Here is a 57,671-nt window from a genome sequence, read left to right as displayed (position 1 = left end):
CAGCAAATCGAGCATCCCACGCACCGGAATAGAAAATTCAGTATGCCCCGATCTCACCGCAGGATCGATATACTTCTCTTTCGCGACGCGACGAATTTGTTCGCTAAGACCAGTTTTCATCTAACTCCTCCAGATGAAATTCATCTTAACATATAAGCTGTCTATCTAGCCTATTTAGTCTGTCTGTATAGCAACCGACCATCCTGCATGTGCCTAGCCTTCCCCTCGCGTAAAGAGCCACGCTCACTACGAACAACATAGCGGCGATCACCACCACTAACTCACCAACAAAGTTGCCCGGCAGACCCTCTGCGCCCAGCAGCCTCACCACTTCATACCCCCAGCCGACACTACATAGCGTCTTCAACCAGCCTCTTCATCATCAGGCTCCCCGGCGTACTCTCCTTGCTCAGTCCTTCCAGCACTCCCTCGCGATCCCGCACCGTACGGTTCTGACTAACCTTCCACTTCCCCTCCAGGCGGCCGATCGGCAGCTCCAGCCCCACAATCCCCTTCATCATCGTCTCGATAAACTCCTCCGGCGCATCGCTCACCTTCCACGGCATCGCTGTCTCGGCCTCGTTTTCATTCGTCAGTCTCTCAAGGTGTGCTCTCATCCAGCTCTTGTCGTCCATCACCTTCAGCGATCCGTACGCATGAACCACAACGTAGTTCCACGTCGGAACCTCTCTCCCATGCTCCACCTTCCCGGGATACCACGTTGGCGAGATGTAGTGCTGCGGGCCAGAAAAGATCGCCAGAGCCTCGACCGACGCCTCCAGATCGCGCCACTGTGAATTCGCCCGCGAAACGTGACCCCTCAGAACGCCCAGCGGCGAACCGCCCTCCTCGAGCACCATCGGAATATGAGAAGCCACGAGCCCCGACGAACTCAACGTCACCAACGCCGCCAGCGGCTCCGCCCTCATCAGCGAGTGCAGCACTGGCACCCGCTGCTCTTCATTCGCCCGTGGAATATACATCCCTCACCTCACACCTGCAGCCTAAACCCCAAACCACTCTCAACCAGAATAAGATAGACACCGGGCAAACTCACAAGCGATTCATCCGAGATTCGAGGCGAAAAGAAAAATGATCATCGTCAACGACGAGTACGTCACGCTCGACACTCTCAACGGCCCCATGCGCACTCACATCGTCCGCCCCGCCGGCACCGGCCGTTACCCCGGCATCGTCTTCTACTCCGAGATCTTCCAGATCACCGCGCCCATCCGCCGCACCGCCGCCATGCTCGCCGGCCACGGCTACATCGTCGCCTGCCCCGAGATCTACCACGAGTTCGAACCCGCTGGCACCATCCTTGCCTACGACCAGGCTGGCTCCGACCGCGGCAACGTCCTCAAGACCACCAAAGAGCTCTCCAGCTACGACGCCGACGCCCGCGCCGCGCTCGACCACCTCAAATCCCGCGCCGACTGCACCGGCCATCTCGGAGCCATGGGCATCTGCATCGGCGGCCACCTCGCCTTCCGCACCGCCATGAACCCCGACGTTCTCGCCACCACCTGCTTTTACGCCACCGACATCCACAAAGGCTCCCTCAGCAAAGGCGGAGACGACTCTCTCGAACGCGCCAAAGACATCCAGGGTGAGCTCCTGATGATCTGGGGACGCCAGGACCCGCACATCCCCCTCGAAGGCCGCGTGGCCATCCTCGCCCGGCTTAACGAACTCCAGAAGAAGTTCAGCTGGCACGAGGTCAACGGAGCCCACGCCTTCATGCGCGACGAGGGCATACGCTACGACCCCGAACTCGCCTACAGCCTCTACGGCCTCGTCTTTGACTTCTTCCACCGCAAACTAGGCGAAGGGAATGTTGATAGATCCAGAAACTAGTTGGTAAGCTTTGACACTATCCCAATTTCTCTTAAAAACTCTAGACATCCACCACTTCGAAAATGGTCGAAATGCAATGTTAGTTTTTTGATGACGCCTTCTTGACGCTTGCAGTAGATCGCACATGTCACAGAGCTACTTGTCAAGACGGCGTGCAGATGGATTCCGAAGCAGATAGGTATCCATCACCCACCCATTTTTCTCCCGAGCCGCGCTTCGAGCCGCCTCGATACTCTCAAGCGTTTCGGCAAGTGTTCCAGACAAGAGGATCTCTTTATCACTGCCCACGTAAGCCCCCCAGTAGATCTCCACCTCTTTGTCTAGCACATTTTTGAATGAGCACGTTCCATCGAGCATGACGACAACATTCTCTGTGCTGGAAACTAGATCAGTCGATAGCTGACGACCCGTTGTGATGCAAATCGACTCCCCGATACCATTCAAGGTTATTTTGTGGCGTGCCGCGAGAGCTTGAATGCTGGTAATTCCAGGGATGACTTCGTAATCGAAATGAATTTGGCCACGGCCAATAATCTGATCAATCACTCGCAGAGTGCTGTCATAAAGTGACGGATCTCCCCAGATGAGAAACGCGCCACACTCATCCTCCTGCAACTCGTTCTTAATCAGATCTTCGTAGATTAGGGCCCGCTGCTGGTGCCATGCCTCAACTTGAGAGGTATAAGAATCTATGGTCGGGTCGCGCCATGGATCGATGATCTCGATAGTTCTGTAGGATGGCTCGTCGATGTATCGTTCACATATCTCCTTTCTAAACTGCGTTAGATCGCTTTTTGTTTCTCCTTTGTTAGTAATAAAGAACACGTCAACCTGGTTTATAGCCTTAATCGCTTGAATTGTTACTTGCTCTGGATTACCCGGACCGATTCCAATGATGTATAGCTTCCTCATATTGACATCCCTTTTAAATGATAGATGAAGCCATCAACACCTGCGCCCAGGTTGACAAGCGTTATCGTGTTGTTCGATTGAACTGGATCAAGCGATCAACTTCCATGAGTACTTCTTCGAGTGTTTCGACTGTTGAAGCCGTGTGTTTGACAGGCCGCTTCACCATGACTACCGGTATCTTGAGTAGCTGTGCGGCTTGAATTTTGGTATATGTTGCCGGCCCACCACTATTTTTGGAGACAACGTAATTGATTGAGTGATTCTCTAGTAACCGCAACTCTTCGCTAAGATCGAATGGGCCGCGTTGCAATAGAATTTGATGAAAACGCGGTAGCGGTCCGTTTGGTTCTTCTATGGCGCGGATCAGAAACCAGGCATTGTGACAAGCAGCGAACGAATTTAGCTCTTGTCTACCAATCGACAGGAGTACACGTCTTTTCTGAAAATCAACAAGACTGGCTGCTTCTTTAAAATCTTTGACTTCATGCCAAATATCCGCTTTTGTCTTAGTCCAGGGTGGCCTTATGAAAGCAATAAGTGACAATCCCAATCTGGCGCACGCAAGCTCTGCGTTATGACTGATTCGGACGGCAAAGGGATGGGTGACATCAACGACCATCCCGATGCGCTCTTTCACGAGGAAAGAGACTAGCCCGTCAACACCACCAAATCCTCCGACCCTGACGATGCCTTCGGGACGCTTAGGCTCGCTTACGCGACCAGCCAACGAAGAGATGGTGTATAGGTCCGGTCTATGTGCAAGACGTAAAGCAAGCTCAGTCCCCTCTCCGGTCCCACCAAGAATCAGTATTCGTTGTGAGTTTTGAGGACCGCGTGCGCTTCTTATCTCACCCGATGTTGGATCGAGGTCGGCCAAGTTAACATCCTAGTTTTGAATTCCATACAATCAATCTGCGTCCGGGAATACTGGTTTAAAATCACCCTGTGCCTCCGGCTCGCGCTCTCTAGAAACAGAGTAGAGATAGCTCTCACCAAAATTGGAACGGCTAAGGGTTCGTCCAACCAAAATCAGAGCGTTCCTGTCTATCCCTGACTGAGCCACGATCTCTTGGATTGTCGATAGCGTCCCGCGCAAAATAATTTCGTCCGGCCAACTCGCATGGAACACGACGACTACAGGACAGTCTGCACCATAAAGTGGCAACAGCTGTGAAGCTACCATCTCAAGATTCATGATGGAGAGATGAATCGCCATTGTCGCGCCCGATTGACCTAGCGTTACGAGATCTTCACCTTCTGGCATTGCGGTTGACCGAGTGGAAGTTCTTGTCAGAATCAAGGTCTGGGCTACCTCAGGAAGAGTTAGTTCTTGACTAAGTGCAGCTGCGGCGGCGGCGAATGATGGGACACCGGGGGTTACGTCGTAAGGAATTCCGAGAGCGGTGAGCCGGCGGATCTGCTCTGCCATCGTGCTCCAGATTGAAAGATCCCCAGAATGGATTCGAGCTACGTCGAGTCCGTTCTCATGAGCTGACGAGATCTCTGCAATGATCTCATCAAGATTCATCTCGGCTGAATCAACGATACGAGCTCCCGACGGAGCATGTGCGATCACTTCTTTCGGTACTAATGAGCCTGCATACAGACACACGGGGGAGCGGCTAATCAGATCTCTTCCCCGCAGTGTGAGCAAGTCGGGAGCGCCAGGACCTGCGCCAATGAAATGAACAGTCATGGCAGCACCGCCACAGCACATGTGCAGAAACGTCCCGTCTGGCGCGGTAAAATAAGACGGGCCGCGGGTCCGAGGGAAGCCAAAGCCGATGCTTCGGCGACGCTGGGAGTTCCAAGCTTCGATGCAGCCAACAATGACTGAATTTTGATTCCGCTAACCTGCGCAAGAACACTGGCAGGAAACAGTACCAACTGCAGTCTGAGGGCGGTCGCGACTGCTTCCCCGATATTTGAGCACCGATCCAGCGTTGCGAGGAAGCCGCCGGGAGTGATTTCACTCATACACTTTTGAATAAGCTGAATAACATCCGAAGCTGTCGCACGAGAGGAGCAGCCAATGCCGATCGAACAAGGGGTACTCATGACTTCACCACCGACCATTGGGTTATTGGCATCAGATGCCGCCATCCAAGGACGCCGCCGACGGGCTCTGCACGAGCAACGAGGATTCGCACAAGTTCGCCACCGTACAATCTCTGCCAGGTTGCGACAGCTATCTCGCTTTCAATGGTAACTGCGTTCGCAACGATTCGACCACCTTTGGTAAGTTTGTTCCAGCAAGCTTGGAATAAGCCGTCCCCGCTAATTCCCCCTCCGATGAAAATTGCATCTGGCGGCTGCAACCCGTCGAGAGTCGACGGTACACTTCCCTTGATTACCTTTAGGGTTGGGACGCCAAGTCTCTTTGCGTTGACTAAAATTCTTGCGGCCCTATCTTCGCGTTCTTCAAAGGCAATGCACGAGCATGAAGGATGAGAACGCATCCATTCGATACCTACCGTTCCTGTACCCGCCCCAATATCCCATAACTGTTCGCCCGGCAACGGTGCTAAACGCGATAGAGTTGCGGCGCGAACTTCACGTTTTGTCAGTTGCCCGTCTGTTACATAGAAATCGTCCGGAAGTCCCGGAACAACCGACAAACGTTTCGCTTCAGGATCAGCAACGCATACAACCGCAATCAGATTCAAGTCTCCACATTGGTTTACCGACCAGATATTTGCCCGGTCGTCCCGGCGTCTCTCCGCAGAGCCACCTAGATATTCAAAAACGGTGAATTGACTCGATCCATACCCGCTGTCGGTTAGAAATTTCGCGACTGTCGCAGGAGTTGTGCCGTCTTCAGAGAAAAGTATCAGCTGCTGGCCTGGATGTAGATATCTCTGTATTTGCTCAATTGGGCGATTGACCAGTGATAACAGGATTGTCTCAGAGATTGCCCAACCGAGACGCGCACACGCGAGCGAGAATGCTGAGACCTGCGGTATAACAAGAAATTCGGCGGGAGCCAACTCGCGAGTAAGCGTCACACCAACGCCAAAAAGCATCGGATCACCGCTGGCTAAAGCTGTAACTCTGCTTCGCCCTCGATAGTGCGTCAGAATTTCGTGCACCGCTGTGGCCATGGGAGAGGGCCACGCTATCTGGGCAGCACGCACCTTAGGGATATAGGCAAGATGCCGAACACCGCCGTAAAGAAACTCCGCAGACTCTACAGCTTGTTTCGCTGCCGAACTAAGTCCCTCCCAGCCATCTTCGCCGATGCCTATGATCGACAACCAGCGTTCCTTAACATCCGATCTCGCTGCTCCAATTTCAGGAAACGGCATTGTTAAACTCCATAGGTTCGCGGAGTGTAAATCATCTCCCGATGATCCGACAGCAGAAGGCTGCGAGTGGTTGAAGATCCAACAAGAATGAGCGTCTGCATATCGGCCAATGAGGGATCGAATCGCGCAAGATCTGTAACCACAATTTTTTCGTCTGATCTGCCCACAGCGCGAGCTAGTACTACCGGGGTATCGGGGGTTCGGTAACCTGCAAGAATCGCCTGTGCCTCAATCAGCTGCCACTTCCGCTCAGAAGAGATGGGGTTATAAATCGCGAGGGCGAAGTCAGCAGAAGCAACAGCATGCAACCGCTTCACGATGACCTCCCAGGGTTTTAGACGATCCGATAGCGAGAGAACACAAAAATCGTGCCCCAGAGGCGCACCTATTCTAGCTGCTACGGCCTGCATAGCCGATACCCCAGGAACAATCCGGATATCGAGAGAACGCCATGCTTCTGGCCCCTGATCAATCGACTCCAACACTGCGGAGGCCATTGCAAAAATACCGGGATCTCCAGATGAAACGACACATACGCGCCTTCCGGACTCCGCGAGAGAGAGAGCATGACGTGCGCGTTCTGCCTCTACCTTGTTATCAGAACCGAAACGACGCTGACCGGATCGAAGTGGGACTCGATCCAGATATCGCTGATATCCAACCAGATCGGTCGCCTCAGCCAAGGCTTGCTGGGCCTCTGGCGTAATCCACTCGGCAGACCCCGGTCCTAGTCCGACAACTGTTATTTGTCCTAGACTGTTGACGATATCGCCTTGCTGACTCTGCCTGGAATCGGGGACAAGTATGAGCGAGAAATAAGGAACGCTTGACGAATCCACTTCGCTTAGTGGAACTATCCGTTCCTGGCTCATAGTCGCACGCTCGATGTAGAGAGCCTTGTTCAAAACTCCGGCTCGCGACAATGCGTTTTTCACCTTCGTGAAGTTGCGACCAAGTTTTATAACCGCGAATGCATCACGAGGATTTAGCCGGGCCGTCAAGGCATCTTCCGACAGAGTTGCAGGAAGTATGGTTAGCTCTGAGTCCCTTCTGACGAGCGGGGTGCCGAGCCTTGCTGCCGCGGCCATCACAGATGGAATTCCAGGAACCACCGACGTGAAAAAGCGGTGAGCCAGCCTGTCGTGAAGGTACATAAACGACCCGTAAAAAAAAGGGTCGCCCTCGCAAAGAACCGCAACGTCGAGACCTTCCAGGAGATATGCTGCGACTTGCTCCGCCATCTGATCATAAAACTGAGCAATGATCGCCTCGTACCCGCCGGGGTGATCTGTCGACTCTGTCGTGAGTGGGTAGATCATCGGCATCTCGATTTGTTCGCGTGTCAACTCTGAGCGCACAATGCAGCGCGCGTTACTCTGGCCGTGCTTGGCTGTCGGATAAGCAACAACGTGAGCCTGCTTGATGATACGCAAAGCCTTAAGAGTTATAAGCTCGGGATCGCCAGGTCCTAGCCCAACGCCGAAAAGTTTTCCTGGCATTTTGCCTTCGATCATTCTTCCTCACTTGCGAGAGCGTTGACGGCAGCCGCGGCGATGGCACTTCCACCACGGCGCCCTCGAACCGTCAAAAAAGGAAGATTAAGGTGGTTAGTCTCAAGAGCTACTTTCGACTCCGCGGCCCCGACGAAACCAACAGGAATGCCGATGATGAGAGCCGGAGCTGCTGCGCCTGTTTCGAGCATCTCGAGCAGGTGAAACAAAGCCGTCGGTGCGTTCCCGATCACAACAATAGAATCGCCAAGTCTATCGCGCCAAAGCTCCAGTGCCGCCGCACTGCGGGTCGTCTCGAACCTTCTCGCTAGTTCCGCGGTACGTGGATCACTCAGCGTGCAGATCACTTCGTTGTTCTTCGGAAGTCTGGATCGGGTGATCCCATTTGCCACCATATTTGCATCACAAAGTATGGGCATCCCAGCTAGAAGCGCCTGCTCGCCGACTTCAGTAGCGGTCGGTGATGCAGAAACATATTGCGGCAGATCCGTCATCCCACAGGCATGAATCATCCGCACCACTACGCGCGCCAGGACAGGCGAGAACGAAGATAGATCCGATTCCGCCCTAATGATTTCAAAAGATTCGCGGTAAATATCCTGAGCGTCTTTGTTATAAATCATCTTCACAAATGAACCTCAAAGGGCTCCTCTGCCTGACATGCAGCCACCTTATCTATGACAGAATCGAGCGAACAGTTTGACGCAATCAATTGTCCATTGATCCGCAAACCGTAACCCGAAGAACTTGCTATCAACTCTGCAGTCGCACCATTCCGCATCGCACATTGTTTTTCACATCCTGAAATGTTGACCGTCCAACCAGGCTTTGCATTGCGGCCGGCCAGGCGACGTGCCAACGAAGACGCATCGCGTCTCACATCAGTCAAAGAAGCATCGCAGCCGGAGCTTCCCGCACACGCGGCGATCCCGCGATACCCATCTTTGGCATCGAACGACAAACCCGCGGCCTCAAGGTGCTCAGTAATTTGACTAATCGAATGTTTAGGTACAGCTCCGAGCACGACACCCCGCCATGGGGCCAACCGAATATCTCCCTCGCACTCTTTCGCGATTATGGCTACACACTGCACCTGTTCCGCGGTTAGTCGTCCAAGAGGAACCAAAGGGACTAAGCTTGCGAAATCAGATTGGTGAGTTGCATAGACTCCTACCGGCATATGGGCAACGAGGGTTGAACTGTCGGGAGAAGGACAAGCCACAAGGAAACTCGACAACCCATCTAATAATCGATCCAGCGCCTGAGGTACTGACGCAATTTTCTTTCCTCTTGCCGGTATTTGGAATTCCTTTGAAATCTTGAGACATATCTTTGCGGCCTCGAGTACGCAGTCCAAAGCCTCATCTATCCTCACGCAAAAGCCCGATAAGGTTTCTCCTATGACGAAATGAAACGAATGCGTTTTATCTACACTCACTACTCGCAAAGTTAGATCATCGCTATCGCGAGCAAACCAGTCTCCACCTCCATCTATGGAAAAACTAAACTTGGGTGGTAGGGCCGCAAGTACTTGATCCGCGATGAGGCGGCGATCTAATTCCTGAACGAATGGCCGTGTATCTACAATCTCGCCAAAGCCTAAACCAGCGAACGGGCTTGTCACGATATTGCGTACGCGGTCGTGCTCCGGAGAAGGAAGAAAGCCGGCGGAGTCCAACCCTTGGATCACGGAATTCAGATCTTGCTGTTGAATGGCTCGCAGTTGCAAGTTGGAACGTGAAGTAATTTCGACTTGCCCGTCAGCGAACGAGGCTGAGAGTTCGGCTACAGCAGCGAGTTGGCTGGGAGTGATCATCCCACCCGGCACTCTTACCCGCGTGAGTAGACCGTCTTTCGCCTGGACCGCGTGAAGGATGCCAGGGCAGAAACTCTCTCCAACTCTCATCATGCGACTTTCTCTCTTGACCTGTCACCGCAAGATGGTCGGGAACGCAGCGACGGAATAGGCTGCGGCCACCCGGCCTTCCCCTCGGAGGCGTGTGTCATTGTGTCCGATGTGGACACTGTTTACGGCAGGTCTTCGGACTTACAAGCTACCTAATCGCTCCAGCTTCCCAGTCCACTAACAGACCAGTGCTCTTGTTGGAGCTTTCGTTCCTGATTACCGCTGCGGGGCAGTTCCGGACTCTCACCGGATTCCCTTTTGGTTGGCTTCTCTGAAGCAACCACCGGAAACAGTTTCGAGTATAGATCAGATAAATATTCCGGACAAACGAGATGAATTTCCGTGAAGAAGCAGATGTCAACGCTTTGTCGGAGTTATGTTTGGATTTGGTTTGGAAGTAACGGCCTGGGGCAGGAGTCCTGACGCGAAGCGCGATTCGGACATTTGTGGCGTGGTGGCCCGGGGCAGAGTCCAACTGCCGACCTTCGCGTTAGGAGTGCGCTGCTCTATGCAACTGAGCTACCGGGCCACGTCTCGGTAGTGTATCGCGTAGGTTGTTGGTGGTGCGGTGGTAAACTTGGGGGTGGAGAGTTTATGCCTGAGATACAGCGTCGACGTGCGGTAACGGTGAATATTGGTGGGGTTCGGGTTGGGTCGGATTCGCCGGTCGTGGTGCAGTCGATGACCAATACAGATACGGCTGATGTCGAGAGTTCGGTGCAGCAGATTGCGGCGCTGGCTCGCGCCGGCTCGGAGATGGTGCGGGTGACGGTCAACAACGACGAGTCGGCGAAGGCTGTGCCGGCGATTGTCGAGGAACTGGCGAAGAAGGGCTGGTCGACTCCGATCATCGGCGACTTTCACTACAACGGTCACCTGTTGCTGAAGAAGTATCCCGAGACGGCCAAAGCGCTGGCGAAGTACAGGATCAATCCGGGTAATGTGTCGATCGGTCGGAAGGATGATGACAACTTCCGGACGATGGTTGAGGTTGCGGTGGAGCATCAGAAGCCAGTTCGAATCGGCGTGAACTGGGGTTCGCTCGACCAGGCGCTGCTGACGAAGATGATGGACGAAAATTCGAAGTCAGCCAATCCCCTGCCCGCTCGCGACGTGATGATGGAGGCGATGGTTGTGTCGGCTCTGGATAACGCGACAGCTGCCGAGCGGTATGGGCTGCGGCGAGATCAGATTATTTTGAGTGCGAAGGTCTCGGGGGTGCGGGATCTGATTGATGTTTATACCGAGTTGGCGAAGCGTTGCGACTATGCGCTGCATCTTGGGCTGACCGAGGCCGGCATGGGGATGAAGGGCGTTGTGGCTTCGGCTGCCGGTCTGGCTCCTTTGCTGCTCTCTGGGATTGGGGATACGATCCGGGTTAGTTTGACTCCTACTCCCGGTGGGGACCGGTCGGAGGAGGTGCGTTGCGGACAGCAGATTCTGCAGTCGCTTGGGATTCGCAGCTTTATGCCGCAGGTGACCAGCTGCCCAGGTTGCGGTCGGACGACTTCGACCTACTTCCAGGAGCTGGCGGAGCGGATTCAGGGCTACCTTGTGGCGTCGATGCCGGAGTGGAAGAAGCGGTATCCGGGGGTCGAGGAGTTGAAGCTGGCGGTGATGGGCTGCATCGTCAACGGGCCCGGGGAATCGAAGCATGCCAACATCGGGATCTCGCTGCCGGGTACGTTTGAGGAGCCTAAGGCTCCGGTTTATGTTGATGGCAAGCTGTTCACCACGTTGAAGGGTGATCGGATCGTCGAGGAGTTTCAGGTGATTCTCGATGAATATGTCGAGAAGCGGTATGGCCGGGTGCTGGTGGAGGCTTAGACCCTCCCGACTCATGGCCTTGACCGATTCTTTTTGTGGCTTCTTTTCGCCAAGGTACCCCCCTCCCCCCTCCGGGGTATTTTGGACATAAGATGCTTATTTTCAATAACCTGCAGGTGGGTATTGTCCGCAAGCTATTCATTTCAATTGGGTTATTGCTAAAATACTTATTATCAATGAATTAGCCCCGGAGTGTCTCCGGGGCTGATGTTTTTCTAATCTTGTTACAAGTATAGCTGTTGGAGTGGAACTAATACGCCAGACGGAAGTGATTGCCGGGCAATAACTTGCGTCTATTCGACACTTGACACAGTTTTAGCCACCGTTGAATGGAATAGAAAAGCTGCGCATACAGAGCAGCTTTCCATAAAGTCAATCGGGATTCGACGATCAGTGTCAGGCGATGATTCTACGGCGGAGTCCACCGATCATTCCCAGAAGACCGGTGCCCAAAAGTGCGAACGTGGCTGGCTCCGGAACTGCAGAGACCAGCGGAGTGATGCTCACGTTCGCGGTTTGATCTTCGCTGACAAGACTGCCTGGAAATCCGAAGAGGCTTTGCTGATACTGCGAAGGAATGCCCAGGAAGAGATTGGCGTCAACGCCGTTCGCCAGTTGGTAGGAGACGCCCGCGTTGTCGAGCGAAGCGGAGGTGTTTCCGCTGGAGAAGAACAGAAGGTTGTCATTGAAGCCGAAGCTGCCCGGGGCAAGAATGCTGGAGATTGCTTCGCCGTCGGTCGTGCCGGTTACGCCGACGATCCTGTATGTGCCGGCGGTGGTTGTGGCCTTGGCGTCGAACTGGCCAGAGCCGGAGAAGGGTGTACCGGGAAGTCCGGTAACGCTACTGTTTCCTGTGAAGCTGAAGTTGAAGAACGTATCGGCGAATGCCGAGGCAGAGGATAGCATCGCGAGTGCGAGGCCACAGACGATCATCGCTGGCTTTTTCATGTTGCTCCTGGAAAGTTTATTTCTAGTGGTACATCACGCATACGTGCACCGATGTTGAGCAGATTCCCAATGACCGGGAATGTTTAGCTGTAATTCATAAAACAATTCAGGAGGATGCACTTCGTTGCAGAATTGTGGAATTCGATTTCCCGTTAGTGCGAAAGGCGGACGAGACAACGGTGAAACGTCCTGCCGGACGGGCCTCCTGCGCGGAGGGCGGTCACTTCGTGACGTGTCTACCGGTCTTGATGAGGGGACCGGCCTGGTCCTCCCGTTGGTCGGAAAGAGTTGACTGCTCGATACATTTGTTGAAATTAAGATACGGCTGGAACCGTGCCCCTGAGCAAAAGCAGAATTCCAATACGCACCTAGCGGGGCGATGATTTCTTGCGGAGTTCGGAGAGGGGGTAGAAGGTGCCACGCCAGGTGACGCCGCCTTGCTTGAGGGTGGTGAGCATGGAACGGAGGATGGAGGATACGATGAGCGCGGCGCTAACCGGAAAGAGAACGGCGTACCAGGGGGACACTCTGCTCTTGCGGCTGGATAGAACGTAGAGGAGTGCTACAGAGGCGAGAGTAATAATCGCCGCGATGCGGGTGTTTGGGAGGGCGACGAAGAAGACGGGAGCTATGCAGAAGACCGTGATCGAGAGGCAGGAGAGAAGGACGAGGGCGGGGTTGTAGTGGAAGATGGCGAAGAAGTTTTTTGTCATGCCGTTGAGGATGCCAGAGACGCCGCTGGCCCAGTGCACGTTGACTAATCCGGGGCCGGTGGCGATGCGCTGACGGAAGCCCTGGCGTTTGATTCGGGTGCCGAGGGCGAGGTCTTCGACGATCTCCATGCGGAGGGCTTCGAAGCCGCCTAGTTGCTGATAGACAGTAGTACGGAGGAGGTTGAAGGCTCCTACACCGACGGCGTCGCGGAGGGCTTTGGGGTCGGAGATGCGCCAGGTGCGAACGGCCCAGAGGCTCATGACCTGCAGGTAGCTGAGGAGCATGCCCTCGCCTGCGGATTTGATGGTAGCGGTGGGGAGGAGGACGAAGTGGTCCGCCTGAGTGGTGACGGTTTGGGCGAGCGCGAGGCGGAGGGTCTCGGGGCGGAAGAAGATGTCGGCGTCGGTGAAGAGGAGATAGTCGGGGTGGTGGAGGGAGATGGCGTGGCGGGCGGCGAAGGCCATGGCGTGGGTTTTGCCGAGCCAGCCGGTGGGGAGTTCGGTGATGCGGAGGGCGGTGAGCTTAGCTGGATGTTGGGTGGCAAGGGCGTTGATGATTGCGCCGGTGGAGTCGGTGGAGCGGTCGTCGACGGCGATGAGGTGGAGGGCGGCGTAGTCCTGCTGGAGAAGAGAGGTTAGGCATGCGGCGATGCTTTTTTCTTCGTTGCAGGCGGGGATGATGACGGCGATGGAGGGACGATCAGGTGGGGTTCGATTGTGAGCTGGTGTGGTGAGGTCGGGGACGCGGCGGAGGCCGACGGCGGAGGTGAGGGCCTTCCATATCCACAGGAGTGCGATGAACCAGGCGGAGAGTTTGAGAATTACATCGAGCCGACCATTCAACAATTTGACCCGATCTTTTCCAGCCAATTTTTCAACTCGTTATAACCCTCCAGAGGGAGAAGAACTGTTCCATCCTGAAGGTGAATGACTGGAACATTCTTCTTGCCTAGGTTCAAATAGACCCATAGACAACCGGAATTCCTTACGCTGTAAATGAGTCGTTCTTTCCGTACAGGACCAATACCCTCGATAGGCAAAAAGAGGTCGTCGTACTCGACGTTGCCACGAGCGTCTGTCACTACGCATCGATTATTTTGACTCTCAACACTGCATCCAACCCAGTTGCCCCGTCTAGTGAAATCGAATACTACCGTAGGAGGCCGTAACCAGACTGCGTTGGTTGGCAAGTTCTTGGGGTGTGACGGCGTGGATCGACCCCACCAGATGAGACATTGCAACCCGCCGCCCAGGACGGCGATCACAGTCAAGAATCCGAATATTGTTTTTGAGAAACGCTTCATGGAATCGTCCTGTTTCTTCTAGGCGATGGTACTAGTGTAGTGAGTCCAAAGTTCGCCGCCTAACAACGCAGGTCCTTCGACTGCATTTGGCGCAAAGAACGCGCCAAACTTCGCTCAGGATGACACTTCATTTACTAATGAACTTTGAACTGAACACACTAAAGCGAACTGAGAGTAGTTTCGGGTTTTGTCCCTTAACGAAAGGTTGTCATTGCGTCGCGTGCGTGTGACTTATGTCTTTGCAGCGGCGAGGATCTCGTCATGCAAAGGTGGGGCGTAGCGGGAGCCGAGGAAGAAGATGACCGAGGCGAGGAGCAGGGTGATGAGGGTGGAGCCGAGGCCGAGGTTGAGGGTGGAGCGGTCGCTGACGGCGCCGATGATGCGGGGGGAGATGGCGTCGCCCAAGGCGTGGATGATGAAAAGTTGGCCAGCCATGGCGGTGGCGCGGATCTCTGGACGGACAGCGTTGAGGGTGGCGGCGTTGACGGGGCCGGTGCCGAGGAAGATGAGGAAGATGGCTGCGCCGAGGCCGTAGAGCGTGAGGTTGTGGGGGCCGAAGAAGCAGAGGAGCGCGGGCGGGACGGCGATGGCGGCGCTGATAGCGGGGACGAGATAGAGGGCTTTGGGATTGGTGCGCGACCATTTTTGCGCGATGGTGCCGCCGGTGATGGTGCCGCCGAGGCCGGCGACTACGGTGATGGCTCCCATGATGTAAGCGGCGGAGGATTGGCTGCGGCCGTCGATGCGCTGGAGGAAGGAGGGCATCCACCAGGAGATGCCTCCGAGGGAGAAGGTGACGGCAGCGTAGCCGAGGATGGAGCAGAGGTAGGCGGGGTTTTTGATGAGGGAGAGGATGGCTCCCTTTTCGAGTTTCGCCTTGCCGTGTTCGCCGGCGGTTGCGTCTCCACTGGCGGCTGGATCTCCGCTGGCTCCGCGGGCTGGCTCCTTGAGGAAGATGGCGATGAGGATGGCGAGGATGGCGGCGGGAATGGCGGAGACGATGAAAGACATACGCCAGCCGTAGTGTTCGCCTACGGTGCCACCGACGAGGTAGCCGAGGGCTGCACCTACGGGGATGGCTACGTTGAAGATGGTGAGGACGCGGTTGCGCTGGTCGGGCTCGTAGTAGTCGGCGAGGAGAGAGGGGGCGAAGATGCCGAAGCTGGCTTCGCCTACGCCGAGGGCTGCGTGGCGGAGGTTGAGCGAGTCGTAGGAGTGGACGGTGGCGGTGAGGAAGTTGATCGCGGCCCAGAAGAGGGCGGCGGTGACGATCATGGGCTTGCGGGGGAAGCGGTCGCCTAGCCATCCGGTGATGGGCGAGGTGAACATGTAGGCGATCATGAACCAGAAGGTGAGGCGGCCGATGTGCTCGTCGGAGAGGTGGAACTCGTGCTTGACCTGCTCCTGTACGCCGGGGAGGATGTAGCGGTCGATGTAGTTGACGAAGTTTAGGGCGGTGAGGAGGACGAGGGCGGTGGTGGCTCCGGCGACGGAGGGTGCGTGTGTGGGTTTGGGCTTTTCTGTAGTCGAGGAGGCCATCTCGCTGGAAGGATAGCAGGTGTCTTGCGAGGATTTTTTTGGGGCGTGGGCGGAGGGTGGTTTTGTTCGGGGATATTGAGATTTAAGGTGTTTTGTTGTGGTGAATTGGTGGTGAGAACGTGGTGGTTTGTGTGGTGGATGTGGTGTTTTGGCTGGCGCTTTTTCGGAGACGAAAAGTGCGCCAGCTTTTTGAGATTTATTTTTGCGGGGGCGTTTCTGTGCGGGGGTAGGTGGCGGTGACTACGGTGGAGATGCCGCCGCGAGGGCGGAAGTCGCCTACGATTACGGCCCAGACGGGATTGCAGGCTTTGACGACGTCGTCGAGGATTTGGTTGACGATGTTTTCCTGGAAGATGCCGAGGTTGCGGTAGGTGAAGAGATATTCCTTGAGGGATTTCAGTTCGAGGCAGCTCTCGCGGGGCATGTAGCGGATGGTGATGCGTCCGAAGTCGGGGAGGCTGGTCTTGGGGCAGACGGAGGTGAACTCGGGGTCGTCGACGAGGATCTCGTAGGCCTTGAACTGGTTCTGCCAGGTTTCGATGGCGGGGAAGATGGCGTCGAGGCCGGACTTGGCGTGGTCGTCGGTGTAGCCAGTGGTGTGCGGGTTGGGAAGGATGGCGGTGCTCATGCTTCTATTTTAGCTTGTTTGGCGTGGGTTTTTGTTGGGTTTGGGTCTCGCAATGGCGGCCAATGGCTTGCCATTCACTAAGACGTTTTTGTTGCAGGCTGCAGCAGATCCCTTTGGAGATGACAACAAGTGAAACAAATGCAAGCGCAAAAGCAAAGATGCGGGGGTCTCTCCGCTGCGCTGTTCACGCTGAGGCTGTAAACAGCTTCGGTCGAGATGACGATTTATCGATGTGAGAAAGAAGCTAAAGCAAGATGACTGCTAATCCAGGATTGATTGGCTGTTGTCGCCGATGGTGATTAGTGGGATGGCGGCGGAGCGGAGGGTCCAGGTGCGGCCGTTGTGGCGGAGGTCGGTGAGGGTGAGGGGGGCTATGTCGATGCGCCAGAAGGATTGGGGTGGGGCGTCGAGGGTGTGGAGGATGGCGGCGCGGATGACTGCGGGGTGGGTGATGGCTATGGTGTGGCTCGTGTCTTCGCCGGTGAGTGTTGTGAGCCAGTCTCCGACTCGCGTGATGAGAGCGGTGATGGATTCGCCTTGGTGGGGGGCTGCGGTTGGGTCGGTGAGCCATTGGGTAATGGAGGCGGAGTCTTCGGCGTGTAGGTCGGCGAGGGTGCGGCCTTGCCAGATGCCGTAGTTCAGGTCTCGGAGTTCGTTGGCTGGTGTTGCGGTGAGGTTTAGGGCCCGGGCGGTTTGTTGGGTGCGGAGTTCGGGGGCGGTGAGGATGTGGTGGGCGCGAGGTGGTTGCCAGTTGATGGTGGTGAGTTTGGCGATAGAGGGTTCTTCGATGGGCTCGTCGGAGGGAAAGGCAGAGAGCCGCGTGGCGGAGGTGGGGGCGTGGCTTATGAGTGAAAGGCGGGCTGGCACGCGCTGGTCTCCGTGATGCTTCGCAAGGGGATGTGTAAAAGTGTTCGCGAGCTTGACTTTGATGATTGTGGCACATAGGGTTGAGATAGATTTTGATGAGGATGGAAGAAGCCGGTGAAAGTCCGGTGCGGTCGCGCCACTGTGATTGACCTGTAGTTCGGGTTGAGAGCCAGACGTTTCTTCCTCGTTCGAATGAGCAATGCGTGGGACGCACGATCCCTGGAGGTTACAAATGGCTCAATCCGTATTTGGTTCCGTTGCACAGCCGGTTTCCCTTCCCGCTCTACCCGTTGTTCCGCTGCGCGAGATTCTGCCGTATGCGGTGTTCGGTGGGCTGCTGTTGCTGCTGGCGATTTACTTTGTCGGCGCGGAGCAGGGCGCTACCTCGATGTTTCGCGGGACGATGGTGCATGAGTTTTTGCATGACGGTCGCCACCTTCTTGGCTTTCCCTGCCACTAGGGCGGGTTTTGCGTTGAAGTAAAGCGCAGGCAATCGCAGATACAAAGACGAAATTCGGGTATCTTGACGGATACCGCAGCATGAATCGGTTCGCGGCAACTGAGTGTTTTGGCCGCAATCGACTGTGTGGCTCACAAAGTGCCGTGAGCCACTTCGCTCAGGATGACGAGTCATAGGGGTTAGTCGATGTTCCAAATCCACACCTATAACTGCGAGCGACGCGCTCCGGGCAGAAGATTTTGATGACTCGAACTCTGCTCCTTCGCGGGATGCTGGTGGGCGTTGTTGCGGGCCTGCTCGTCTTTGCGTTTGCACGATGGATTGGCGAGCCGCAGGTTGAGCGCGCGATTGCGTTTGAGACGGCTGCGGATCAGGCCAAGGGCGAGGCTCCTGAGCCTGAGATGGTGAGCCGCCGTGTGCAGAAGAGTGCCGGGCTGCTTACCGGTGCGGTGGTTTATGGTGCGGCGGTGGGTGGGTTGTTTGGGCTGGTGTTCGCGTTTGCTTATGGGCGGATTGGGGGGCTGGGGCCGCGGGCGCTCGCGGCTGTGCTGGCTGGGCTTGGGTTTGTGGCGATTGTGCTGGTGCCTCAGTTGAAGTATCCGGCGAATCCTCCGGCGGTGGGGAGTGCGGAGACGATTGGGGTGAGAACCGGGGCTTACTTTTTGCTAATTGCTGTTTCGATATCGGCGATGGTGTTCTCGTTGCAGATGCGGAGGCGGCTGGCGCGGCGGTTTGGGGAGTGGAATGGTTCCCTGCTGGCGGCTGGTTTGTTTGTGGTGGTGGTGAGTGGAGTGGCGCACTTTTTGCCGGAGGTGGATGAGGTCCCGGCGGGGTTTCCGGTGACGCTGATGTGGAAGTTTCGCGTGGCGGCGGTGGAGATTCAGGCGGTGCTTTGGGGGGCGCTCGGTTTGGGATTTGGGTGGCTGACGGAGCGGGAGTTGCCGCGTCGGTAATGCTAAATGCTATGTCCTGCCGGACGAGCCCGCTGCGCGCGGCGCAGTCACTTCGTGACTTGTATACCTTGTTTGGTGAGGATTAACTGCTTGGGTTCTCCCTTTGGTCGGTGTGATGACTTGCTTCCAGATGCTAGCTGCGCGATAAAAAAATGTGATTTGTTTTTTGTTTGAACTACGTCTAAGTGCCATGAGGACAGCGCTGAATGGGTGAGTACGAGAACGAACTGTCGAAGCTGGTCGACCAACTAAACCGTTCAGCGATAAATCCGAGATCCAGTGAGAGACGAACCCTTGATCATTTTCTAACCAACGCTCTTCAGCGAAGTGCGTCCGATATGGTCTTCATAGCCGGGTCGCCGGTGATGCTGAGAGTGAACGGAGGTCTGACTCCGGACGTGGGGCTGCCCCTCTCCGGTGAGAATATTAGGGATATTTTGCTGCCACTGCTTACGTCCGCTCAATTGAACGAACTGCAGAAAGAGAAGTGCCTGGACTTCTGCTTTGTGCGTAGTTCGATTGGAAGATTCAGGGCCAATTTTCACTACCAACGGGGCACACTTGCGGCAGCGCTGCGTGTTTTGCCTGAGCAGATTCCTTCGCTTGAGTCGCTTCATCTGCCGGCCGCACTGGCGATGCTGGCGGAGCGGCGTCAGGGGCTGGTGCTTCTGACCGGACCGACTGGCTGCGGTAAGACCTCCACGCTTGCGGCGTTGGTTGATCGCATTAATGCGCAACGGCACGACCACATTATTACGATTGAAGATCCGATTGAGTATCAGCATGTGAATCGCAATTCTCTGGTGGAGCAGATTGAACTTGGTCACGACACGCTGAGCTTTGGCCAGGCTGTGCGTTCGGTGCTTCGACAGGATCCGGATGTGATTATGATCGGCGAGATGCGGGATAGCGAAACGATTGCTGCCGCCTTGACAGCCGCCGAAACGGGACACCTGGTGCTCTCGTCGCTGCATACCAATGATGCGGCGCAGACAGTTTCGCGCATTCTGGATACGTTTCCGACAGGTTACCAGTCGCAGATAAGACAACAACTGTCGCTGGCGCTGCTGGCGGTGATCTCACAACAACTGCTGTCGGCGGAGAATGGGGGCGGACGCTATCCGGCAGTGGAGATACTTGTGGCTACGGGAGCGACGCGGAATTTAATTCGACGTGGAGACGACCATCAACTGCGGGCCAGCATTGAGACTGGGCGCGCCGATGGGATGCTGACGATGGAACAGTCGCTGACGGAACTTGTGAGGGCTGGGCGTATCTCGAGAGAGACGGCGTTTGCACACTGCTATCACCCGGAGGATCTGCGGCGTCATCTGGTCGGCTGAGCGGGGTAAGTGCGCGCAGAGGGGGAGCTCGCTAGTTGGGACTTAACTTTGAGTTCGTCCTATACTTCCGGTCAACGGCTTGTCGCTTGTTGCGATCCATCTTGGCGGAAGCGATTGGAAGAGCGCGATGAAGGCTATCTTACGCACACAATACGGGCCACCAGACCTGTTGCAGTACGCGGAGGTCGCAACACCTGTGCCTGGGGATCGTGAGGTCCTGATCAAGCTTTGCGCGGCAGCGGTGAATCCGCTGGACCTGTACCTGATGAAAGGTGCGCCGTGGGATCGGTTGCCGGGACTGCGGAGGCGAAGACCGATGATCCTGGGTTGCGATGTGGCAGGCCGCGTGGAAGCGGTGGGCAAAGAGGTAAAAGGGTTTCAGGTTGGGGATGAGGTATTCGGGGTCACAGGTTTCAAAGGAGAAGGATTTGCCGAGTATGTATGTGTCGCCGAGGAGAATTTGGGGCCGAAGCCAGACAACCTGACGTTTGAAGAAGCGGCGGCGGTACCGGTGGCGGCTATTACTGCGCTGCAGGGTCTGCGCGATAAGGGGAGAGTTCGGCCAGGGTCTAAGGTTCTGGTGGAAGGGGCGTCTGGTGGTGTGGGCACCTTTGCGGTGCAGATCGCCAAAGCGTTTGGGGCTGACGTGACCGCGGTGTGCAGCACGAGAAATGTGGAGATAGCGCGTTCGATTGGCGCAGACCGTGTGATCGATTACAGCAAAGAGGATTTCACGCGGAACGCACAGCGGTACGATCTGATCCTGGGGGCGAATGCTCATCATTCGATCTTCGCCTACAGGAGGTTGCTGGCCGACGATGGAGTTTATGTCGCAGCGGGAGGCGGTCTGCCTCAGATCTTCGAGGCGTTTGTCCTGGCGCCGGTGCTATCGCGGATGGGGCGGAAGAAGATGGGTTTCTTTTTGACGAAGGTAACCCGGAAGGATCTGGATTTTATGAAGTATCTTCTGGAGAGCGGCAAAGTTGTGCCGGTTATTGACAGACGTTATCGGTTGAGCGAGGCGGCAGAAGCGCTTCGCTACCTGGCAGAAGGACATGCTCAGGGGAAGATTGTGTTGACTGTTTCGCACCGTCTCGATATCTGAGTGGGTCGATTCTTCGCACCTCAGTCGATGATGCTTTTCGCATACGAGGCACACTTCTCTACTTCTTTGGGCGAACGACCGGTTCCGGCATAGTCGCAATCTACGTAGGCTGTGATGGGAGCTTGCTTCTCCTTTAGGAACTGGAGGACTTCTTTCATGTGCGCTGCGCCTTCTCCAAATGGAACACTGGAACCTCCGGGCACCGCATCCTTGAGATCGAACGAGTACATGGACAGATAGTTGGTTTGGACGAACTGCAATGCATCGATCTTTGCTTTGGTCAGGTCGCCTATGTCGGGGTCCATGCGGAAGTACTGTGAGGCGGCGAGCTGTTTGTGTAGTTCGTTCAGATCGGAGAAATGAAGGCAGACGATCATTTGATGTTTTTCCGCTGCGGCCGCGACCGTATTTGTCAATGTTGCCGGGAGACGGTTAACGATTGAGTCTGCTCCGAGAGCTTTTGCCATCAGGAACAGGCGGTCGATCTCTGCCTCAGAGCTGCCGAATCTGAGCGAATAGGATTTTATTCTGAGGCCCTGTTTTTCAAAGGTGGACCGGATGTCTTCGAAGTAACTCATTGGAACTGAGAGTCGCCAGTTCGTCAGTGCGGCCTCGGTCGCCTTTTGTTGTTCTATCTGCTGGGGTGTTGGAGATGATTTTGGCGGATTGAAGACGCCGACAGGAAACACAGGGTCGAACTTTGCAGGCTCTACGTGGGTGAACAGGATCTGACAATCCTGCAGTCTCGCCTGCTTCATCGTTTGGATGATGATGGGAATCGCTTCCTGTTGGGAGAGAGCGCGCAGACTCCATGTGTTCAGTCCAAGGCGGAGTCTGTTTTCCGCAAAGCCGAGGCTCTGGCGCGAACAGACAGCTATGGCTGCAAGCGCACCTATTCGCTGGTTGAATTGCCTTCGTGAGAGGTTCATTGATTGCCTCGCCAATTCTAACTGGTCCCGACCAGGGATATTGGCGGGGATGGAGTTAACTTGTTCGAATCGGCGCAGGCGGTACGACGGTGTTGACCAGGCCGGTCGCTACGTCATAGACAAGGCCGGAGAGGAGCCATTTGGCGGGCAGTGCGGGAACTGCACGGAGTAGAGCTACGTCGGCAGCGACCGCGGCGTATGGGTCAGTGACGGCTTTTGCTTTGACTTCACTCTCGGGTATTTGAAAATAATGCGCGAGCTTGTCGGGGTCGCCTGCGAGGCGGGTGATGCCGCAGTCGGTGTGGTGAAGAACGATGAGGTGAAACTCTCCGCCTCCGGCGGGAGCTCCGCCGAGGACCTGGCCGATTCGTCCGAGTAGACCGAGTTCCTCGAGCAAGACTGGCGTGATTCGGCCACCGATGTTACGGATGACGAGGGCTTCCCCCAGTTTGATTCCCAGGATATGAGCCGGGTCGACGCGCATATCGGCGCAACCGATGATCGTGGCTTTCAGGTTTCCGCTTGCGGCAAGAAGGGAGGGCATCGTTGTGCCTTCGGCAGACTGTTGAGCAGCGATGGCTTTGTTGCGTTCTAACAAGGTATCTAGATTACTCATGTTAATTCTCCATGAGAGCGGTTGTGCGATCGCTTGGTCGATTGATTGCAGATGGTTCGAGCTAGGGCTTAGAGTCGCCGTCGAGCGCGGGGGATTCATGCTCTTTGTATAAGAGAAGGAGGAACCTGCCGGACGGGCCCGCTGCGCGCGAGGCGGCCACTTCGTGGCGGGTATACCCTTTTGCTCCCGTTGGTGGCGTTCTAGTTGCGGCGGCCCAGGGTTGGGCGGTCGTCGGTGTTGGTGGAGGGGTTGTTCGGGTTGTTGGGGTCGTTGTTGCCGTTGCCGCTGGCGGTGCGACGGAGCGTGGGCTTGTTGCCGCCCTTGCCGTCGTTGATCTTGCGTTTGTTCTCGAGACGGGCGAGGCGGCTCTTGACGTCGTCAAACTCCGAGGTGGTGACCATGTAGTCGGGACGCGCGGGGAGGATGGTGGCGATCTCTTCCTCAGAGTGCATGATGCGGTCGGGGGTCTGGGGGTGGTCGGCGAAGACCTTGGCGAGGGTGCCGGGTTTATGCTTCTCGAGGGCGTCGAGTTTCTCGAAGAACTGGACGAAGGCCTGGGGGTCGTAGCCGGACTTGTACATGTACTGGACGCCGAGCCAGTCGGCTTCGGCCTCGTCCATGCGTGAGAATTGCAGGAAACTTAGTGGGATGGCGAGTTGGGTGGCCTCATAGATGCCGTAGCCGGTCCAGCTGCCCTGGGTGAAGATGATGAGCGGGATGGAGCCGATCTGCGCGTAGTTCATCTTGGTCATCTGGCGGGCGGCGTGGTGGGCGCAGACGTGGGCGATCTCGTGGGCCATGACACCGCCGAGTTCGGCTTCCTCGTCGGCGGCGAGGATGAGGCCGGAGTTGACGTAGAAGAAGCCGCCGGGAAGAGCCATGGCGTTGATCTCGTCGGAGTCGATGACCTTGATGGTGAAGGGGACTTTGCAGTCGGAGTTTTTGACGATGTTCTGGCCGACGCGGTTGACGTACTCGACGATAACGGGGTCGTTGACCATGTGAGCGGACTTCTCGATCTCCATGGAGTATTGCTTGCCGGTGCGGATCTCCCAGTCAGTGGAGTACCAGTTGCCGATGCCGCGGCCGCCGATGTTGCGGGTGCCTACGGAGTTGACGTCATCTTCGCTACCGGCCTTGATGTTGGTCTTCATGTCCTCGCCGGGAGATGGGAGGCGGTCGGTTTTGTTCTCGGCTTTGACGGTTGCGGCGGCGTCCTTGCTCTCTTTAGGCGTGGCGGTGGGGTGGCCGGGGATGGGCTTCTCGGCAGGGACGTCGGATGGGATGGTGGCCGTGGGGGTGCTTGTCGGGGTTGGGGTGGGCGACTGTGCGGGTGGCGGGCTGCCGGCCGGGGCTTGGGATGGAGTCGGGATTTGAGTTTGGGACCACGCGGCGACGGATAGGGTGAGGAGGGCGGTCAAGCCAAGGTGCGTGACGGATCGCATGTGGGGTCTCCTGATGGGCCGCTTCCCTGCTGGCCGGACGCAGCTCGACGTGTCTTAGACCATAGTATGCGCCTTTTGGTGAGCGGAGGGATACTGCCTGGGTCTGCTCTGGTGGCTTTGCGAGCAGGCTACCTCTCGACGAAGGATTTTAGCCTGCCCAGCGCCTGATCCCACTGCTGGGAGACTTGGTCCAAATACCGCTTCATCTCTTCCAGAGGCTGGGGGTCGAACTCGAAGAGGCTTTCGCGGCCACTGCGGACGGCATGAACGATGCCGACGCTTTCGAGCACCCGCAGATGCTTGGTGATGGCCTGGCGGGTGAGGGGGGAGCCTTCGGTCAACTGGGCGATCGATTGCGGCGGGCCGGTGGAGAGTGTGATGACCAGCGACAGCCGCGTTCGATCTCCTAGGGCGGCGAAGACGGGGGCGTAGGATCTTTGGCGTCTGCTAGGGGTTCTGGGTGACATGGGCTTCGATATTGCCGAGCTGTTGCGCCCAGCCGTTGTCGTTCATGCGGAAGGCCTCGAGACGGCGGTGCTCGGGGATCTTGTCGAAGCCTGATTCGGTGACCTGGAGGAAGGTGCCGCCGGGGATACTCTTCAAACGAAATTCGACGAGGGTCGGAGGTTCGTTCGAGTAGTCGGCTTTGGGATCGACGGCGTAGGGGTGCCAGGTGTAGGAGAAGAGGTTCTCAGGCTCGATCTTCTGGGTGGTGACTTCCATGATAAGGTGCTCGTAGCCGGGATGAGTGATTTGGCCGCGGATGATGGAGCCGGGAAGGAAGGGGCCTTCGAGCTTGACGTGGAACCATTCGCCGAACTCGCGGTGGTCGGTGAGGGCTCGCCAGACGCGGGAGATGGGGGCTTTGAGTTCGATTGTTTTTTCGATGCGGTTGGTGGACATGGGCAACCTCTTGGTTGCATGTTAGAGGATGCGGGTGGAAAGTGCAACTTTTCGGTTGCTTTTACGTTTTTGATGTACTGGGTCTGCACAGGGTCTTGTGAGGGAGAGAAACAACAGCCGACTGCTGGGGGGTGAAAGCGACGAACGGTTGGGACTGGTAGGGTCCTTCGGGATCCTTCGCTGCGCTCAGGATGACAGCAAAAGCTGAGGGTGATATAGCTTCGCTTGGGCAGGTGTTACCAGGTGTTGTAAGAGGTGCCGTCGGAGGCGGTTTGCTGGGCTCCGCTGTGGACGTCGTCGATGCCGGTTTCGGTCTGGTCGAGGCTCATGTTGGTGTCCTCCTGGACGGGGAGCCAGGTGTCGGAGCGGTGGGTGAAGGGGTCGACGGGCATCGACTTGAGGTAGCCCGCCTGGACGAGGTCGTCGAGGGATTGGGGGGCCTTGGCTTTGTCGACGGTGTAGGAGTCGATGGCCTGGCGCATGGTGTGGAGATCTTCCTTAAGGACAGCCTCTTTGGCGTTGCGGATGTTGCTGGTGTAGGCGGGGATGGCGATGGCGGCAAGGAGGCCGATGACGACCATGACGATCATCAGCTCGAGGAGGGTAAAGCCTGAGGTGGGACAGGGTTCAGTGAAAAGGGGTTCAGGGAAACGGGGTGCAGGGTTTAGGGTGCAGGGCTCAGGGCTTGGGGCTGGTGTTGGGATGGCTGGGGTCTGTGAGAGTCGTGGCGCTCCGAACAAAATGCGGGGATCCTTCCCCTTCGACAGGCTCAGGGTCAGAATGACAGCGAAGTATTGGCGGATTACTGCGACGGTATCTTGCCGAATTGGAGTAGTGGCTACCATGTGGAGTACTTCGTTCCGTCGAGTGCGGTTCCGGTGCTCTTGCTGTGGACGTCAAAGACGTTTTGGCCGCCGAAGGAGTCGGAGTCCGTGTCGTCCTGGTTGGAGCGCATGCCCCAGTCGGTGTTGTTGGTCATGGGGTCGGTGGGGATGCGACGAAGAAATTTTACCTTTTTCCCCTGGGCGGCGGTGACCTCGACTCCATCGACGAGGGTTTGCAGGTCCGGGGGGTATCCGAGGGAGTCTGCTTTGATCTGGAAGGCTCCCTTGTCGGCGGCGTCTTTGTAGTGGTCGATGGCGTCGCGCATCTCCCAGAGGTCGCGGCGAAGTTCGCGCTCTTTGGTGCGTTTGACCTGGAAGCGGGCGATGGGAATGGCCGCGGAGGCGAGCAGGGCTACGATGGCGACGCAGATGATGAGTTCGACGAGGGTGAGGCCTGATTGTGGGGTTAGGGTGAAGGGCTTAGGGTACAGGGCGGAGGATTCAGGGCTGGGTGTGTGGCGTGCTCTACGCCCTGATCCCTGCACCCTGATCCCTGCCTTACTTGACATGCACCGTGGCCTGCGAACCGACGGCCGGAAGATTGGCCTGCGCGCTGTTGAGAGCGCCGACTTTGACGAGGGAGAGGGTGGAGTCTCCCGGGGCGATGGCCTTGAAGGTGAGGGTGCAGAGGCTGCCGGTTCCGCTGACTCCGGCCGTGTTGGGCGGACGGATGGAGGAGATGGCGACGAGGCCGTTGTCTTCGCGGTGGACGAGGGAGACGGCCTGGCCATCTTTGCCGAGGAAGTCTCCGGCGTCAACGTTGACGAGCTGGAGCAGCGCCGGGTTGAACTGGAGCTGGAGAGGCACGGAGAAGACGTCGCGTCCGTTGCCGAGCATGACGGCGACTTGGAAGGTGCTACCGACGGGCTGGTTGGAGTCTGGCGGGACGACGGTGAAGCTGACGGGTGGTCCGCCGACGGTTGGGGTCGCTGGAGTCTGGACTGCGGGGGTCTGGGTTGCCGCTTGAGGCGTGGCAGGGGGCTGGGTCGCGGGAGTTTGTGCTCCTGGAACGTAGTTGGCAGGTGGAGCGACTGGAGCGGCTTGCTGGCTTAGCTGCTGGACCATGGTGCTGGCTGCATTGGCTGCGCTGGTCGGTGAGGCAGGAGTGTGCGGTTTGTTGGGGTAGATGGGCTCGGAGTCGCTGTCGTTGGCGGACGCGTCGCGGCGTAGCTCGATCGACTGACCGGTGCCAGTGTCGATGGGGCGGACGTTGGCGCGGGTGAGAACAGACTCGCGGACGATGTGCGGGATGATGATGAAGACGATCTCTTGCTTGTCGTTGATCTTGTCGCGGGAGGTAAAGAAGTACTTGAAGAAGGGCAGCTCGCCGATGCCTGGGGTGCCGGCGATGTTCAGGGCGTCGTTCTTGGTGATGATGCCGGCGAGAAGACTGGGTTCGCCGTCCTTGAGAGTGATGACCTGCTCGGAGGTACGCTGACCGATGACGGGCTCGTTGACCCCGCTGATGTTGACGGTAGTGACCTGGGAGAGCACCTCGATCTTCATTTTGAGGGTGACTTCGCGGTCATAGTGGACGGTGGGGGTCATGTCGATGTTGACGCCGATATCGAGGTAGGTGAACTGGGTCTGGACGCCGATGCTGGCTACGCCGGTGGATACGCCTGCGTTGTAAGATCCGGTTGCTACGGGGATCTTCTCACCGATCTTCATGGTTGCGCGCTGACCATCGGTGGCGCGGATGCTGGGGTTCTGAAGGACGCGGGTGTCGGCGTCGGTGAGCAGCGCGTTAAGAGTGCCACCGGTGATGCCTACGGCGAAGTTGTTGGCGTTGAGGTGGGCGAGGGTGTTGAGGGTAAAGTTGGAGGTGGTTCCTGTGCCTGTGCCGGTACCAGTGCCGCTACTACTACTGCTACTGGATGAAGTGGTGTTGGGATTGGCCTGTGGGGTGAGGGTGATGGATTGCGGCAGCGTGATGCCGAGGTTGTGTTCGACGTTCTTGTTGACTTCGAGGACGGCGACATCTACGACCACTTCGGGGCGAGCACGATCAAGGTCGTTCAAAAGCTTTTGCGCGAGGAGGAGCTGGTCGGGCGTGGCGCGCATGACGATGGCGTTCTGGCTGGGAACGAGATAGATCTTTACGCTTGGATCGAGCAGATTGCGAATGGCAATGACGACTTCGTTGGCGTCGTTCTGCTGGCTGGCGTTGGTGAGATAAAAGGTCTGGACGGCTTGCTCGTCGAGGTCGGTGCGCTTGGTGCGCGAGTTGGTGGCGACGAAGATGGTGTTGGGTGTGATGGCCTTGTAGAAGGTGCCGGAGATGGTGCCGACGATGCGGAGGGCGTCCGAGAGGGTGACGTTGGTGAGGTCTACAGGGATGCGCTTGGAGCTGTAGTCGGGGTCGAAGAGGACGTTGAGGCCAGCCGCCTTGCCGATGGCTTCGTAGATGACCTTTACGTCCTCGACCATGTGGAGGGTGATGGGATCGTTAGAGACGGGCTTGAGTTCGACCGGGCCGGCGATGGAGCCGAGCGTGCTGAGGGTCTCGTTCTGACGCGACATCTGCTCTTTTGCCTGGGGAGTATTATCACGCTCTACCTGTTGCTCTCTCTGGATCTGATTGATCTCCTGCTCGGCGGCCTGGTTGCCGGAGTCGATCTGGAGGGCGCGATTGAACTGGGCCATTGCGCCCTGGATGTCGCCGTTCTGGCGAAGGACGCGGCCGCGATCGACGTGGGCGACTGCGGCCTGATAGCGCATCTTCTGGAAGTGCTCCAAGAAGCGGAGGTCCTTCGGCTTTTTTAGGACGGCGTTGTGATAGTCCTCGTAGGCTGCGTCGAAGTCCTGACGCGCTTCTGCGTCCTGGCCGCGCTTGTCCCACTTGGCGGCTGACTGGGCGTGTGCGGTTGTGGCGCAGAGACTCGCGATGCCGCAGAGGAGCAAAGCAGGGAGCGCGCGGCCTTGATACACACGACGGGGAGAGATTGATAGACGGCTGATTGTTTTGTACACGCGACCCATGCTGCTTCCGTTTTCGTCCTTTACACCGTGAAGAGTATGGCGTTTGCCGGAGATAACGCCTGCCGGGAAGATCTTTCCGGCGTGGGCGCTGCCTGTGGGGTCCGTGCTTGCCAGGCTGCTGCGCTCGGGTGAGTATAGCATTCGCTCCAAAGTGACCTCGTCAAAAAGTGGGTAGGTGTCGGGGATGGTCCGCGGTCGTTTTGGGGCACGGCTCGCGGCTGGAGGATTGGGCAGATCTCATGACGTCAAGGTAGGACTGACGGACGAGATTGTGATTAGACGCGCGGGAGCTGCTCGGGTGAGGGCTGCGTGTGAACCGAAAGTTGCAGGCATGTTAAAGTAAGAGATTGCATGGCACGTTCTATGTCCAACACGATAGCCGCCCACCAGCCCAAGCCGGTGGTGAAGGAGAAGGACCGCGACCCGGTGGCAGCGGGCAAGCGAGATGCCGCGTTCAACCGGTCGGCAAGTTTTAACTATTTTTTGACAGACAAGTTCGAGGCCGGGGTGGCGCTGCGCGGGACCGAGGTGAAGTCGATCCGTGAGGGCAAGGCGAATCTGAAGGACGCTTATGGGCTGCTGAAGGACGGCGAGTGTTTTCTGCTGAATGCGCACATTGGACCGTTCTCTCATGGGAATGCGATGAATCATGATTCGCTGCGTACGAGGAAGCTGCTGCTGCATAAGAGCGAGGTTCGGAAGCTCGAGGGTATGACGAAGCAGAAGGGATTTACGCTGATCCCGACACGACTTTATTTTCGCAATGGGCGGGTGAAGTGCGAGATTGCTCTGGCGAAGGGCAAGCAGGAGTGGGACAAACGCGCCACGGAACGCAAGCGCGAGGCCGATAACGAGGCCAAGGCCGCGGTGGCCCGGAGTCAACGAGGGTAGTTCTACTTTCGTTGTAGTTTTACTTCAAAGATGATCGACAGGCTGTCGGGTTACGATAGGGCATGGACACGAAGTTACTCTTTCAGGATGCTGCCGGGTTTCAAACGCCGCTGCTGGCTGTATTTGCCGTGGATATCGCTGTGGGCAAAGATGCTGAGCCGCTGGTGGCTTTGTTGACGACGTCGGATTCGGTGGCGGATTCGGCGGCGAAGGTTCTGGCGTCGGGCGAGTTCAAAGCTACGGTGGGCGAGACGTTGTTGCTGCATGGTCCGAATGGGTTGAAGACGGAGCGGTTGGTGGTGGTGGGGCTGGGCAAGGCGAAGGGCCTATCGGTGGATGAGGTTCGCAAGGGTGCGGGGACTGCGGTGCGTGCGGCCAAGCCGCTGGGAGTCCGGGAGATGGCGATTGCGTTTCCTGAGGACCATGCGCTGGACGATGAACACCTGGAGACGCTGCCCTGTGCGTTGCTGTCGCGCGTGTTGGTGGAAGGTGCGGAGGTTGCGGAGAAGGATTGGGATACGTATCGGAGTGAACGGAAGGACCGGTCGGTGCGGTCGCTTTCGGTGATTGCGAAGGAGGCAGAGAAGTCGACTCGGGCGGAGATTCAGGAGGGCTTTGACGCTGGAGTGATTGTGGCGGCGGCGCAGAACTTTGCGCGGTCACTGGTGAATGAGCCCGGCAATGTGCTGACGCCGACGGAGCTCGGTAAGCGTGCGGCGGCGATGTGCTCGGAGATGGGATTGAAGTGCGAGGTGCATTCGACGGCGAAGCTGCTGGAGTTGAAGATGGGGGCGTTTGCCGCGGTGGCGCAGGGTTCGGAGCAGCCACCAGCGCTGATTGTGATGACGTATGAGCCGAAGCTTGGGAAGGGTGAGGCGCTGGCGAAGGACGCTCCGGTGCTGGGGCTGGTTGGGAAAGGGATTACGTTCGACACGGGCGGGATCTCGATCAAGCCGGGCGATGGCATGGAGAAGATGAAGTACGACATGGCTGGGGCTGCGGCGATGATTGGCGCGATGCAGGCGATTGCGCAGCTGAAGCCGCGGGTGAAGGTGATTGGGGTGGTGTGCTCGGCGGAGAATATGCCGGATGGGAAGGCTTATCGGCCGGGTGATGTGGTGACGGCGATGTCGGGGAAGACGATTGAGGTGATTAATACCGACGCTGAGGGCCGTCTGGTGTTGGCGGATGGTTTGCACTATGCGAAGACGCTGGGTTGCACGCATCTGATCGATGCGGCTACGCTGACTGGCGCTTGCGTGGTGGCGCTGGGGATTGTGAATGTGGGGTTGTTCTCGAACGATGAGGGGGCATGGCAGAAGTTTACGGATGCGACGAAGATCTCGGGAGAGAAGTTCTGGCGGCTTCCCTGCACAGATGACTACAAGGATCAGATCAAGAGCCATATCGCGGATATGAGGAATACGGGCGCGAATCGGTGGGGTGGGGCGATTTCGGCGGCGATGTTCTTGAAGGAGTTTGTGGGGGAGACGCCCTGGTTGCATCTGGATATCGCTGGGTGTGCCTGGCACGATGAGAATAAGCCTTGGATTGCGAATGGGCCTAGTGGCGTGGCGTTGAGGTCGATTCTGGAGTGGGTGCGGGGGTACTCAGACTAGTAAGCGGTTCTGCCTTGCCGTACCACCCGAGAATGGTATGGTCCGCGCTCGAGCTACCAATGCACCCGAGAGGATATACATGATCTTAAAACCTATCTGTACGCTTGGGCATCGTGAGCCCGTGACCGTTCCTGCACCAATCCCAGAAAGCATTCAGTGCCTGATTTGTCTGCAAATGGTTCCCTCGAGGAACTGCACTCCTTCATCAGGCATGGCGTTTTTGATGTTTGAGTTTGAAAAGACAAATGCGGGGGTCTTTCCACTGCGCTGGTCACGATAAAACCGTGAGCAGCTTAGGTCGAGATGACGATTTTTTGAGTTTGCGCGAATGAAACAGGCAAAGGCGAACGGGCGCCAACGTTGTTGAAGCAGGCGTTAGCGATGAAGCAGGCGGCGGCAAAATGCGGGGATTCTTCGCTCCGCTCAGAATGACGGACTCTTTATAAATCCTAAGTATGTGTCTTTTAGAGTTACATAACGGGTGGGGCTTCGATGCCTAGATAGGCAAGGGCGCGGGTCATCTCGCGTTGTGCTACTGCGGCGGTGGCTAGCAGGAGGGATTTGCGGGTGGGATCGGTTTCGTTGAGGACGTGGTGGCGGTGGTAGAAGTTGTTGAACTGCTGGGCTAGCTGGAAGGCGTACTTGGCGAGGTAGGCCGGCTCGGCGGTAGCTATGCATTGCTCGATCAACAGCGTTAGTTTTGAGGCGAGGAGCCAGGTCTCCCAGAGGCTGCTTCCCTCTTCGGTGTCTAGAATGTTCGACAAGTCCAGTATGGCGATTGCGGCCAGAGATGCGGCTTCAGTGGTGTTGGCTTTGCGGAAGATGTTTGCGGCGCGGACGATGGCGTACTGGACGTAGGGGCCGGTCTCGCCTTCGAAGCTGAGGGCGTCTTTGAAGTCGAAGGCGATGATGGTGTTGCGGGTGAAGCGGAGCATGAAGTAGCGGAGGGCGCCTACTGCGATCTGCGTGGCGATGGTGAGGCGCTGGGCGGGTTCGATCTCGGGGTGGCGGGTGTCTACTTCGGATTTGGCGGCGGCGATGAGGCGGTCGAGGAGGTCGTCGGCTTTGACGCCGAAGCCCTTGCGGCCACTGACTTCGATGAATGGCTTCTTCTGGTCTTCTTCGCTGATGGTGTAGCCGAGTTCGACGGCGCAGCGAGGCGTGAGGGCGACCATCTCGTAGCTGAAGTGGGTGTAGCGGTCGGCGGCTTCGGTGTAGCCCATGCCGCGGAGGGCGGCGATGACGTTGTTCTGCGGGTCGTTCTGGCGGGAGTCGATGACGTTGTAGATGGCGTCGGCTTTGCCGAAGGTGGGGTGTGGGGTTTCTCCATGGGTGGTGGAGATCCAGCAACAGTGCGTGGGGTACTCGTGAAATTTTGCGTAGCCGAAGTCTTTGCCGGGGAGGAGGCCGAACTTCCAGAGGTGGTAGGCGATGTCCTTGCCGACGTAGGTGACGGTGCCGTTGGAGCGGACTATGACCTTGGCGTCTTCGTCGGGCAGGCTGGAGTCTGCGGTTGCTATTTCTTCTGATGTGCCTGCGCGTTCCTCTAACGTGCCGGCGCGACGCATGACGTAGCAGCCTTTGTTCTTGCCTGCGGTCTCGAGGTAGAGGACACCTTTTTCGAGCATGAGTTCGCGGGCTGCGTCCCAGAAGTGCAGGCTTAAAATCTCGCTTTCGCGGGGGAGGAAGTCGTACTCGATGTTGAGGCGCTGCATGGTGTCGAGGTGGCGGCGCAGGACGGCGGTGGAGATGAGGTCGGCGATGTCTGCGGTGTCGTTGTGGCCGATCTCGAGGGCGTGAAGAGTGTCGAGGCGGATCTGTTTTCGGGCTGCGATGTGTTCAGAATCTGCGGTGTACCACTGGGAGACGCGGGCGTAGAGATCCCAGCAGTAGAAGTCAATGCGCTGGTTGGTCTCGAGGAGCTCGGTGAGGAGTTCGCGGGTGCTGGTGAGGGTCTTGCCTTCGAGGTAGACGAGGCCTACGACTACGTCTGCGACCTGGACGCCGGTGTTGTCGATGTAGTTTTGTACGCCGACTTCGTAGCCGGTTTTGAAGGTGTCGGGGCGGAGGAGGCGCTGAAAGGTGTCGCCGAGGATGGCGTTGCGGAGGTGGCCGATGTGGGCGGCCTTGTTGGGGTTGATGCTGGTGTGCTCGACTAGGCGGAAGCCGGGGCCGCCGATGTCGGCGTGCTGGTCGGCGGCGATGCGGCGGATGGCGGCGGCGCGGTCGAGGCGGATATTGAGGTAGCCTGCGCCCGCTACTTCTACGCTGGCGACGCCTTCTAGTGTGGGGAGGGCTGCGGTGAGTTCGGCTGCTAGTTCCGTTGCGATGGCACGGGGGGCTTTGCGGAGGCGCTTAGCCAGCTCGAAGGCGACGGGGAGGGCTAGTTCGCCGAGGGTAATGCTGGGGGGCTGCTCTATAACAAGTTGCGGGGCGCCCGGGTTCGTAAGGGTGACGTCGTACTTTGCGAGGAGGATGGCTTGGATGCGGGCCAATAGAGACTGCTGGATTGTGCGATACATGCTTTGGGCGTCACCACTTGGAAGATGGGTTCAGTTTACTAGAGGCTTGTCCTGCCGGACGGGCCCGCTGCGCGTGGGGCGGGCGTTCGCACGCCTTTTTAGAGCTTCGCGTGGTCCTCCCGTTGATCGGAATGATCTCCCTAGCGACCAACGGGGAGCGCCAACCGAAGGGGTATATACACGAAGTGACCGCTCTCCGCGCAGGAGGCTCCTCCGGCAGGATCATTCTTTATGGCAGCGTGGCCGGCAGATCTTCAATTTCTTCGAGGAGGGGCTTGTGATTGTGGATGCGGATGCGATGAAGGAGGAAGATGATGCCACCCGCTCCGGTGACCGAGAGGAGCATCCAGACGTGAATCGCGAGGCCGAAGACCGCGGATTGCGACATCGACGCGCCGTGATTGACGAGGGAAGTTTTGACGGCGAGTTCGAAGGGGCCGATGGCTCCGGGGGAGCTGGGAATGAGATAGGAGAGGTTGGCGAAGGAGACGGCTAGCCAGGCAGCGATGCGGTCTACCGAAAGGCCGAGGAGACGGATGGCCGAGAGGAAGATCATGCCTTCGCAGGTCCAGATGACAACCGATTGAAAGAGCAGAAGAAGAGAACCGACGACGCCAAGGCGGCCGGTTGCGTCAAGGGCGAGGGTGATCCAGTGTTCGATTTTCTTCAGCAGTGGGGAGTCGGGAAGACGGGTGAAGAGCCGCTGCACGGGAGCCTGCAGGCTGCGCGCCGCTACGAGGAGGATGAGCAGGCCGATGGCTGAGACGGCGAGGGAGATGTTGGCGATGAGGCGGAGGCGCGGCGTGGCGATGCTGCCTACGGTCGAGACAAAGAGAAGGACGAGGACGAAGATGTCGAGGAGCTTTTCGAGGATGACGGTGCTGAGGATGACGGAGGGCGCGGTGCCGAGGTCGTCGGAATAGGTGAAGATACGCATGATGTCGCCGATGCGCAGGGGGAGGATGTTGTTGGCGGCGAGCGAGGTCATGAGGACGCGGGCGCAGACGACGAAGTGGGCGCGGAGGGAGCGGCCGTTGCGCGGCATCATCTGGCTCCAGCGAACGCAACGCAGGGTGTAGCTGGCGGCAGTGAAGGCGAGGACGCCAAGGATCCACACGGGGTGCGCGAGGCGGAGGGAGCGAAACTCGTTGAGCGGGATGTTGTGAAAGGTGTACCAGAGAAAAAAGGCGCTGATGAGAAGGCCGGGGATGGTCTTCAGCAGGTTGCGGCTGTTGGCGACGGCGCTCATGCGAGCAGCCAGAAGAACGCCGTGCGATGGGTGGTTTCGCGGGGAACCGGAGGGGACAAAGGACAATCAAGCATGCAGCTCCGATTGTATCGTCTGTGTGTGACCGATCTTCTTACATTTTGGGTTGCGAGGCTGTATGCGGCCCGGTGTGATTAGACGGAGAGGGAGAAGAAGACACTGCGGAAGGCCTCTTCGTCCTGTTGCGGATTCTTTCTGCGCTGGGGATCAGGTTCGGCGTGGGCCTCGACGCGGGAGATGAGGTCGCCATCCTCGCTGGCTGCAACGCTGCTGAGTCTTCGGCGCACGGTGGCGGCGGCTTTTCTGGCTTCCTGGGCCTGCAGAGTAGATTGGATAGAACCCAGTGCGAGCTGGCTGACGGGGTTGCTGTGAATGTGCACGATGTGGCTTCTCCTGATGTTCTTCCCTTCGTGTTATTGCCCTTGTGTTGTTCCTCTTCGTTCGGATTGATGAACTTGCTCCTTAGAGAGCAATTGGAGGGCCGCGTTGCGGGAGGAAGAGATGAGAGTTTTATAAGAAATAGTGAGTGGCGATTTTTTCGTTTTGATCTGGGAGAGACGTAAGCTGAATCGATGTTTTGACGTCTAAGGGTGAAAAGAGTTTGTCTTCATCTTCTTCGAGAAGATCGGGAGTTTAGCTTCGGGAGCAGTCGCATTGTTTTCGGTTAGCGATTTCGCAGAGCGTAAGCCGATGTCATGCGGTAGCAATAAGACCACGGCAGGAGCAGATTTATTTGGCTACATCGATCGCATCACAGCTCTCTTCGGTAGAGCTCGAACTGGAGCGGTACCGGCGGGAACGAAGTTTTGCCGCTTGGTTGGTGACTGTGCTGACGTTTTCTGCGTTGCTGATCCACGGCTATCACCCCTATGCCGAGGATGGGGGCATCTACCTGCCTGAGATTAAACGGCTGCTGGATCCGGAGCTTTATCCGTATGGTGCGGAGTTTGTGGTGGGGCATCTGCGGTACTCGGTGTTTGCGCCGCTGATGGCTGGGCTGGTGCGTGAGTCGCGCCTGAGCCTGGAGAGGGTGTTGCTGGTGGTACATCTGGCGAGTGTCTGGATGACGTTGTTTGCGGTGTGGCTGCTGGCGGCTCGCTGCTATGGGTCGCGTGAGGCGAGGAGCGGAGCGGTAGCGCTGCTGGCGATGTGGCTGACGATTCCGATTGCGGGGACGTCGCTGATGCTGATGGATCCGTATGTGACGGCGCGAAGTCTTTCGACACCCTGTGCGTTGCTGGCACTGGTTGGCGCGCTGCAGTTTTTCTCGCCACAGTTTGAGATGGAAGGAGAGCGGCGGCGCGGGCTGGCGCTTTGTTGTGGGGCGCTGATGGGCGCGGCGATGATGCATCCGCTGATGGGGGCTTATGCGCTGGGATCGGTGCTGGTGCTGGGTGCTGAGATGTCGGCTAGCCGGCTGGTGCGGGTGTGGGGGACGGTGGGGTTATGTTTGACGGCGGTGATGGTGGCGGCGGGAGTGCAGTTGTCGGCGCCGGCGGAGAGCGCGGCTTACCAGAGGGTTATGCTGACGCGGGAGTACTGGTTTCTTAGCCAATGGCATTGGTATGAGTGGATTGGGCTGGCGGCTCCGCTGATTATTCTTGCGATCGTTGCCTTGAAGTGTGGCCGCGATGTGGAGGTGGTGCGGGTGGGTTTGGCGCGTGCTGCGATGGTGTCCGGTGGGACGGCGATTGCGGTTGCGTTACTGTTTGCGCGAGAGGGCGCAGCGGTGCATCAGGTGGCAAGACTGCAACCTCTGCGGGTCTTCCAACTGGTGTATGTGGTGATGATTCTGGTGGTGGGAGCGACGCTTGGGGGGCGGGTGTTGCGGCGACGGGTGTGGGGATGGGTTGCTGCGTTCTCTGTGCTGGCGGTGGTTATGTTGCGGGTCGGCTGTGAGATCTTCCCGGCTTCAAGGCACGTTGAACTTCCGAGCGCAATGGGATTGGTTGGCGGGGGTTTGGGAAATCGATGGGAGCAGGCGTTTGTCTGGATCAGAGAGAACACGCCGAAGGATGCGGTGTTTGCGTTGGATGCTCACTACACGGTGAGGGAGGGGGAGGATGCTCAGGGCTTTCGCGCGATTGCGGAGCGGAGTTCGCTGCCGGACTCCAAAGATGGTGGGACGGCCTCGAACAGGCCGGAGCTTACGGAGGAGTGGTCGCAGGGGATGGCGCTGCAGACTGGGCTTGGTGGAGGGTTTCGCGGGGACTCGGAACGTGGCCGGGTTGCTGCGCTGAAGGCGGTTGGCGCGACGTGGGTGATTCTGGAGCGAGACGCTCCGACGGGGTTTGGGTGTGCTTACGAGAATGATTCGGTGAAGGTGTGCCGCCTGCCGTGAGGGGAGCAGGCGGCAACGGCTTCAGTTCCCTGCCGGGGTTGGTTTGGCGGGAGCCGGTGTGGTGGTGAGGACGACCGTCTCCTGATCTTTGTTCTCGATCTTGGAGTAAAAGCTACGGAGGTCGGCGTACTCTTCGGTTTTGAAGAAGATCTCTGCCAGAAAGTAGTCTCTGCGGACGGTAAAGCTATTCGGGGTGGACTCTGAATTCAAGCTGTATAGAGCAAATTTCTGAAAGTTCTCCTTGTTGCTGGCGGGGAGAGATTCTACTTTAAAGGACGGCGGGAACTTGATGCGGACAGCGTCTTGATTGGTGCGGGAGTATGGGAAATATACGGGGATGTCTCGTTTCTCGTGGGGGAATGCAGGCTTTGCGTTGACCTCGAAGATGTCAGCGGGGATGAGGAGGCGTTTGCCGGTGGCGGAGCCGAGGTTTCCTTTGAAGGAGAGGTTGACGACGAGGGGTTGTTCGTAGTCTTCGAGCTTCTCGATGGTGGTGACCTCGATGTCGGCTCCAGCAGGCATGAGACGTTCGACGTTCGTGCGAAGTTCGCGTTTGAGGCTTTCGTCGTCGCCGGTGAGGGCACGCTGCCTCCAATGAAGAGCGGGAGATCCGGTGTAGGTCAGCTTCATGATGCCGGAGACTTCGCCGTGCTCGTCCATGGTCAGGTCGGCGATTCGTGTGGTCTTCGAGTAGAGATAAGTCTCACCCGGAGTTTCTACTGCTCCTGCGCCCCCATCCATCTGCCGGAGACCGCCCACCTGGGTGTGCTTCCACGCAAGATGCTGGTAGGGACAGTAGCGCGAGCCTGGATCGAAGAACTGGTCCTTGCCGTCGACGTTGACGATGGCTATGTCGTCATCGAGTTGCGACATGCTGAGATACGCGGGAAAGAAGAGGCTGCGATCACGGCTGGTGACCACGGCGAGATAGGCTTTCATGCCGGCGGCGCGCGCCATGGCTACGAAGAGTGCCGCGATCTGATCGCTGTTGCCGCGCTTGCGGGTCCAGATGTCGTCGGTGGTGTGAACTTCTTTGAGGCCCTGAGACTTTTCTTCAGCGCTGGAGTGCTCGCGGGTGTAGCTGGCGTTTTCGAGCTTCATGACGGCGGCGTAGATCTTGTGCAGCTTTTGATCCGGCGTGTCGGTTGGAAGGACGAGGTCGTGCACGGCTGCGGTGACGACGGGGCCGGGTCCGATGAACTTGTCACGACTCTTTGCCCAGTGCTTGCCTTCGTTCTTCCAGTACTCGTCGCCGTTGCGATAGGGAGAGTAGTAGAAGAGGACGCGATAGGTAAAGCTGGAGATGGGCGGCATGTAATCCTCCTCGGGAGCGGGAGGAACATCGTGAACGTTGAGATCGAAGATGTACTGGCCCGCGGCATAGGCGCTGCTGGGAAGCTGGGTTTGTTTTAGATCGGCGCCCGTAGGAAGGATTTTGGTCCAGGAGATTGTGTTGGTGAGTTGGCCGCCGTCTTCGCTCGAGAGGAGTTGTTTGTCGGTGGGCCGCCAGGAGTAGTGGGCTTTGCGGGTGTAGAGAGCGGACTGGATGTACCACTGCGGGGCCCTGAACCAGTTCTCGCCGAGCCGCAGCTTGTAACGATATTCGATGATGCTGCCAACTTCGACGTCTGGAAGAGTGAAGACCTTGGCCATGAATCGAGTGCCCTGGGTCTTTTCGACGAGCTTCTCGTAGGGCTTGCCGGTGAAGGGGATAATGGTGCCATCGGGGTGAATGGTTCTGCCCTGAATGTCGTCTATGTCCGTGGAGCCGTTTTCGCTGGAGTGCTCGTATCCGAGCTCGACGTTGGCGTACTCCTTACCGCGCTCGGTGAGAACTTTGAGCCGGACGTAGGTGCTGAACATGTGGAGCTTGTCTTCGGTGGTCTCTTCGCGGAAGAGGTAGACGGCGGCGGCTCCGGGGACCTCGGGCTGTGAGGTCATGGAGAGTTCTTCCGCGGTAGGGACGGTCCACTGCGCGCGGGCGAAGGGTGCGGCGAGGAGAGCCAAGGCAGAGAGAAGAGTGAGGCAGAGGGTGCGGCGTGAGGTGTGGTTCATGTTGTCGTCCTTGTTCGCTTGTTTCGTTCGATTACTTCGCGGTGCGGGGCCGTTTCGTGATTGATTTTTGTTTATAGATTTTTACTGCTTTTTGAGGACGGCTTTACTTTGCTCGTCGGCCGCTATGACACCGGAGAGCTTTTGAACATCGGGATATCTGTCGGCGGGGAGAGTGACCTCGCGAACGGTGTAGGTGCGGGTGTAGTGGAGGGTGTGGTCCTTGACTACGCTTGAGCTCTCGTAGGAGGCGAAGTCGAGGTCGAGCTTGACGGGATCGGGAACCTCATCGACTGCGTAGCCGGAGGGCAGTTCGATGGTGTAGTCGTCCTGCTCCTGCATGGTCTCGCTGAGGTTGATGGGGATGTTATGACGTTCTTTGCGGTCGGCGTAGAGCTCTTCGCTGCCGAGGACGCGGGGACGGACCATGAGCAGAGGGCCCATGGGCTTGCCGAAGTGATCGGCGGTGAGGGAGTAGGAGGTGGTGAGGTCTTTGTTGAGAGCCTCGGCGTTCTGCACCTTGAAGTCAGAGACGGAGAAGGTGGTGAAGTCCTGGCCCAGAAGGCGATCGAGAAACTTAGTCTGCTCTTTGGCGTCGCCGCTGATGTAGAGATCGCGGCGGTGTTCGGAGAGGTCGCCGAAGCGCTTCTCGGTGACGCTGCCTTTGAGGGAGCCGTCGGGTTCGAGTTGGAAGGTAGCGGTGCGATGGATGGTGTTGAGATCGGGAGAGAGTAGCGGAAATTGAATGATCTGGCTGTCGGGGCCTTCGACGAGGACGCCGTAGCCACCCTGGAGGTTGTGCGCAAGCTGACCAAAGGCGGTCTTGTCCCAGGTGGGATCGAAGATGAGATAGCGGCGGCCGGACTTCGCGGTGACGACGCTGCGGAGCCTGGGGGAGTTGTAGCCTTTGGGGATTTCGATGGCTGCGATCATGTGGTCGCCGACGATCGAGGGTGCGTCGGGGTCGACGACTCCCCTGCGATGGTCGACCATGACGAGAGCGCCGTGGACTCCTACGGTGGATAGCATGGAGACGAGCACGGTGGCTTTGTCTTTGCAGTCGCCGTAGCGGTTGCGGAAGATGTCGGCGGCGTAGTGAGGCTGGTAGCCGCCGATGCCCATCTCGATGACGAAGTAGCGAACCTGTTTTTGAACGAACTCGGCGATGGCTTCGGTCTTGTCGTAGAAGTCGGTCTTGTTGGCGGCGAGTTCGTTGGCTTTGGCGGCGATCTCGGGTGTGGCGGCGAGGCGATCCTTCGCGAGGGCCTGGTACCACTGGCCGATGCTCTGCCAGGTGCCTTCGGTGGGCGCGGGGATGGTGGGGCCGGTGTAGTGGACGGTCATGCGGCCTTCGAGGGAGAACTCGGAGGGGCGAAGCTCGACCTGGTCGAGGTCGATGGGAGGGACGTCCTTCATCTCCCAACGCCAGCGCTGGTGTTCGAGGTCGATAGCGGGGAGTTCCCTGCTGTGCGCCCAGACGGTGCCGTGGGTGAACCCGGGCGGCAGTTCGAGGGTGAAGCTCTGGTTGAGGCGGGGGAGTTCGCTTTGGAAGAACCAGGTCTTCTCGGTGAGGTACGGGTGGGTGCGCTGCTCGTACTCGTAGGCGACGACGCCGCCGGGGTCTCGGCCGGGAGCCTCTGCGGCCCTGATCTTGAGGTCCATGAAGAGGTTGCCCTGGCCGGGATAACCGAACTCTACCTGCTCGCTGTCCTTGACGGCGTACTCGTGTCCGTCGGGGCCGATGCTCCAGATGTGCAGGGAGAGGATTTTAGTGTCTTTGTCGAAGGGGACGGCGATTCTGCCCTCGTCGCGGCCCTGAGGGCGAAGGATCTTGACGACGCTGCGGAAGTGCTCGGTGGCACTGCCATCGGGCGCTACGGTGTAGGTGGTGTCTTCGAGGAGGACGACTGCGTTGGTGTCGGGCGGATATGAGGGAATCTTCTGCTGCGCGGCGGTGCGGACCCAGTCGGGAACAGTGTCCGAATGGAAGGCCAGCGCTGGGAGGGTGCTGAAGAGGATGAGGCTAATTGTTGAGAGGGATAAATGGAGTTTGCGCAATCGCTCTGCTCGCTGGTTCGTTCGTCGTGTCATCGGGTCTTCAATACACTGGCGGCCCCCACGTCAATAAGAGCAACAGTCCGGTTGAGAGAGGAGATTTGTGTATGTTCGAGAGTTATACGTGGCGAAGAGGCGTAGTTCAAGGGAATTAAGAGGGGGCGGATACGACGGATGGGGGATTTCTGATTAAGGTAGCTTGGGGAGTTCGTTGCGTCAGGCTGGGTGGGTGTAGGTGTTTCCCTGGAGGCGGGCGCGGGCTCGGCGGCGCAGGGCAGAGCGCAGGATGACGGCGAGGAGGAAGCAGACGACCAGGGTGGATATGACCATGAGCCACTGGTAGTCGGCGAAGAGCATGTTGAGCTGGAGCCAAAGCGAGAGGGAGCCTACGCGGTAGACGTCGTTGCCGATGCGGTAGGAGATGAAGTGCGAGTCGCGCAGCACGCTTACGGATTGGGAGATGTCGGAGGACTGAGAGGTTTGAAGGAAGGTGGAGAGGAAGTTGGGGATGACGGTTTTGTCGCGCAAGGCGATGACGACGACGGACTGGCTGGATCCGCTGGGCCATTCGACGCCTTCGATGAGTGCGTCGGGGATGCTGCCAGCGGTTTCAAGCTGGCCGGACTGGATGTGGTCGGAGCTGCGGACCTTCCACCAGGCGTGCTGGAGTTGGGCGAAGAAGTCCTGGGTGTCCTGGATGTGTAAGCCGCTGCCATCGACGCTGACAGGGAGTGATGGATTGAGGCGGCTGATGGCGGGCTGGTCGTCGACGGTGCCGAGGACGAGGTAGTCCTTGTGGGCGTCGGTGCGCATGCCTTCGGCGTTGGTGACGGTAACGTTTAGGACGGGGTAGCCGGTCTGGGCGCCGAAGTGAGCCATGAGGGTGAGATAGAGCTCAATCTCTTCGGGGCTGGGGTTGTCGGGCAGGACGACGGCGGTGTCGGATAGGTCGGCTTTGCGGGTGAAGGGATAGCCGGCGTTGGCGAAGATCTCGAGATTTGGCAGAACGGCTAAGTGGGGGATATCCCTGAGGTCGAGGTAGGAGTCTTTGAGGATGGAGCCCTGGAGGTTCGGGGAGGCTGGGTCGGGGCAATCAGGTTTTTTGGCGAGCTGAAAGAAGAAGCGCAGCAGGATGGAGTTCGAGAAGGGGCGCATGTCCGAGACGGGGATTGGGACGATGCGCGCGGGGGCGGCTTTGTCAGTGTGCGATAGCGGGGTGGAGTTGATGTAGGCGTCGTTGAGATAGACCTGGAGGGAGCTGTCGTCGGAGAGGGGGACGCCGTTGTAGCGATAGGTGAGATGGAAGCCGAGATTCTGGCGCGTGCCGTAGAAGAGGTCGGGCGGGAGGCGCAGGGAGAGGGCCACCGGGTTGGAGCCGTCGGTCTGGAGGCTGCTCGTTTGGAGGAGGTCGCCGATGGGAGTGTTTCTGTCGGTGCTGAGCCAGCGTGGTGCGTCGTCGGCTTCGCGTGGCGCAGGCATTTTGATGGCGGGGATACGCACACGATCGCCGCTCAGGAGGTCGCGCTGGAGAGTTAAAGCAAGGGCCGCGTTGAGGAGGTCGGAGTCAGTTTCGCCGGTCAGGATCAGGAGCTTTGAGTAGGGATCTGAGGGGTTCGGCCGCATGACGACGGTGGGGCCGGCGATGGAGTTGATCTGGAGGGCGGCGGGAAACGATGGGCCATTCTGGCCGATGACGATCGCGTTGCCGACGGGGATGGTCTCGACTGTGACTGGGAAGCGGATGGGGCGGGAGTCGGCGAGAATACCGAACCACGAGGCGATGATGCCCGCGGCTTGGAGGGCCTTCGGAGACGGCTGGCCGAGGAAGACGATGGGGATGACGGGATGCGGATTGACGAGGGGGTCGTAGAAGGGCGCGGGGAGGAGTCTTAGGTCGTCGTGAAGTTGGGTGAGGGTTCCGGTGAACTCGATGGTGGAGTTGTTGTCGATGTGCGCCCAGAGGGTGGAGTGGGCGGGGTCTTCGCACTGGGATGCGTAGTGGCCGACGAACTCGAAGGTGAGCTGATTGTCTCGAGTGAGAGTGTCGACTGGAAGCGTGACGGTTGCTTCGAGCAGGTCGGCGCTTTGGGTTGGAACCGGATTTGTAACTGTTTGAGTGGCTTGAGTCGTGCTGGCGGAGTGTGGGTCGATGACAGGAAGGGCCGCGAAGAGGGTTCCGTTGAGGCTCACCTTGATATGGCTGAGCGATGGAATGAGGCCGGGCGAGACGTGGTAGCGAAGATGCATTGTCGCGGTCTTGACGACCTGGGTCTGCGGCAGTGCGAAGTGGATCGTGTTGAAGGCGTCCAGGCCCTGCATGACGATGGTTCGCGGGACGCCCAGGTCGGTGAGGCTGACGACTTTATCGAAGGTATCGGGCGGCGCGGCGGCAGATTGTGCAGCGGCCAGTCGAGCGGCGTATGCCTTGTAGGAAAGGAATGGTTTGACCGCAGGCGAGTTTTGAGGTGGTTGCTGGGTTTCGGTCGAAGACGGGATCTGGGCTGCAGGGGCGCTGGGAGCTGGCGCAGCGGGGACTGGTGGCTGAGTTTGGGCTGAAGGCGCGGTTTGAGCCGGTGGTGAGGTGCTGGAATTATTTTGTAGCAAAAAATGTGTGGAGTGGAGCGGGTGAATCTGTGCGGAGAGAGTGGAAGAGCAGAACAAGACCACCAGAACGAGAAGCGGCACGACACTGGAAGCCAGTTCTCCGCTGGACTTTTGTTCTTTTGCTTTTGCCCCGCTGCGAAAGGTGCGGGCGAAGCCGTGGCCGGCGAGATGGACGATGCGGCGCAGGCTGGTGAGTGGCCTGTCTGCTTCGCGCGACTCTCCCCAGCCAAGCCAGGTGTCGGCACGGGAGTAGAGGACCAGGGTGAGCGCCTCTTCCTCGAGGAGGGTGAGGGGGGCAAACTGGGCGCGGAAGGCGTTCCCTTCGATTCCAACGACGGTGGCGGGCAGGGTGGCGCTGCCGTCGAGAACCGGCAAGGTGAGTTTGACGGCATCGCCGATGCGGGCGGTGAAGGCGCGCTCAATGCGGACCATGAGGCCGCCGCTGGACATATCGCTGGTGACTCCGCGGACGATGGTTCCATTGCCGAGTTGTACGTCGGCGGGGACGGACATGGGGAGTCGGACGGACTGGCGGCGCTGGCGGCTCTCCCAGGCGACGGAGGTGGCGACGCCGAGGATGACCATGTTGAAGCAGGCCCAGAGAAGATTCATCAGAATGGTTCCGGGGTGGCCTCCGTCGTACATGTCCGCGATGAAGTGGAGGGGCGAGGGTGTTCCAGCACCGGGAAACTGAATAAACCTGGGGATGGCACAGAGGATGCCGATAGCGTTCAGCCCTGAGAGGAAGAGAAAGGGCTGGGCGATACGCGAGTCGAAGAACCGGCGCGTGACGACGCCTCCCTTGGCGGTTACGTCGAAGTTTCCGAATCTAGGGTTGAGTAAGGCGAAGAGTGTGGGAAGAAAGATGTATGGCGCGAGGACTGTTTCGTAGATCTGGTTCCAGAAGGAGTGGCGATGCTGGCCTTGGATGCGGGAGTTGGCGATGTTCGCAAGGGCGAGGTGCGGGAGGGCGTAGGCGAAGATGAGCAGCCAGTAGCCTGGGAGATTGACGTGTCCGAAGATTAGATAGACGAGTGGCGCGGTGAGGAAGATGAGTCTCGGGAGAGCGTAGAGGAAGTGCGTCATCGCGTTGAAGTAGCAGAGCCGCTGGGCCAAGCTGAGGCCGCCGGCGAAGAGTGGGTTTTCTGTGCGGAGGATCTGGACCATACCGCGAGCCCAGCGGATGCGCTGGCGGATGTGGCCGCTGAGACGTTCGGTGGCGAGGCCGGCTGCCTGCGGGATGTTGATGTAGGCCGTGTTCCACCCGTTCCTCTGCATGCGGAGTGAGGTGTGGGCGTCCTCGGTAACGGTTTCGACGGCGATGCCGCCTATCTGATCGAGGGCGGAGCGACGAATGACCGCGCAGGAGCCGCAGAAAAAGGTTGCGTTCCAGAAGTCGTTGCCGTCCTGAACGATTCCGTTGAAGAGCTCCCCTTCGTTGGGGATGGTGCGGAACTGGTCTAGATTGCGCTCGAAGGGATCGGGCGAATAGAAGTGATGCGGGGTCTGGAGCATTCCCAGCTTCTGGTCGCGCAGGAACCAGCCCATGGTGATTTGCAGGAAGCTTCGCGTGGGGACGTGGTCGCAGTCGAAGATGACGACGTATGGAGAGTTGAGCTGGACGAGGGCGTGGTTGATGTTGCCGGCCTTCGCATGCTGGTTGTCGTCGCGCGTCATGTAGCCGATGCCAGCGTCTGCGGCGAACTGGCGGAACTCTTCGCGCTTGCCGTCGTCGAGGAGATAGACGTTGAGTCTGTCGGAGGGCCAGTCGATGTTAAGTGCGGCGAGGGCGGTGTACTTTACGACGTTGAGCGGCTCATTATAGGTGGGGATGAGGAGATCGACGGCAGGCCACTCGGTTATCTCGTCGGGCAAAGAGACGGGCGTGCGGCGTAGCGGCCAGAGCGTCTGGAAGAAGCCGAGAAAGAGGACGACGAAGGCATAGATTTCAGCGAAGAGGAGTAGGCAGATGAAGAAGCCGTCGAGGATGCTCCAGGTCGAGCCGGGGTCGCGGAAAAATTTGAGGGTGGTGGAGACTCTCCAGAAGCCGTAGCGGAAGGTGGAGAACATCGAGGCCAGCATGAGCGTCAGGGTGACGAGGTAGGAGCCGGAGCTGCGATCCATCCAGATGACCAGGGCTACGGTGAGGATACCGAGGACGATCTGCTGGGGCCAGGTGAGTTCGAGAATGCCGGTGAATGCTAGAAGAAATACTCCGCTGAGAAGGATGAGAAGGCGTATGGCTTTGTAGAAGAGAGCGTCACCTGATTGAATTTGATCAAAGAGAGGACCCTCCCTCATCGTTCGCTCCAACGAACGTTGCGGAAGCCCGCGGTTGCCGGTGCGGCAACTGTGCGGAGCCAGGTGGCGAGGTTCAGATAGTCTTCGGCGACGGGTGCATCGGGGGCGTAGTCGACTACGGTCATGCCCTCGGCTAGAGCTTCGCTGACAGACTGGGCACGGCGGATGACGAAGGGGAGGAGGCGATCTCCTAACTGCCGACGCATCACCTCACGGACGTCGAGGTGCAGCGGCAGCGAGGTGTCGAACTGATTGAGCACGTAGTAGGGCTGTAGGGGGCGGCCGTCGCCGTCGTTGACGCCGCTGAAGAACTTTTCGACGGTCTGGAGACTGATGACGGAGTTCATGTCGGGCGCGACGGGAACGAGAATGGTCGGGCTCATGCGGGACATGCGGCGGACGATCCAGCTGGAGCCTACGGTGAGGTCGAGGAGGATACGGTGGGCGCCGCGGCCGTTGCTGATGATCTCTTCGGCGAGAAGCTCCTGTGCCTCTTCGTTGGTCTGCTTTTGGTCTACGTCGTAGCTGACGAGATAGATGGGAGCGTCGGTGCTGCCGCTGGGTGGGGAGAAGGTGCGGACGGTTCCGTGGCGAAGCTCGCTGGCGCCGAAGTAGAACGGCAGCAGACCGTGCGAGGTGGTGTCGGTGAGCAGGACTTTCTCTCCCATGGAGGAGAGCGCGCGCCCAACGGTGGCGACGAGGCTGGTCTTGCCAACTCCTCCGGCGAGGGAGAAGACGGCAAGGACTGGTGTTCGGGTCTCCTTTTGGCGTACAGGTGCTGCTTCAGGCTGATCCTGACCGGGCTGCTCGAAGACTCCCTTGAGAGCGTACCAGCGCGCAGCGACGCGTTCCCTGGAGTGCTGGAGGGTGTCGGCTACGGAGGATTGAGAAGGAGGTTGCTGCGCGGCAAGTGGCTTGGGCGCGACGGGCTGCGCGGGCGAGGCATAGAGCCATGCCGGGCCGGCGGGATCTGACTGAAAGGCAGGCCGCGCGGAGGCTAGCGGCGCAGGCTCAGGGGATGGGTCTGCGGAGTTGCGACGCTGCGGTTCGGATGGATTGTGCGGCTGCTGATAGTCGAAGTCATCCTGGGCTCGGCGGCCGCGGGTGGAGTCAGAGGGGACGAGGGCCTGAGAGAACGGCGAGACGGGCCTTGGGGGTGTGGGGGAGATCGGCGGCGCAGACCGAAAGGCTCCCGATAGCCTGGGGCGAGTGGGTGTGGCGGGAGAGAGATTTGACGAAGAGTCTCGCGTGGAATCAAGCGGAGCATCGGCCGGTGTTCTTGAGTAATCCTTGACGGACGGAGACCTCTGATCCGGGATGGCTGCGGGTGACGCGATGGCTGGTTCGCTTTGAGATGCGGATTCGTCGGCGCGCGGCTGAGGATCGGTGCGACGTTGACCCGAAAGCGGGGCCGCGCCTTCGTTTGACGGCGATGGCGGCGGTGGAGCGGACTGTTCGGTGGTCGGCTTCATATCCTGGGATGAAAGAGGTGCAGGCACGGCTCGGTTTTGCGTAGGAATCAAATGTCTGATTGGATCAGGAGTAGTGTACTCGGCTTGAGAGTCGTCTGGGCCGCGATAAATCTGGCGGACACCGGAGGCTTCATCCGGGCGGTAACCCTGGGGGCGGCGTGGGGTCATATTCTGCTTAACATAGACACGCGGCTCCGGCTGGATTGGATCGCTGCTCAAGGGCGATTCCTGTGGAGAAATTTCCGGTTGGCGGAGTGGGGCTTCGGTAGCTGGGTGATGGTTTGGCTCCGGGTACGCCGGAGGTGGGGTTTGAGCATAGGGATCTGAGATTCGCCCGGGAAGCTCAGGGCCATCGTCGCCGGCTCTGCGGCGAATCTCCGAGTCGGCGTAGCGAGCAGCCTGCCGCTGGGCGGAGGCGTGGGCCTCTGCAATCTCGCGTTCTTCTCGGCGAGCGGCAGCTTCGGCGACAGCAGCAACTTCGGCCCGGCGAGCGGCTTCCAGGCGTTCTGCTGCGGCGGTACGAGCGGCTTCTTCGGCCTCGCGCAACGCACGCCGCCGGTGGGAGTCGGAGTCTTCTGAGTAGGGATCGAGTGCGACCTTCGAGGCGTTGCGTGCTGCGGCATCTGCGGTTGCTGCGGCGTCTTCGGCTTCGGCCTGAGCCAGTAGGGCCTGCTCCCGCACCTGCTCGGCGGCTCGATGTCTGAGCTGCGCACGATACTCTCGCCGCGATGCCGAGAAGTCGCGATACTTGGCTCCGTGAAGATTTGCCCAAGAATAAAGTACAGCAACATCTTCAGGTGTTTCCGTTAATGCGAGATCTTCGACCTTGTCGGTGGTCTTGTCTGTGCCGCGCGAGTCCATAGCTCTTGGTCCTGTAGTTCGGTGAAGCGGTTTGTTCGATTTGAACTGCGCCGGTTCGCTGCCAGCTCAAATTGGTGGTTGCACCTGTTCCAATGCAATAGCCTGAGGCTACTGTGGGTAGTACCCCAAGTCAATGAATCCGTTGTGCGACTTAAGTGTGAGAATTCAATAGGGGCGCGGGTTTTCTGCGTCAATCCAGGCGGAATCGGGGGTTAAAATCAGTCTTCCCGAAATGGACCTTTTGGGGAAGACTCCGAAAAGATCGTGATGGAGTGGACGCAGTGGGCTTGATCAGGATTTGTGGCGGTCCAAGGCGTCGCCTTGACGGGAGTCTCCGATCTCCCTCGGGCGCAAGAGAGTGAGGATAAAAGCTTGCGATGGCGCTGGTTGGAGGCACGATCCACCTGCCTAAATGTGCTAACTTGGTAGTGTGGTTTGAGAGCGTAGCTCAGTTGGTAGAGCATCGCCCTTTTAAGGCGTTGGTCCTGGGTTCGAGCCCCAGCGCTCTCACCATAACTATCCCATAATCAGGCACCTATACCACTTTTACAATGGTCGAGATCAAGAAATCGTTTCGGCCTGGCAAGGGAGATCTTCTACGGGTGACGATCATGTCGCCTAGTCGCGGGATTGTACGTCGAACAGCAGGATATCCAGCAACAGAGGTCAAGGTGCAACAGCGGGCGATCTCGTCTCTTGACGATACAAGAGGCCACGTAAGTTGTTGAGACATCCGGCTATAACTGCGTTAGGCGCAAGCACAATCGTCCTGCTGGTCGTGCTTGTGTCTTTAGCCTCGCCTTTGCACAGCGAGTTTTACCATCTGATCGGGCCGGTTCGTGCGGTGGCCGTGCCTGTATTTCTGAACTTCGCGGCTGTGTGGCTGGTGTTATCTCTCCTGCTTGCCTGGGGACGGAGTCATCCGCGATTCAACTCCTGGTTGTGGAGCGGTCTAGGGGTTGGATTGAGTTGGAAGATCATAACGAACTGGTATGTGCTTCACGAATCTCCCGTGCCAGTTGTTGTCAAAACAATCTTTCTGGGTGTGGTTTGCCTGATCTTCTTTACCTGGGTGGCGTGGCGCTCCCGCATTCGACCGATTCTTTATCGTGCTCAGCAGTTGGCTGTGCCGATCCTTGGATTCGTTGCCCTGAGCGGAATGGCGATGATTGTTCAGTCAGTCTTCTTTACGTGGCAGGCTAGGCACCTGAATGCGCCGCGTCCGCTGCATCAGCGAAGAGGAGACAGCGCTTCCTCTCCTCGTCGCGGGCGAATCATCTGGATTCTCTTTGATGAACTCTCTTACCGGCAAGTCTACGAGCATCGTTATCAGGGGCTTGAGTTGCCGGCTTTTACGCAGTTGGCTCGAACGGCAACGGTGTTCACCCATACCGTTCCGAGCGGCGTGTACACAGAACAGGTTCTTCCTTCCCTAATGACGGGAGATCGATACGATGGCGTGCGTCCTGCTGCTGCCGGGTGGCCTCTTGAGGTGCACAACCGGTCTGCGGGAATGTGGGAGACTTTCAATCCTCGCAAAACGGTCTTTCAAGATGCGCTTGATGCAGGCTATAGCACTGCGATCGCGGGGTGGTACAACCCGTATTGCCGCATTCTGCCTGAGGTTCTCGACCGATGTTTCTGGACGAATCACACCGTCGTGCCGGGTGACATGTATCCAGAGCAGAGCATCCTCTGGAACAGTGAGCAGCCGGTCATAGGTCACCTTGTAAACCTGGCGCGGTCGTTCCATCTGTTTCCACGACAGAATGGTCCTTCTAATCCGATCAGATTTCATCAACAGGATTACCGAGAACTTGCTGGAGCAGGAGACGAGCTTCTCAGAGACCCCTCGGCCGACTTCATTCTTCTCCATATGCCGATCCCGCATCCAGGAGGAATCTACAACCGACGTACGGGTAATTTCGAGGTATCTCACCCCAACTACATTGACAACCTTGCGCTGTGCGACGTTTACCTGGCGCATGTTCGCCATGAACTGGAAGAAAATGGAACTTGGGATAACTCCACGCTGGTAATTATGGGCGATCACTCGTGGCGAGTGAAACTGTTCTGGGCGAAGAGTCCGGACTGGACAGAAGAGGAGCGGATTGCTTCGAACAATGTCACATTTGACGACAGGCCTGGCTACATTGTGAAGCTTCCCGGTCAGACAACGCCTTCACAAATCGACGAGCCGTTTGAATCGATGAGGACGCGGGAGCTCTTCGACAAGCTGCTGAAGGGGCAGATCAAAACACCGGAGCAGCTACGCACGTGGGTTACGCAGAGGCCATGATTACGGGCTGTTCAGGAGTGCATCCTGTTTCGAACCCTCCTTTTTTGCGGAGACGTTCCGAATGGGATTCGCCAGACTTATGCCGTCGGCTTGTCTGGTGGGGGCACGACGGCGCAGAAGTCTTCGAGAAAGCGACTGGTGTATTGGCCGATCAGTTCTTCGACGCGTTCGGCAGAGTCGGCGCGGAGGATGAGACCGGCGTGATGATGACGATTGAGACGGTGAACGATCTCGGGTGCATCGTAGCTGCTGGTGTCGGGATGATCCTGCCGTGCGAGGCAGATGACGCTGCCAGCATATTGGTGATTTAGATTCGGCAAGGTGTAGTCCATGTTGAGGAGCGTGGCTACTTCGATTCTTGCCCACTCGACCCAAGGGTTGATGCCTGAGGCGAACTCGACGACGTCTGCGATGTGGGCGCCCCCGACGCGGGCTGCGGTTTCGAGGAAGTAGAAGCTGCCGTCAGCTTGTGATTTGATGAACTCGGTGTGGGTGACGCCGGAGACGAGGCCGAGGGATTCGATCACCTGTTTGTGGATTGTGCCGAGGGCGATGGCGTCGCTCGATTCCCTGTCGATGGCTCGTGTGCTGAAGATGCCTCCCTGGTGCATCGTCTGCATTGGCGGCTTGCCGTACTTGTAGGGGGCGCCGAAGAGTACCTTGCCGTTCCAGGTGACGCCTTCCATGTGAAAGATCTCGCCGGGGACGAAGCGCTCGAGGACGTAGTGTGACTGCAGATCGCCTAGCTCGTCGAGGATGGGCCATAGGGCGTCCGGCGACTCGATCTTGCGGATGCCTATAGCGGAGGCGTTGGTGCGGGGTTTTAGCAACCATGGTCCAGGGACGTTGTGGAGAAAGGTGCGGAGATCATCGTGGTGGAAGACTCCGGTGAACTCTGGGACGGGGATGCCTTTTTGTTTGGCGCTGACGCGCATGGCGAGCTTGTCGCGAAAGTTTCGGGTGAGAGATTCGCCCATTCCGGGGAGGCGCATGTGTTCGCGGAGGAGGGCGGCTACTTCGAGGTCAAACTCATCCAGAGCGACGATGCGGTCGATGGGGTTGGTGCGTGCGAGAAAGGTAACTGTGTTTAAGACCTGCTCGGGGGTTAGCTTCTCCGGCATGGTGATGAGCTTGGTGAGGGACTCGCGGGGCCAGTCGGCGTGTTCGAGTTTTTCAACGGTGAGCAGGAGAACGCTGGCGCCGAGACGTGCGGCCTCTTTCAGAAAAGGCTGACCCTTCTCGTAGGTGCTGATGCAGAGAATCGTGGGCATTCGTTGCGTATCAGTCACACTGGCTCCTGTGGTTGGCTGGCACAGATTGATTGCCTGTCGAGATTCTCAGGCTCGGTTAGAGTATCTGTTTTTGCGAAGGAGCAGAACTGCTAGGACGCGGGCTCCTCTGCGAAGGTTTGCTTTACGCCATCCTCGAGGGTGGTGAAGGGCGCGGTATATCCGGCGGCGCGGAGACCTGAGATATCGGCCTGGGTGTAGTGCTGGTAACGGTTTTTGAGGTCGCCGGGGAATGGAATGTATTCGATGTTGCCCTGGCCGTGTACCTGCATGAGCGATTCGGCTACGGCTTTGAAGGTGCGGGCTTCGCCGGTGCCTGCGTTGACGACGGCGTGGATGGGCTTTTTAGGGCTTTCGGGTAGGAGGCCGGCGAAGAACATGTTGATGCGGGCGAGGTCTTTGACGAAGACGAAGTCGCGACGCTGTTCGCCGTCGGCGTAGCCGCCTGAGCCCTCGAACATGCGGATGGCGCCGGTGTCTTTGAGCTGACGGGTGAAGTGGTGTATGACGCTGGCCATGCGGCCTTTGTGCTGCTCGCGTGGGCCGTAGACGTTGAAGTAGCGGAGGCCGACGACGGTGCACTTCATATCGTGAAGATGGCGGCGGACATAGTTGTCGAAGACAAGCTTCGAGTAGCCGTAGACGTTGAGAGGACGCTCGTTGGCGGGGAGTTCGGTGAAGCTCGTGCTGGCTCCGTAGACGGCGGCGGTGGAGGCGTAGACGAGGGGAACCTTACGTTCAAGGGCGAAGTGCAACAACTCTTTGGAGTAGGTGAAGTTGTTGTCCATCATGTATCGGCCGTCGTCTTCGAGGGTGTTGGAACAGGCGCCCTGATGGAGGATGGCTCGGATTCGCGTGTTCTCGAAGTCACCGGCTTTGAGTGCGGCGCGGAACTCGCGCTTGTCCATGTAGTCGGCGTATTCGGCTCCGGCGAGATTGAGGAACTTGGGGCCGGTGAGGTTGGGGGCGGGAGCGAGGTTGTCCACCAGCAGGATGTTGCGTTCGCCTGCGCGGTTGAGCTGCTGGATGAGGTTGCTGCCGATGAAGCCTGCTCCGCCGGTGACGATGATCACTTCTTAATCTCCTCGCTCGGGGTTGGATTTGCCGTTAGCTTTTTTACGATGTTGGTGGTCGAGAAGCCTTCTACGGTGGGGACGATCTCGACTCGTCCTCCGTAGGCGAGAACATCTTCATGGCCGACCACAGTTTCGACGGTGTAGTCGCCGCCTTTGACGAGGACGTTGGGCCGTAACGCGCGGATGAGTTCGAGGGGGGTGTCCTCTTCAAAGAGGACCACGGCGTCTACCGCGGCCAGGGCGGCCATTACGCGGGCGCGTTCCCGTTCGGAGACGATGGGGCGGGTTGGGCCTTTGAGACGGCAGACGGAGGCGTCTGCGTTGAGGCCCAGAACGAGCTTTGAACCGAAGCGGCGGCAGTCTTCGAGCAGGGTGATGTGGCCGACGTGGAGGAGATCGAAGCAGCCGTTGGTAAAGACGATGGTCTCGCCGGAGGAGCGCCACTCGGCTACGCGGAGTTTGAGACGGTCGAGGTCAAGGATCTTTTCTCCGGCGGTGAGTCCGGAGCTGGGAGTGAGGGCTGCTACCAACTCATGCGCTGCGATGGGAACGGTGCCTACTTTGCTAACTACGATTCCGGCGGCGAGGTTGGCGAGTTCGACTGCGGTTTCGATCTGCAGCCCACCCGCGACGCCGGCGGCGAGGGTGGCGATGACAGTGTCGCCTGCTCCTGAGACATCGAAGACCTCACGGGCGCGGGCGGGTGAGTGGTAGATACCTGGGTTGCCTGTCGACGGTGGCCTAAGGACTGTGATTCCCTTCTCGCTCATAGTGACGGTGAGGAATTTGAAGTCATGTTCGGTGGCTAAGGCCTGGGCTGCGGCGAGGAGTTCGTCGGTGTGGTGAGAGGGTATGCCGGTAGCTGCTGAGAGTTCGCCGAGATTGGGACAGACGGTGGTGGCGCCGGAGTATTTGCTGAAGTCGGGGGTCTTGGGGTCTGCGAAGACAGGGATGCCTGCGGTGCGTGCGGCGCGGATGACGGCTTCGCTGAGGGAGCGGGTCAGGGCACCTTTGGCGTAGTCGGAGAGGACTACTGCGTGAACCTTTGCGATGAGTTCGACGGCGCGCTCCTGAAGGTGCTGGCCTTCGACTGCGGGGACGGGATCGCGGCTTTCGATGTCGAGGCGCAGGAGTTGCTGCATGCGGCCGACGATGCGGGTCTTGGAGATGGTGGGGAGGGAGCTTGAGACGACTCCGGCGGTGTTGATGCCGGCGCGATCAAGGATGGCGGCTAGTTCGGCCTGCTCGGAGTCCGCTCCCCAGAGGCCGGCGAGGAAGGTCTGACAGCCGAGGCCGGCGAGGTTCATGGCTACGTTGGCAGCTCCGCCGGCGCGCTCGTATCGCTGGGCGTGGCGGATGACTGGGACGGGGGCCTCGGGGGAGATGCGCTCGACCTCGCCGTGGATGTAGCGGTCGAGCATGATGTCGCCGATGACGAGCACTTTGAGTTGGCTGAAGCCGCCCTCAAGCAGATTCAGGATCGAATGAAGTTCGGGCAGCATGTACGAAAAAGATCTCCTGCCGATCATCATCGCATCTTTGAGTAAAGGTGCGTTTCTCTCCGCTAGCCGAGGATGGCGCGAACCTCGGTAATCACCTCGTCGACGGTGATTGAGGTGAGGCACTTCTTTTTTTCGACGATGCAGGTTTCGAGGCCGCAGCCCCAGCAGTCGGTTTGGTGATAGACGACGCGATGTTGCTTGCCGTAAGGAAACCAGACGCGAGGCTTGTTGCGGGCGGCGAAGATGGCGACGCAGGGGGTTTGGACGGCTGCGGCGAGGTGCATAGGGCCGCTGTCGTGGCCGATGAAGATTTGGGACTGAGCGAAGACTGCGGCGCTCTCGCGCGGAGTGAGGACGCCGCAGAGATTGATGACGCGCTTCGTGGAGTTTTGCTTCCAACCTTCCGCAGCGAAGTTGCTGGCTTCGGCCTCTTCGGAGGCTCCGCATAGGGCTAACGCGTGGTTGGGATAGAGGGCGGCGATGTGTTCGAGGAGTGTGCGCCAGTTTTCCCGGCCCCAGTCTTTCGACTGGACTTTGGTTCCTACGCTAACTGCAATGACAGGCAGGCCGGCGGCTGGGGTGAGAGCTTCTTGGGCGCGGGTGTGCTCGGCGGAAGTGAGGCGGAGATCCCAGCTTGCAGGGTCGTCGAGTTGCGCGTCTCCCAATTCGGCGAGATTGCGGGTAAGGCGCGCTCCTTCTGGTTCGAGAGCCTGGGTCAGCTGCTCCAAGCGGTTCTGCTGCATGTCTTCGGTGAGGGGGACGCCGATGAGTCGCTTTATTCCACAAAGACGGAAGAATTTCTCGTCGCGGCGTGCCGACTCCACTCCTCGCGCAGACCCCATGTAGACCAGGACCTCTGGGCGCCAGCGCAGGAGCTGCCACCAGAGGGAGATTAGTTCTCGTGGGCTGCGCATGCCGACGACGTAGCGGAAGTAGCCTTGGACGAGGCCGCTGTTTTCGAGGATGGCGGCAGCGGGCGGGGCTTTGACGTTGACGGGAAAGTTGGTGAGGATGCGGCGTTCGGCCTGTGGGAAGGCACGGGCTACGAGGTGGAGGGCGGGAAGTGCGATGAGGGTGTCGCCGAGGCTGCCCAGGCGGTAGATCAGGACCCGTTTTGGGGAGGTTGCCATTGTCTCTGTCTAGTCTGCTTGGTTCCGGGAGTTAGGGCAAATAGGACGAAAGGGGTAGGAGGAGCCTGTTAGCCTGATCGGGCGAGGACCGTGGCTTTGAATGAAGCGAATCATCTGATCTTTGTCTCGATCGCAGCGTATCGCGATCCGCAGCTGGTTCCTACGATTGAGGACTGCATCGTAAAGGCTCGCTATCCCGAACGGCTGCGCTTTGGGATCTGCTGGCAACACGATCCGAAGGAAGATACGCTTCCCTTTCGCAATGACGACTGCTTCAGAGTACTTGCCGTTGACTGGCGGGAGAGTAAAGGAGCCTGCTGGGCGCGGTCCGAGGTGATGAAGCTGTGGCGGGGCGAGGACTGGTTTTTGCAGGTGGACTCGCACTGCCGGTTTGCCTGGGATTGGGATGTGAAGCTGCTCGACGAGATAGGGCAGACAGGAAGCGCGAAGCCTATCTTGAGCACATATGCTTCGCCTTTTACTCCGGGTGGCAACGAGGTGTTGCTGGATGGACCGTTGCAGATGGCCTTTCAGGGATTCACCGAGGACGGTATTCCGCATATGAAGCCGCTGGCGATTGCGGACTGGCAGAACCTGACGAAGCCACGACGGGCACGGTTTCTTTCGGCGGGATTCTTGTTTGCTCCGGGGACGTTTGTTGACGAAATTGGATACGATCCCGAGTTGTATTTTCTGGGTGAGGAGGCGGCGATGACACTGCGCGCCTTCACCAGCGGATATGACCTGTTTCATCCGCAGGAGACGATTGTCTGGCACGACTACGGCAGGCCGACCGCGCCGAAGCACTGGGGTGATCACACTGAGGATACTGAGGGTAAGACCGGTCGCGTGTGGCATGAACTGGACTCGCTCAGCAAGGAGAAGGTACGACGGCTGCTTGCAGGACAGCCGGTGGAGAGCTATGGATTGGGGTCGGCGCGAAGCCTTGAGGAGTATGAGGCTTATGCGGGACTTTCGTTCAAGCTGCGAAAGGCTCAGGATTACACCGTACGGGGTGGGGAGCCGCCTAACCCTGAGGCTGCTGAGGACTGGACGGGGCAGATCTTTCGCTGGATGGTGCGGATCACATTTGATCGCTCTGCACTGCCTGCTGCGGCTTTTGACGATGCCGAGTTCTGGTATGTCGGGGTTAAAGATGAGAGCGGCGCTGAGATCTATCGTCAGGACATTCCGCAGTCGCAGCTGGTTGCGCTTCCGAGTGGCGAATCGAAGATCGTTCTGATTTGCGAGTTCGAGTCGGGTGCGATTCCGGCGGCCTGGACGGTGTGGCCGGTGAGCCGTTCGCTGGGATGGCTGACGAGGATTGAAGACACTCTGGGCGATGTGGATTATGCGATCGTCCACGAAGACGACGCTGAATAAAACTTCTGGCTTAGCCGTCGCAGAGGCTTCGAGTGGTTACGCCCCTGAACGCGCAGCTGGTAAAGTCTTT

The 57,671-nt window shown here is 58.4% G+C and carries 45 protein-coding genes, 2 tRNA genes and 1 riboswitch (1 of these 48 only partly in view); of the genes, 12 read left to right on the top strand and 35 right to left on the bottom strand.

Features of this window, described 5'->3' with window-relative positions; genetic code table 11:
- On the bottom strand, positions 1-120 hold the 5' end (the start) of the coding sequence (locus HDF08_RS07800) for a hypothetical protein (protein WP_179637927.1). It extends 345 nt beyond the left edge of the window; the window shows 120 of its 465 coding nt (coding positions 1-120); the start codon lies at positions 118-120; its stop codon lies beyond the left edge, outside the window.
- Positions 121-350: 230 nt separating this feature from the next.
- Positions 351-983 carry an FMN-binding negative transcriptional regulator gene (locus HDF08_RS07795; RefSeq protein ID WP_179637926.1) on the bottom strand — a complete coding sequence of 211 codons (633 nt, stop codon included), beginning with the start codon at positions 981-983 and terminating at the stop codon, positions 351-353.
- A 109-nt stretch (positions 984-1,092) separates the two neighbouring features.
- On the opposite strand from HDF08_RS07795, the gene HDF08_RS07790 reads away from it, so the two are divergent.
- Positions 1,093-1,857 (top strand): dienelactone hydrolase family protein, encoded by a 765-nt coding sequence (locus HDF08_RS07790; RefSeq protein ID WP_179637925.1) that lies wholly within the window; start codon positions 1,093-1,095, stop codon positions 1,855-1,857.
- A gap of 135 nt (positions 1,858-1,992) precedes the next feature.
- Here the strand turns inward: HDF08_RS07790 and cobF are convergent, their stop codons facing one another.
- From cobF to HDF08_RS07745, 9 genes are all read right to left on the bottom strand, one after another.
- Positions 1,993-2,769 (bottom strand): precorrin-6A synthase (deacetylating), encoded by a 777-nt coding sequence (cobF, locus tag HDF08_RS07785; RefSeq protein ID WP_179637924.1) that lies wholly within the window; start codon positions 2,767-2,769, stop codon positions 1,993-1,995.
- A 61-nt stretch (positions 2,770-2,830) separates the two neighbouring features.
- Positions 2,831-3,646 (bottom strand): cobalt-precorrin-6A reductase, encoded by an 816-nt coding sequence (locus HDF08_RS07780; RefSeq protein ID WP_218884523.1) that lies wholly within the window; start codon positions 3,644-3,646, stop codon positions 2,831-2,833.
- A 30-nt stretch (positions 3,647-3,676) separates the two neighbouring features.
- Positions 3,677-4,465 (bottom strand): precorrin-4 C(11)-methyltransferase, encoded by a 789-nt coding sequence (gene cobM / locus HDF08_RS07775; protein ID WP_179637923.1) that lies wholly within the window; start codon positions 4,463-4,465, stop codon positions 3,677-3,679.
- Complete coding sequence (locus HDF08_RS07770) at positions 4,462-4,827, bottom strand: cobalamin biosynthesis protein (RefSeq protein WP_257031066.1); 366 nt, start codon at positions 4,825-4,827, stop codon at positions 4,462-4,464. Before HDF08_RS07770 ends, cobM begins: the two co-directional genes overlap by 4 nt.
- Positions 4,824-6,074 carry a precorrin-6y C5,15-methyltransferase (decarboxylating) subunit CbiE gene (gene cbiE / locus HDF08_RS07765; RefSeq protein WP_179637921.1) on the bottom strand — a complete coding sequence of 417 codons (1,251 nt, stop codon included), beginning with the start codon at positions 6,072-6,074 and terminating at the stop codon, positions 4,824-4,826. The genes HDF08_RS07770 and cbiE overlap by 4 nt, the downstream gene beginning before the upstream one ends.
- Before the next feature lie 2 nt (positions 6,075-6,076).
- A complete protein-coding gene (locus HDF08_RS07760; protein ID WP_218884522.1) occupies positions 6,077-7,588 on the bottom strand; it encodes a precorrin-2 C(20)-methyltransferase in 1,512 nt (503 codons plus the stop codon).
- Positions 7,585-8,208 (bottom strand): precorrin-8X methylmutase, encoded by a 624-nt coding sequence (locus HDF08_RS07755; protein ID WP_179638869.1) that lies wholly within the window; start codon positions 8,206-8,208, stop codon positions 7,585-7,587. Before HDF08_RS07755 ends, HDF08_RS07760 begins: the two co-directional genes overlap by 4 nt.
- Before the next feature lie 2 nt (positions 8,209-8,210).
- Positions 8,211-9,491, bottom strand: coding sequence for a precorrin-3B synthase (cobG, locus tag HDF08_RS07750; RefSeq protein WP_257031065.1), 1,281 nt, complete (start codon positions 9,489-9,491; stop codon positions 8,211-8,213).
- A 109-nt stretch (positions 9,492-9,600) separates the two neighbouring features.
- A riboswitch (cobalamin riboswitch) is annotated at positions 9,601-9,794 on the bottom strand.
- 149 nt (positions 9,795-9,943) lie between these two features.
- A tRNA-Arg gene (locus HDF08_RS07745) sits at positions 9,944-10,020 on the bottom strand.
- A gap of 65 nt (positions 10,021-10,085) precedes the next feature.
- On the opposite strand from HDF08_RS07745, the gene ispG reads away from it, so the two are divergent.
- On the top strand, positions 10,086-11,318 hold the full coding sequence (gene ispG / locus HDF08_RS07740) for a flavodoxin-dependent (E)-4-hydroxy-3-methylbut-2-enyl-diphosphate synthase (RefSeq protein WP_179637919.1): 1,233 nt from the start codon (positions 10,086-10,088) through the stop codon (positions 11,316-11,318).
- Positions 11,319-11,714: 396 nt separating this feature from the next.
- Here ispG and HDF08_RS07735 read toward each other — a convergent pair whose 3' ends face one another.
- The 5 genes from HDF08_RS07735 to HDF08_RS07715 all read right to left on the bottom strand — a co-directional run bounded on the left by HDF08_RS07735 (position 11,715) and on the right by HDF08_RS07715 (position 17,317).
- Positions 11,715-12,266, bottom strand: a complete 552-nt coding sequence (locus HDF08_RS07735; RefSeq protein ID WP_179637918.1) for a PEP-CTERM sorting domain-containing protein — start codon at positions 12,264-12,266, stop codon at positions 11,715-11,717.
- Between the two features lie 368 nt (positions 12,267-12,634).
- The gene (locus HDF08_RS07730) at positions 12,635-13,822 is read right to left on the bottom strand and encodes a glycosyltransferase family 2 protein (RefSeq protein ID WP_179638868.1); all 1,188 of its coding nucleotides are present in this window, start codon (positions 13,820-13,822) and stop codon (positions 12,635-12,637) included.
- A 692-nt stretch (positions 13,823-14,514) separates the two neighbouring features.
- Entirely contained in the window at positions 14,515-15,822 is a 1,308-nt protein-coding gene (locus HDF08_RS07725) for a spinster family MFS transporter (protein ID WP_179637917.1), read from the bottom strand.
- A gap of 196 nt (positions 15,823-16,018) precedes the next feature.
- Entirely contained in the window at positions 16,019-16,450 is a 432-nt protein-coding gene (queF, locus tag HDF08_RS07720; RefSeq protein ID WP_179637916.1) for a preQ(1) synthase, read from the bottom strand.
- A 261-nt stretch (positions 16,451-16,711) separates the two neighbouring features.
- Positions 16,712-17,317, bottom strand: a complete 606-nt coding sequence (locus HDF08_RS07715) for a histidine phosphatase family protein (protein WP_179637915.1) — start codon at positions 17,315-17,317, stop codon at positions 16,712-16,714.
- A 232-nt stretch (positions 17,318-17,549) separates the two neighbouring features.
- On the opposite strand from HDF08_RS07715, the gene HDF08_RS07710 reads away from it, so the two are divergent.
- From HDF08_RS07710 to HDF08_RS07695, 4 genes are all read left to right on the top strand, one after another.
- Positions 17,550-17,777: a CbtB domain-containing protein gene (locus HDF08_RS07710; RefSeq protein WP_179637914.1), complete on the top strand. Its 228-nt coding sequence runs from the start codon at positions 17,550-17,552 to the stop codon at positions 17,775-17,777.
- A gap of 242 nt (positions 17,778-18,019) precedes the next feature.
- Positions 18,020-18,730: a CbtA family protein gene (locus HDF08_RS07705; RefSeq protein WP_179637913.1), complete on the top strand. Its 711-nt coding sequence runs from the start codon at positions 18,020-18,022 to the stop codon at positions 18,728-18,730.
- 206 nt (positions 18,731-18,936) lie between these two features.
- The gene (locus HDF08_RS07700) at positions 18,937-20,073 is read left to right on the top strand and encodes a type IV pilus twitching motility protein PilT (RefSeq protein ID WP_179637912.1); all 1,137 of its coding nucleotides are present in this window, start codon (positions 18,937-18,939) and stop codon (positions 20,071-20,073) included.
- Positions 20,074-20,200: 127 nt separating this feature from the next.
- Positions 20,201-21,178: an NAD(P)-dependent alcohol dehydrogenase gene (locus HDF08_RS07695; RefSeq protein WP_179637911.1), complete on the top strand. Its 978-nt coding sequence runs from the start codon at positions 20,201-20,203 to the stop codon at positions 21,176-21,178.
- A gap of 20 nt (positions 21,179-21,198) precedes the next feature.
- Here the strand turns inward: HDF08_RS07695 and HDF08_RS07690 are convergent, their stop codons facing one another.
- The 8 genes from HDF08_RS07690 to HDF08_RS07655 form a co-directional block, all read right to left on the bottom strand.
- Complete coding sequence (locus HDF08_RS07690; RefSeq protein ID WP_179637910.1) at positions 21,199-22,107, bottom strand: hypothetical protein; 909 nt, start codon at positions 22,105-22,107, stop codon at positions 21,199-21,201.
- A gap of 55 nt (positions 22,108-22,162) precedes the next feature.
- Entirely contained in the window at positions 22,163-22,723 is a 561-nt protein-coding gene (locus HDF08_RS07685) for a carbonic anhydrase (protein ID WP_179637909.1), read from the bottom strand.
- Positions 22,724-22,923: 200 nt separating this feature from the next.
- On the bottom strand, positions 22,924-24,168 hold the full coding sequence (locus tag HDF08_RS07680) for a M48 family metallopeptidase (protein ID WP_179637908.1): 1,245 nt from the start codon (positions 24,166-24,168) through the stop codon (positions 22,924-22,926).
- A gap of 128 nt (positions 24,169-24,296) precedes the next feature.
- Positions 24,297-24,635, bottom strand: a complete 339-nt coding sequence (locus HDF08_RS07675; RefSeq protein WP_179637907.1) for an ArsR/SmtB family transcription factor — start codon at positions 24,633-24,635, stop codon at positions 24,297-24,299.
- A complete protein-coding gene (locus tag HDF08_RS07670; protein ID WP_179637906.1) occupies positions 24,616-25,071 on the bottom strand; it encodes an SRPBCC family protein in 456 nt (151 codons plus the stop codon). The genes HDF08_RS07675 and HDF08_RS07670 overlap by 20 nt, the downstream gene beginning before the upstream one ends.
- Positions 25,072-25,307: 236 nt before the next feature.
- Positions 25,308-25,916, bottom strand: a complete 609-nt coding sequence (locus tag HDF08_RS21645; protein ID WP_257030913.1) for a type II secretion system protein — start codon at positions 25,914-25,916, stop codon at positions 25,308-25,310.
- Positions 25,910-26,464 carry a type II secretion system protein gene (locus tag HDF08_RS07660; protein WP_179637905.1) on the bottom strand — a complete coding sequence of 185 codons (555 nt, stop codon included), beginning with the start codon at positions 26,462-26,464 and terminating at the stop codon, positions 25,910-25,912. The genes HDF08_RS21645 and HDF08_RS07660 overlap by 7 nt, the downstream gene beginning before the upstream one ends.
- Positions 26,454-29,078: a cohesin domain-containing protein gene (locus HDF08_RS07655; protein WP_179637904.1), complete on the bottom strand. Its 2,625-nt coding sequence runs from the start codon at positions 29,076-29,078 to the stop codon at positions 26,454-26,456. Before HDF08_RS07655 ends, HDF08_RS07660 begins: the two co-directional genes overlap by 11 nt.
- A gap of 210 nt (positions 29,079-29,288) precedes the next feature.
- Between HDF08_RS07655 and smpB the strand changes: the two genes are divergently transcribed.
- Complete coding sequence (smpB, locus tag HDF08_RS07650; RefSeq protein ID WP_179637903.1) at positions 29,289-29,828, top strand: SsrA-binding protein SmpB; 540 nt, start codon at positions 29,289-29,291, stop codon at positions 29,826-29,828.
- A gap of 62 nt (positions 29,829-29,890) precedes the next feature.
- Entirely contained in the window at positions 29,891-31,447 is a 1,557-nt protein-coding gene (locus tag HDF08_RS07645) for a leucyl aminopeptidase (RefSeq protein WP_179637902.1), read from the top strand.
- 470 nt (positions 31,448-31,917) lie between these two features.
- Here the strand turns inward: HDF08_RS07645 and HDF08_RS07640 are convergent, their stop codons facing one another.
- From HDF08_RS07640 to HDF08_RS07630, 3 genes are all read right to left on the bottom strand, one after another.
- Complete coding sequence (locus HDF08_RS07640) at positions 31,918-33,969, bottom strand: arginine--tRNA ligase (RefSeq protein WP_179637901.1); 2,052 nt, start codon at positions 33,967-33,969, stop codon at positions 31,918-31,920.
- 229 nt (positions 33,970-34,198) lie between these two features.
- Positions 34,199-35,218, bottom strand: a complete 1,020-nt coding sequence (locus tag HDF08_RS07635; RefSeq protein WP_179637900.1) for a lysylphosphatidylglycerol synthase transmembrane domain-containing protein — start codon at positions 35,216-35,218, stop codon at positions 34,199-34,201.
- A 152-nt stretch (positions 35,219-35,370) separates the two neighbouring features.
- Positions 35,371-35,616, bottom strand: a complete 246-nt coding sequence (locus HDF08_RS07630) for a hypothetical protein (protein ID WP_179637899.1) — start codon at positions 35,614-35,616, stop codon at positions 35,371-35,373.
- Between the two features lie 353 nt (positions 35,617-35,969).
- On the opposite strand from HDF08_RS07630, the gene HDF08_RS07625 reads away from it, so the two are divergent.
- Positions 35,970-37,577 (top strand): DUF6798 domain-containing protein, encoded by a 1,608-nt coding sequence (locus tag HDF08_RS07625; protein WP_179637898.1) that lies wholly within the window; start codon positions 35,970-35,972, stop codon positions 37,575-37,577.
- Between the two features lie 21 nt (positions 37,578-37,598).
- Here the strand turns inward: HDF08_RS07625 and HDF08_RS07620 are convergent, their stop codons facing one another.
- The 4 genes from HDF08_RS07620 to HDF08_RS07605 all read right to left on the bottom strand — a co-directional run bounded on the left by HDF08_RS07620 (position 37,599) and on the right by HDF08_RS07605 (position 48,922).
- Positions 37,599-39,632 carry a DUF3858 domain-containing protein gene (locus HDF08_RS07620; protein WP_179637897.1) on the bottom strand — a complete coding sequence of 678 codons (2,034 nt, stop codon included), beginning with the start codon at positions 39,630-39,632 and terminating at the stop codon, positions 37,599-37,601.
- Between the two features lie 81 nt (positions 39,633-39,713).
- Positions 39,714-41,720: a DUF3857 domain-containing transglutaminase family protein gene (locus HDF08_RS07615; protein WP_179637896.1), complete on the bottom strand. Its 2,007-nt coding sequence runs from the start codon at positions 41,718-41,720 to the stop codon at positions 39,714-39,716.
- Positions 41,721-41,900: 180 nt separating this feature from the next.
- The gene (bcsA, locus tag HDF08_RS07610) at positions 41,901-46,589 is read right to left on the bottom strand and encodes a UDP-forming cellulose synthase catalytic subunit (RefSeq protein ID WP_179637895.1); all 4,689 of its coding nucleotides are present in this window, start codon (positions 46,587-46,589) and stop codon (positions 41,901-41,903) included.
- Complete coding sequence (locus HDF08_RS07605) at positions 46,586-48,922, bottom strand: cellulose synthase operon protein YhjQ/BcsQ (protein ID WP_179637894.1); 2,337 nt, start codon at positions 48,920-48,922, stop codon at positions 46,586-46,588. The genes bcsA and HDF08_RS07605 overlap by 4 nt, the downstream gene beginning before the upstream one ends.
- A gap of 437 nt (positions 48,923-49,359) precedes the next feature.
- Here HDF08_RS07605 and HDF08_RS07600 point away from each other — a divergent pair.
- Together HDF08_RS07600 and HDF08_RS07595 are read left to right on the top strand one after the other, a co-directional pair.
- A tRNA-Lys gene (locus HDF08_RS07600) sits at positions 49,360-49,435 on the top strand.
- Between the two features lie 208 nt (positions 49,436-49,643).
- Complete coding sequence (locus tag HDF08_RS07595) at positions 49,644-51,221, top strand: sulfatase-like hydrolase/transferase (RefSeq protein ID WP_179637893.1); 1,578 nt, start codon at positions 49,644-49,646, stop codon at positions 51,219-51,221.
- A 77-nt stretch (positions 51,222-51,298) separates the two neighbouring features.
- Here the strand turns inward: HDF08_RS07595 and HDF08_RS07590 are convergent, their stop codons facing one another.
- The 4 genes from HDF08_RS07590 to HDF08_RS07575 form a co-directional block, all read right to left on the bottom strand.
- Positions 51,299-52,510 (bottom strand): ATP-grasp domain-containing protein, encoded by a 1,212-nt coding sequence (locus HDF08_RS07590; protein WP_353068771.1) that lies wholly within the window; start codon positions 52,508-52,510, stop codon positions 51,299-51,301.
- 92 nt (positions 52,511-52,602) lie between these two features.
- Positions 52,603-53,583 (bottom strand): ADP-glyceromanno-heptose 6-epimerase, encoded by a 981-nt coding sequence (rfaD, locus tag HDF08_RS07585; protein ID WP_179637892.1) that lies wholly within the window; start codon positions 53,581-53,583, stop codon positions 52,603-52,605.
- Positions 53,580-55,088 (bottom strand): bifunctional D-glycero-beta-D-manno-heptose-7-phosphate kinase/D-glycero-beta-D-manno-heptose 1-phosphate adenylyltransferase HldE, encoded by a 1,509-nt coding sequence (gene hldE, locus HDF08_RS07580; protein ID WP_179637891.1) that lies wholly within the window; start codon positions 55,086-55,088, stop codon positions 53,580-53,582. The genes rfaD and hldE overlap by 4 nt, the downstream gene beginning before the upstream one ends.
- Before the next feature lie 62 nt (positions 55,089-55,150).
- A complete protein-coding gene (locus HDF08_RS07575) occupies positions 55,151-56,218 on the bottom strand; it encodes a glycosyltransferase family 9 protein (protein WP_179637890.1) in 1,068 nt (355 codons plus the stop codon).
- 90 nt (positions 56,219-56,308) lie between these two features.
- On the opposite strand from HDF08_RS07575, the gene HDF08_RS07570 reads away from it, so the two are divergent.
- Entirely contained in the window at positions 56,309-57,601 is a 1,293-nt protein-coding gene (locus HDF08_RS07570) for a GlcNAc-transferase family protein (protein ID WP_373563135.1), read from the top strand.
- Positions 57,602-57,671 lie beyond the last annotated feature (70 nt).

This window comes from Tunturiibacter empetritectus, from assembly GCF_013410875.1.
Taxonomy (GTDB): domain Bacteria; phylum Acidobacteriota; class Terriglobia; order Terriglobales; family Acidobacteriaceae; genus Edaphobacter; species Edaphobacter empetritectus.
The sequence above is the reverse complement of the archived record's forward strand: the minus strand, read 5'-3'. Positions and strand labels throughout refer to the sequence as shown.

Coding starts and splice junctions, on each gene's coding strand:
- HDF08_RS07795 (WP_179637926.1), bottom strand. CDS start 983: ATGTATATTCCACGGGCGAATGAAGAGCAGCGGGTGCCAGTGCTGCAC.
- HDF08_RS07790 (WP_179637925.1), top strand. CDS start 1,093: ATGATCATCGTCAACGACGAGTACGTCACGCTCGACACTCTCAACGGC.
- cobF (WP_179637924.1), bottom strand. CDS start 2,769: ATGAGGAAGCTATACATCATTGGAATCGGTCCGGGTAATCCAGAGCAA.
- cobM (WP_179637923.1), bottom strand. CDS start 4,465: ATGACTGTTCATTTCATTGGCGCAGGTCCTGGCGCTCCCGACTTGCTC.
- HDF08_RS07770 (WP_257031066.1), bottom strand. CDS start 4,827: ATGAGTACCCCTTGTTCGATCGGCATTGGCTGCTCCTCTCGTGCGACA.
- cbiE (WP_179637921.1), bottom strand. CDS start 6,074: ATGCCGTTTCCTGAAATTGGAGCAGCGAGATCGGATGTTAAGGAACGC.
- HDF08_RS07760 (WP_218884522.1), bottom strand. CDS start 7,588: ATGATCGAAGGCAAAATGCCAGGAAAACTTTTCGGCGTTGGGCTAGGA.
- HDF08_RS07755 (WP_179638869.1), bottom strand. CDS start 8,208: ATGATTTATAACAAAGACGCTCAGGATATTTACCGCGAATCTTTTGAA.
- cobG (WP_257031065.1), bottom strand. CDS start 9,491: ATGAGAGTTGGAGAGAGTTTCTGCCCTGGCATCCTTCACGCGGTCCAG.
- ispG (WP_179637919.1), top strand. CDS start 10,086: ATGCCTGAGATACAGCGTCGACGTGCGGTAACGGTGAATATTGGTGGG.
- HDF08_RS07735 (WP_179637918.1), bottom strand. CDS start 12,266: ATGAAAAAGCCAGCGATGATCGTCTGTGGCCTCGCACTCGCGATGCTA.
- HDF08_RS07725 (WP_179637917.1), bottom strand. CDS start 15,822: ATGGCCTCCTCGACTACAGAAAAGCCCAAACCCACACACGCACCCTCC.
- queF (WP_179637916.1), bottom strand. CDS start 16,450: ATGAGCACCGCCATCCTTCCCAACCCGCACACCACTGGCTACACCGAC.
- HDF08_RS07710 (WP_179637914.1), top strand. CDS start 17,550: ATGGCTCAATCCGTATTTGGTTCCGTTGCACAGCCGGTTTCCCTTCCC.
- HDF08_RS07705 (WP_179637913.1), top strand. CDS start 18,020: ATGACTCGAACTCTGCTCCTTCGCGGGATGCTGGTGGGCGTTGTTGCG.
- HDF08_RS07700 (WP_179637912.1), top strand. CDS start 18,937: ATGGGTGAGTACGAGAACGAACTGTCGAAGCTGGTCGACCAACTAAAC.
- HDF08_RS07695 (WP_179637911.1), top strand. CDS start 20,201: ATGAAGGCTATCTTACGCACACAATACGGGCCACCAGACCTGTTGCAG.
- HDF08_RS07690 (WP_179637910.1), bottom strand. CDS start 22,107: ATGAACCTCTCACGAAGGCAATTCAACCAGCGAATAGGTGCGCTTGCA.
- HDF08_RS07685 (WP_179637909.1), bottom strand. CDS start 22,723: ATGAGTAATCTAGATACCTTGTTAGAACGCAACAAAGCCATCGCTGCT.
- HDF08_RS07680 (WP_179637908.1), bottom strand. CDS start 24,168: ATGCGATCCGTCACGCACCTTGGCTTGACCGCCCTCCTCACCCTATCC.
- HDF08_RS07675 (WP_179637907.1), bottom strand. CDS start 24,635: ATGTCACCCAGAACCCCTAGCAGACGCCAAAGATCCTACGCCCCCGTC.
- HDF08_RS07670 (WP_179637906.1), bottom strand. CDS start 25,071: ATGTCCACCAACCGCATCGAAAAAACAATCGAACTCAAAGCCCCCATC.
- HDF08_RS21645 (WP_257030913.1), bottom strand. CDS start 25,916: ATGGTAGCCACTACTCCAATTCGGCAAGATACCGTCGCAGTAATCCGC.
- HDF08_RS07660 (WP_179637905.1), bottom strand. CDS start 26,464: ATGTCAAGTAAGGCAGGGATCAGGGTGCAGGGATCAGGGCGTAGAGCA.
- HDF08_RS07655 (WP_179637904.1), bottom strand. CDS start 29,078: ATGCTATACTCACCCGAGCGCAGCAGCCTGGCAAGCACGGACCCCACA.
- smpB (WP_179637903.1), top strand. CDS start 29,289: ATGGCACGTTCTATGTCCAACACGATAGCCGCCCACCAGCCCAAGCCG.
- HDF08_RS07645 (WP_179637902.1), top strand. CDS start 29,891: ATGGACACGAAGTTACTCTTTCAGGATGCTGCCGGGTTTCAAACGCCG.
- HDF08_RS07640 (WP_179637901.1), bottom strand. CDS start 33,969: ATGTATCGCACAATCCAGCAGTCTCTATTGGCCCGCATCCAAGCCATC.
- HDF08_RS07635 (WP_179637900.1), bottom strand. CDS start 35,218: ATGAGCGCCGTCGCCAACAGCCGCAACCTGCTGAAGACCATCCCCGGC.
- HDF08_RS07620 (WP_179637897.1), bottom strand. CDS start 39,632: ATGAACCACACCTCACGCCGCACCCTCTGCCTCACTCTTCTCTCTGCC.
- HDF08_RS07615 (WP_179637896.1), bottom strand. CDS start 41,720: ATGACACGACGAACGAACCAGCGAGCAGAGCGATTGCGCAAACTCCAT.
- bcsA (WP_179637895.1), bottom strand. CDS start 46,589: ATGAGGGAGGGTCCTCTCTTTGATCAAATTCAATCAGGTGACGCTCTC.
- HDF08_RS07605 (WP_179637894.1), bottom strand. CDS start 48,922: ATGGACTCGCGCGGCACAGACAAGACCACCGACAAGGTCGAAGATCTC.
- hldE (WP_179637891.1), bottom strand. CDS start 55,088: ATGCTGCCCGAACTTCATTCGATCCTGAATCTGCTTGAGGGCGGCTTC.
- HDF08_RS07575 (WP_179637890.1), bottom strand. CDS start 56,218: ATGGCAACCTCCCCAAAACGGGTCCTGATCTACCGCCTGGGCAGCCTC.